This is a genomic window from Arsukibacterium sp. UBA3155 (assembly GCA_002364615.1).
Classification (GTDB): domain Bacteria; phylum Pseudomonadota; class Gammaproteobacteria; order Enterobacterales; family Alteromonadaceae; genus Alishewanella.
This window is the reverse complement of sequence record DEYP01000022.1, coordinates 57,672-115,342: the sequence shown is the minus strand read 5'-3', so window position 1 is coordinate 115,342 and position 57,671 is coordinate 57,672. Positions and strand designations below refer to the sequence as shown.

51 protein-coding genes (2 of these 51 cut by a window edge) are annotated in these 57,671 nt (G+C 48.9%); 25 read left to right on the top strand and 26 right to left on the bottom strand.

Going from position 1 to position 57,671, the window contains the following annotated elements; genetic code table 11:
- The 4 genes from B2X65_RS10530 to B2X65_RS10515 form a co-directional block, all read left to right on the top strand.
- On the top strand, positions 1 to 2,700 hold the 3' portion of the coding sequence (locus B2X65_RS10530; protein ID WP_290612483.1) for a bifunctional diguanylate cyclase/phosphodiesterase. Its footprint begins 285 nt before the window's first position; 2,700 of the gene's 2,985 nt are visible here — the last part of the coding sequence; its start codon lies off the left edge, out of view; the stop codon is at positions 2,698 to 2,700.
- A 43-nt stretch (positions 2,701 to 2,743) separates the two neighbouring features.
- The gene (locus B2X65_RS10525) at positions 2,744 to 5,872 is read left to right on the top strand and encodes an amidohydrolase family protein (protein ID WP_290612482.1); all 3,129 of its coding nucleotides are present in this window, start codon (positions 2,744 to 2,746) and stop codon (positions 5,870 to 5,872) included.
- Between the two features lie 15 nt (positions 5,873 to 5,887).
- The gene (locus B2X65_RS10520; protein WP_290612481.1) at positions 5,888 to 7,198 is read left to right on the top strand and encodes an amidohydrolase family protein; all 1,311 of its coding nucleotides are present in this window, start codon (positions 5,888 to 5,890) and stop codon (positions 7,196 to 7,198) included.
- Between the two features lie 82 nt (positions 7,199 to 7,280).
- On the top strand, positions 7,281 to 8,948 hold the full coding sequence (locus B2X65_RS10515; protein WP_290612480.1) for a M28 family metallopeptidase: 1,668 nt from the start codon (positions 7,281 to 7,283) through the stop codon (positions 8,946 to 8,948).
- 36 nt (positions 8,949 to 8,984) lie between these two features.
- On the opposite strand, the gene B2X65_RS10510 is transcribed toward B2X65_RS10515, so the two are convergent.
- Positions 8,985 to 9,782, bottom strand: a complete 798-nt coding sequence (locus B2X65_RS10510) for a response regulator (RefSeq protein WP_290612479.1) — start codon at positions 9,780 to 9,782, stop codon at positions 8,985 to 8,987.
- A 40-nt stretch (positions 9,783 to 9,822) separates the two neighbouring features.
- Complete coding sequence (locus tag B2X65_RS10505; protein ID WP_290612478.1) at positions 9,823 to 10,224, bottom strand: translation initiation factor; 402 nt, start codon at positions 10,222 to 10,224, stop codon at positions 9,823 to 9,825.
- A gap of 159 nt (positions 10,225 to 10,383) precedes the next feature.
- On the opposite strand from B2X65_RS10505, the gene B2X65_RS10500 reads away from it, so the two are divergent.
- Together B2X65_RS10500 and B2X65_RS10495 are read left to right on the top strand one after the other, a co-directional pair.
- Positions 10,384 to 11,067, top strand: a complete 684-nt coding sequence (locus tag B2X65_RS10500; RefSeq protein WP_290612477.1) for a GAF domain-containing protein — start codon at positions 10,384 to 10,386, stop codon at positions 11,065 to 11,067.
- An 83-nt stretch (positions 11,068 to 11,150) separates the two neighbouring features.
- The gene (locus B2X65_RS10495) at positions 11,151 to 12,347 is read left to right on the top strand and encodes an aromatic amino acid transaminase (protein WP_290612476.1); all 1,197 of its coding nucleotides are present in this window, start codon (positions 11,151 to 11,153) and stop codon (positions 12,345 to 12,347) included.
- 95 nt (positions 12,348 to 12,442) lie between these two features.
- Here the strand turns inward: B2X65_RS10495 and msrA are convergent, their stop codons facing one another.
- The gene (gene msrA, locus B2X65_RS10490) at positions 12,443 to 12,976 is read right to left on the bottom strand and encodes a peptide-methionine (S)-S-oxide reductase MsrA (RefSeq protein ID WP_290612475.1); all 534 of its coding nucleotides are present in this window, start codon (positions 12,974 to 12,976) and stop codon (positions 12,443 to 12,445) included.
- Positions 12,977 to 13,073: 97 nt separating this feature from the next.
- Here msrA and B2X65_RS10485 point away from each other — a divergent pair, with 97 nt between their 5' ends.
- Positions 13,074 to 14,147 carry an NAD(P)/FAD-dependent oxidoreductase gene (locus tag B2X65_RS10485; RefSeq protein ID WP_290612474.1) on the top strand — a complete coding sequence of 358 codons (1,074 nt, stop codon included), beginning with the start codon at positions 13,074 to 13,076 and terminating at the stop codon, positions 14,145 to 14,147.
- A complete protein-coding gene (locus tag B2X65_RS10480) occupies positions 14,140 to 14,886 on the top strand; it encodes an SDR family NAD(P)-dependent oxidoreductase (RefSeq protein ID WP_290612473.1) in 747 nt (248 codons plus the stop codon). The genes B2X65_RS10485 and B2X65_RS10480 overlap by 8 nt, the downstream gene beginning before the upstream one ends.
- 37 nt (positions 14,887 to 14,923) lie before the next feature.
- Here B2X65_RS10480 and B2X65_RS10475 read toward each other — a convergent pair whose 3' ends face one another.
- Positions 14,924 to 18,049, bottom strand: a complete 3,126-nt coding sequence (locus B2X65_RS10475) for an efflux RND transporter permease subunit (protein ID WP_290612472.1) — start codon at positions 18,047 to 18,049, stop codon at positions 14,924 to 14,926.
- The gene (locus B2X65_RS10470; protein WP_290612471.1) at positions 18,049 to 19,107 is read right to left on the bottom strand and encodes an efflux RND transporter periplasmic adaptor subunit; all 1,059 of its coding nucleotides are present in this window, start codon (positions 19,105 to 19,107) and stop codon (positions 18,049 to 18,051) included. The genes B2X65_RS10475 and B2X65_RS10470 overlap by 1 nt, the downstream gene beginning before the upstream one ends.
- Before the next feature lie 196 nt (positions 19,108 to 19,303).
- Between B2X65_RS10470 and B2X65_RS10465 the strand changes: the two genes are divergently transcribed.
- From B2X65_RS10465 to B2X65_RS10450, 4 genes are all read left to right on the top strand, one after another.
- The gene (locus B2X65_RS10465; protein ID WP_290612470.1) at positions 19,304 to 19,969 is read left to right on the top strand and encodes a DUF2982 domain-containing protein; all 666 of its coding nucleotides are present in this window, start codon (positions 19,304 to 19,306) and stop codon (positions 19,967 to 19,969) included.
- A 57-nt stretch (positions 19,970 to 20,026) separates the two neighbouring features.
- Positions 20,027 to 20,362: a hypothetical protein gene (locus tag B2X65_RS10460; protein WP_290612469.1), complete on the top strand. Its 336-nt coding sequence runs from the start codon at positions 20,027 to 20,029 to the stop codon at positions 20,360 to 20,362.
- Positions 20,363 to 20,469: 107 nt separating this feature from the next.
- Positions 20,470 to 22,128 (top strand): FapA family protein, encoded by a 1,659-nt coding sequence (locus tag B2X65_RS10455; protein WP_290612468.1) that lies wholly within the window; start codon positions 20,470 to 20,472, stop codon positions 22,126 to 22,128.
- A 102-nt stretch (positions 22,129 to 22,230) separates the two neighbouring features.
- Positions 22,231 to 22,989, top strand: coding sequence for a DUF2884 family protein (locus tag B2X65_RS10450; RefSeq protein WP_290612467.1), 759 nt, complete (start codon positions 22,231 to 22,233; stop codon positions 22,987 to 22,989).
- A 35-nt stretch (positions 22,990 to 23,024) separates the two neighbouring features.
- On the opposite strand, the gene B2X65_RS10445 is transcribed toward B2X65_RS10450, so the two are convergent.
- From B2X65_RS10445 to B2X65_RS10430, 4 genes are all read right to left on the bottom strand, one after another.
- Positions 23,025 to 24,074, bottom strand: a complete 1,050-nt coding sequence (locus B2X65_RS10445; protein WP_290612466.1) for a succinylglutamate desuccinylase/aspartoacylase family protein — start codon at positions 24,072 to 24,074, stop codon at positions 23,025 to 23,027.
- Positions 24,074 to 24,991 carry a 30S ribosomal protein S6--L-glutamate ligase gene (gene rimK / locus B2X65_RS10440; RefSeq protein ID WP_290612465.1) on the bottom strand — a complete coding sequence of 306 codons (918 nt, stop codon included), beginning with the start codon at positions 24,989 to 24,991 and terminating at the stop codon, positions 24,074 to 24,076. The genes B2X65_RS10445 and rimK overlap by 1 nt, the downstream gene beginning before the upstream one ends.
- A gap of 74 nt (positions 24,992 to 25,065) precedes the next feature.
- Positions 25,066 to 26,415 carry a magnesium transporter gene (locus B2X65_RS10435; RefSeq protein WP_290612464.1) on the bottom strand — a complete coding sequence of 450 codons (1,350 nt, stop codon included), beginning with the start codon at positions 26,413 to 26,415 and terminating at the stop codon, positions 25,066 to 25,068.
- Positions 26,416 to 26,427: 12 nt separating this feature from the next.
- Positions 26,428 to 27,390, bottom strand: coding sequence for a magnesium transporter CorA family protein (locus B2X65_RS10430; RefSeq protein WP_290612463.1), 963 nt, complete (start codon positions 27,388 to 27,390; stop codon positions 26,428 to 26,430).
- A gap of 373 nt (positions 27,391 to 27,763) precedes the next feature.
- On the opposite strand from B2X65_RS10430, the gene B2X65_RS10425 reads away from it, so the two are divergent.
- The 4 genes from B2X65_RS10425 (at position 27,764) to B2X65_RS10410 (ending at position 29,625) form a co-directional block, all read left to right on the top strand.
- Positions 27,764 to 28,255, top strand: coding sequence for a hypothetical protein (locus tag B2X65_RS10425; RefSeq protein WP_290612462.1), 492 nt, complete (start codon positions 27,764 to 27,766; stop codon positions 28,253 to 28,255).
- A 163-nt stretch (positions 28,256 to 28,418) separates the two neighbouring features.
- Entirely contained in the window at positions 28,419 to 28,916 is a 498-nt protein-coding gene (locus B2X65_RS10420) for an RDD family protein (RefSeq protein WP_290612461.1), read from the top strand.
- 92 nt (positions 28,917 to 29,008) lie between these two features.
- A complete protein-coding gene (locus B2X65_RS10415) occupies positions 29,009 to 29,407 on the top strand; it encodes a hypothetical protein (protein ID WP_290612460.1) in 399 nt (132 codons plus the stop codon).
- Entirely contained in the window at positions 29,404 to 29,625 is a 222-nt protein-coding gene (locus tag B2X65_RS10410) for a DUF2945 domain-containing protein (RefSeq protein WP_290612459.1), read from the top strand. The genes B2X65_RS10415 and B2X65_RS10410 overlap by 4 nt, the downstream gene beginning before the upstream one ends.
- Before the next feature lie 96 nt (positions 29,626 to 29,721).
- Here the strand turns inward: B2X65_RS10410 and B2X65_RS10405 are convergent, their stop codons facing one another.
- From B2X65_RS10405 to B2X65_RS10365, 9 genes are all read right to left on the bottom strand, one after another.
- Entirely contained in the window at positions 29,722 to 30,207 is a 486-nt protein-coding gene (locus B2X65_RS10405; RefSeq protein WP_290612458.1) for a pyridoxamine 5'-phosphate oxidase family protein, read from the bottom strand.
- 8 nt (positions 30,208 to 30,215) lie between these two features.
- Positions 30,216 to 30,389, bottom strand: coding sequence for a YqaE/Pmp3 family membrane protein (locus B2X65_RS10400; RefSeq protein WP_290612457.1), 174 nt, complete (start codon positions 30,387 to 30,389; stop codon positions 30,216 to 30,218).
- A gap of 345 nt (positions 30,390 to 30,734) precedes the next feature.
- Complete coding sequence (locus tag B2X65_RS10395; RefSeq protein ID WP_290612456.1) at positions 30,735 to 32,582, bottom strand: DUF885 domain-containing protein; 1,848 nt, start codon at positions 32,580 to 32,582, stop codon at positions 30,735 to 30,737.
- A 44-nt stretch (positions 32,583 to 32,626) separates the two neighbouring features.
- The gene (gene hemW / locus B2X65_RS10390; protein ID WP_290612455.1) at positions 32,627 to 33,772 is read right to left on the bottom strand and encodes a radical SAM family heme chaperone HemW; all 1,146 of its coding nucleotides are present in this window, start codon (positions 33,770 to 33,772) and stop codon (positions 32,627 to 32,629) included.
- Entirely contained in the window at positions 33,773 to 34,384 is a 612-nt protein-coding gene (gene rdgB, locus B2X65_RS10385; RefSeq protein WP_290612454.1) for an RdgB/HAM1 family non-canonical purine NTP pyrophosphatase, read from the bottom strand. It abuts the gene before it with no gap.
- Between the two features lie 33 nt (positions 34,385 to 34,417).
- Positions 34,418 to 34,855 (bottom strand): DUF4426 domain-containing protein, encoded by a 438-nt coding sequence (locus B2X65_RS10380; protein ID WP_290612453.1) that lies wholly within the window; start codon positions 34,853 to 34,855, stop codon positions 34,418 to 34,420.
- A 39-nt stretch (positions 34,856 to 34,894) separates the two neighbouring features.
- A complete protein-coding gene (locus tag B2X65_RS10375; protein WP_290612452.1) occupies positions 34,895 to 35,434 on the bottom strand; it encodes a YggT family protein in 540 nt (179 codons plus the stop codon).
- 18 nt (positions 35,435 to 35,452) lie between these two features.
- The gene (gene proC, locus B2X65_RS10370) at positions 35,453 to 36,277 is read right to left on the bottom strand and encodes a pyrroline-5-carboxylate reductase (RefSeq protein WP_290612451.1); all 825 of its coding nucleotides are present in this window, start codon (positions 36,275 to 36,277) and stop codon (positions 35,453 to 35,455) included.
- Positions 36,261 to 36,950, bottom strand: coding sequence for a YggS family pyridoxal phosphate-dependent enzyme (locus B2X65_RS10365; protein ID WP_290612450.1), 690 nt, complete (start codon positions 36,948 to 36,950; stop codon positions 36,261 to 36,263). The genes proC and B2X65_RS10365 overlap by 17 nt, the downstream gene beginning before the upstream one ends.
- A 30-nt stretch (positions 36,951 to 36,980) precedes the next feature.
- Between B2X65_RS10365 and B2X65_RS10360 the strand changes: the two genes are divergently transcribed.
- Positions 36,981 to 38,033: a type IV pilus twitching motility protein PilT gene (locus tag B2X65_RS10360; RefSeq protein WP_290612449.1), complete on the top strand. Its 1,053-nt coding sequence runs from the start codon at positions 36,981 to 36,983 to the stop codon at positions 38,031 to 38,033.
- A gap of 23 nt (positions 38,034 to 38,056) precedes the next feature.
- A complete protein-coding gene (locus tag B2X65_RS10355) occupies positions 38,057 to 39,184 on the top strand; it encodes a PilT/PilU family type 4a pilus ATPase (RefSeq protein WP_290612448.1) in 1,128 nt (375 codons plus the stop codon).
- 58 nt (positions 39,185 to 39,242) lie between these two features.
- On the opposite strand, the gene B2X65_RS10350 is transcribed toward B2X65_RS10355, so the two are convergent.
- Both B2X65_RS10350 and B2X65_RS10345 read right to left on the bottom strand, forming a co-directional pair.
- Positions 39,243 to 39,968, bottom strand: a complete 726-nt coding sequence (locus B2X65_RS10350) for a lytic transglycosylase domain-containing protein (RefSeq protein ID WP_290612447.1) — start codon at positions 39,966 to 39,968, stop codon at positions 39,243 to 39,245.
- A gap of 70 nt (positions 39,969 to 40,038) precedes the next feature.
- Positions 40,039 to 41,337 carry a DUF3422 family protein gene (locus B2X65_RS10345; protein ID WP_290612446.1) on the bottom strand — a complete coding sequence of 433 codons (1,299 nt, stop codon included), beginning with the start codon at positions 41,335 to 41,337 and terminating at the stop codon, positions 40,039 to 40,041.
- A 268-nt stretch (positions 41,338 to 41,605) separates the two neighbouring features.
- Between B2X65_RS10345 and B2X65_RS10340 the strand changes: the two genes are divergently transcribed.
- Entirely contained in the window at positions 41,606 to 42,496 is an 891-nt protein-coding gene (locus tag B2X65_RS10340; protein ID WP_290612445.1) for an EamA family transporter, read from the top strand.
- Here B2X65_RS10340 and B2X65_RS10335 read toward each other — a convergent pair whose 3' ends face one another.
- The 3 genes from B2X65_RS10335 to B2X65_RS10325 form a co-directional block, all read right to left on the bottom strand.
- Positions 42,497 to 42,985 (bottom strand): fasciclin domain-containing protein, encoded by a 489-nt coding sequence (locus B2X65_RS10335; protein WP_290612444.1) that lies wholly within the window; start codon positions 42,983 to 42,985, stop codon positions 42,497 to 42,499.
- 134 nt (positions 42,986 to 43,119) lie between these two features.
- Positions 43,120 to 46,206, bottom strand: coding sequence for an efflux RND transporter permease subunit (locus tag B2X65_RS10330; protein WP_290612443.1), 3,087 nt, complete (start codon positions 46,204 to 46,206; stop codon positions 43,120 to 43,122).
- A gap of 11 nt (positions 46,207 to 46,217) precedes the next feature.
- Positions 46,218 to 47,336, bottom strand: coding sequence for an efflux RND transporter periplasmic adaptor subunit (locus B2X65_RS10325; protein WP_290612442.1), 1,119 nt, complete (start codon positions 47,334 to 47,336; stop codon positions 46,218 to 46,220).
- Positions 47,337 to 47,622: 286 nt separating this feature from the next.
- On the opposite strand from B2X65_RS10325, the gene B2X65_RS10320 reads away from it, so the two are divergent.
- Positions 47,623 to 48,054: an HPP family protein gene (locus B2X65_RS10320; protein ID WP_290612441.1), complete on the top strand. Its 432-nt coding sequence runs from the start codon at positions 47,623 to 47,625 to the stop codon at positions 48,052 to 48,054.
- On the opposite strand, the gene B2X65_RS10315 is transcribed toward B2X65_RS10320, so the two are convergent.
- Positions 48,051 to 49,754 carry a diguanylate cyclase domain-containing protein gene (locus B2X65_RS10315; protein WP_290612440.1) on the bottom strand — a complete coding sequence of 568 codons (1,704 nt, stop codon included), beginning with the start codon at positions 49,752 to 49,754 and terminating at the stop codon, positions 48,051 to 48,053. The two genes, B2X65_RS10320 and B2X65_RS10315, sit on opposite strands and share 4 nt — an antisense overlap.
- A gap of 139 nt (positions 49,755 to 49,893) precedes the next feature.
- The gene (locus B2X65_RS10310) at positions 49,894 to 52,050 is read right to left on the bottom strand and encodes a S46 family peptidase (RefSeq protein ID WP_290612439.1); all 2,157 of its coding nucleotides are present in this window, start codon (positions 52,048 to 52,050) and stop codon (positions 49,894 to 49,896) included.
- A 363-nt stretch (positions 52,051 to 52,413) separates the two neighbouring features.
- Here B2X65_RS10310 and B2X65_RS10305 point away from each other — a divergent pair, with 363 nt between their 5' ends.
- The 5 genes from B2X65_RS10305 (at position 52,414) to B2X65_RS10285 (ending at position 57,309) form a co-directional block, all read left to right on the top strand.
- The gene (locus tag B2X65_RS10305; RefSeq protein WP_290612438.1) at positions 52,414 to 53,568 is read left to right on the top strand and encodes a porin; all 1,155 of its coding nucleotides are present in this window, start codon (positions 52,414 to 52,416) and stop codon (positions 53,566 to 53,568) included.
- 9 nt (positions 53,569 to 53,577) lie between these two features.
- Positions 53,578 to 53,985, top strand: coding sequence for a phosphate ABC transporter substrate-binding protein (locus tag B2X65_RS10300; protein WP_290612437.1), 408 nt, complete (start codon positions 53,578 to 53,580; stop codon positions 53,983 to 53,985).
- 53 nt (positions 53,986 to 54,038) lie between these two features.
- On the top strand, positions 54,039 to 55,649 hold the full coding sequence (locus tag B2X65_RS10295; RefSeq protein WP_290612436.1) for a methyl-accepting chemotaxis protein: 1,611 nt from the start codon (positions 54,039 to 54,041) through the stop codon (positions 55,647 to 55,649).
- A gap of 35 nt (positions 55,650 to 55,684) precedes the next feature.
- Positions 55,685 to 56,611, top strand: a complete 927-nt coding sequence (locus B2X65_RS10290; protein WP_290612435.1) for a chemotaxis protein — start codon at positions 55,685 to 55,687, stop codon at positions 56,609 to 56,611.
- Positions 56,612 to 56,826: 215 nt separating this feature from the next.
- Positions 56,827 to 57,309: a DUF4760 domain-containing protein gene (locus B2X65_RS10285; protein ID WP_290612434.1), complete on the top strand. Its 483-nt coding sequence runs from the start codon at positions 56,827 to 56,829 to the stop codon at positions 57,307 to 57,309.
- A 60-nt stretch (positions 57,310 to 57,369) separates the two neighbouring features.
- Here B2X65_RS10285 and hisIE read toward each other — a convergent pair whose 3' ends face one another.
- Positions 57,370 to 57,671, bottom strand: partial view of a bifunctional phosphoribosyl-AMP cyclohydrolase/phosphoribosyl-ATP diphosphatase HisIE gene (hisIE, locus tag B2X65_RS10280; RefSeq protein WP_290612433.1) — the 3' portion only. 313 nt of this gene lie beyond the right edge of the window; only the last 302 of its 615 coding nucleotides appear in the window; its start codon lies beyond the right edge, outside the window; it ends in the stop codon at positions 57,370 to 57,372.

Sequence of the window (57,671 nt, the reverse complement as noted above, 5' to 3'; positions counted from 1 at the left end):
ACTGTTCCACGTGCCGGTGGCGATAAGATTATTCGTCAGCAAGACAGTTTCTCTGCTGGGGCAATACCCGCTGCCAACCTTAAATCAGATGCCTCTGCCATATTCAGCCACAGTCAGCTTATCTGGCAACAGCTATCACCTTTTATGCTGGAGGAGTTCGCACGCTTTTACTTTGTTAGCAAGCACCAGTTTATCCGGGTTGCACCGGCGGCGGCGATACCAGCACTGACGCCAGAGCATAACCTGCACACAGACTTATATTATCTTGAAGCAACGCCGGAGAATAATCCGGCCAAGCTACCGCGCTGGACCCCCGTATATTATCATCCGATCTGGCATGACTGGGTAGTCAGTATTCTGATACCCATTTATGTCAAAGAGCAATTTGTCGGGGTGAGTGTGGCGGATGTTCAGCTGAGCGAATTGACCCGCAATAGCAACAATATTGGTTCTTGGAATCGCCATACTCAGGTTTTACTGTTTAACGCTGAAGGCAGAGCGATTCGCGCCCCGGATTCTTCTGAACAGCCGCCTGCGATCAGCGATAAAAACGCAGGCTCCGCGAATATGATGTACCAGGGAGAAGTGGTAGAGGACGTTGCGCTAGGTGCCCTTGTCGCCCATGTTGTTCAACCCGCATCGCAGATAAGCAACCCCGACAACACCTATTTATTTGCGTCAGCACCGATGAAACACCTTAAATGGCATGCTGCAGTTTATCTGGATAGAGCGGAAATTATGGCGGAGCTGCAACAATTTCGCACCCGCATCTCGTTCATATTTATTGTCGTTGCCATCGCATTAGCTGCCCTGCTGCACCTGATCAGCTATCAGTTTGTGTTAAAACGGCTTAACCGGCTCTCCGGGGCTGTAGTAAAGCTAAGCCGGGGTGATCTCGCGCACGTTGTACTGGATAATAACAAAGACGAAATAGGTGTGTTAAACCGGGCCTTTACCGGCATGTCATCTGAAATCAGTCAGTTGGTAAGCGGGTTAAATGAGCGGATTGCCGAAAAGGAGCTAGCCGAGCGGGCAGCCCGCAAGCTGAGCAAAGCGGTATCATTCTCCAGTTCCGGTATTATGCTGACCGATCCGCATCTGAGCATAGAATACCTTAATCCGTTTCTGACTGAGCTGCTGGGGTGTGATGAGCGCAGCGTAGTAAACCAGCCTTTAAACATGTTGCTGGCAGATGAGATGGAGCAACTTAGCGCCGAAATTACCCAAACCTTGCATGAGCGTCAGCATTGGCGGGGTGATATTTTACTACAACATCAAAAACTACCTGCTAAACAGTTCTGGGTGTCATTAGCCATTGCGCCAATTCGGGATGAGATTGGTACCTTACTGAATTATGTCTGTGCAATGCAGGATATTTCTTTTATTAAGCAAAGCCAGAAGCAAATGGAACATCTGGCCTATTACGATATTTTAACCGGACTGGCAAACCGCAGTTATTTTCGGGACCAGCTACGTAAGGCGATTGCCATGGCGCATAGGGGGTATTACAACTTTGCCCTGTTATATTTTGATTTAGACGAGTTTAAACGGATCAACGATACCCTTGGCCATGATGCGGGTGATGAGTTACTAAAAGAAGTCGCCAGACGGTTAACCTCACGCTTAAGGGAAGAAGATACCATCGCGCGTTTGGGCGGTGATGAATTTGCGGTTATTTTAAGTGGCATTAAAGATCGCCACCAGGCGTCTACCATTGCGGCCAATCTGCAACAAGCCTTTCATGAGCCGGTTAAATTAGGTACTCATGACGTGGCGATCAGCGCCAGTATCGGCATCACGGTGGCACCAGAAGATGCCTCAGAAGAAGAACTCCTGCTAAAACATGCAGATCTTGCGATGTATGAAGCCAAGGCCCGGGGGAAAAATACCTTTCACTTTTTCAGTCAGGACCTTAATGATGCTGCCAACGAACGGTTGCAGATTGAAAATCAGCTGCGTGAAGCGATCCGTGAAAATCAGTTCTTGCTCTATTTCCAGCCTAAGATGGATATCCGCACCGAAGTGATTACCGGCTATGAAACCCTGATCCGCTGGCTGCGTCCCGACAATACTCTGGTGCCGCCGGTTAAATTTATTCCGGTAGCAGAAAGTACCGGCCTTATCGTGCAAATAGGCGAGTGGATAATCTGGGAGGCATGTCGTTTTCTTGCGCGCCAGCAAAGCCGTGGCTATGACGTGACCTTGTCGATAAACTTATCAGTACGTCAGTTTAATGATCAGGATTTACCACTTATTGTTGAACGTATATTAAAACGAACCGGTGTAAAGCCGCGGGCGGTGATCTTTGAAATTACCGAAAGTATGCTGATGGGCGATACCGATGCGGCTATTAACCAGTTAAATCAGTTAAAACGCCTCGGCGTCTCTTTATCTATCGACGATTTTGGTACAGGCTATTCGTCGCTCAGTTATTTAAAACGTTTTCCGGTTGATGAGCTGAAAATAGATCGCTCTTTCGTTAAAGATATACCCCAGGATCGAAACGATATGGATATCGTGGCGGCCATCATTGCCATGGCGCAGAAGATGAATTTGCGGGTGGTGGCGGAAGGTGTTGAAACACTGCAACAGGTTGAATTTCTGCGGGCTAACGGCTGTTTTGAAGTACAAGGCTACTATTACAGCATGCCATTGGCGGAGCAGGAACTGAGCCAGCTTAATTTCACTGTTAATACCTGATTTCATTATAAATATCGTATTACAATAACAACAGGAAACTTCTATGACACCAACCCGCCTGTCCATGTTCAGCATGGCTCTGCTTGGTGCGTTTAGCACAGGTAGTATTGCCGATCAGACGTCACCGCAACTCGGCATTCGCGATAAGACCCCGAATTTGGTTGCGTTGATCAACGCCACTGTAGTGACCGAGCCAGGTACCGCCCTGCCTGGTGCCATGGTGCTGATCCGCAACGGTAAAATTGAGTCGGTGAATCGTGATGTCAAGGTACCAAAGGGCTACCAGAGCATCGATTTAGCCGGATATCATTTATATGCGGGCTTTATTGACCCCTATACGCAGTATGGTGTGCCCGCAGCACCGAAAGCCGAAGGTTACAGCTTCGGGGGTAAACCCGTGTATGAGAACGAACGTATTGGTGGCAATGCCTCCAACGCCGCTATTCATGCGCATGAGCGCTGGGTTGACCAGTTTAAGCCTGATGCAGCGGCCGCAGAGGCGCTGCTTAAGCAGGGCTTTACCGTAGTACAAAGCGCCCGCCATGACGGCATTTTCCGGGGCACGGGCTTTGTGGCCTCGCTGGCATTTGGCTTGCCCAATGATCTGGTCATAAAAGCGGACAGTCAGCAGTTTATGTCGTTTAGTAAAGGCAGCTCTACCCAAAGCTACCCGTCATCGCTGATGGGCAGCATCGCCCTGATCCGCCAGACGTTTGCCGATGCAAACTGGTATCAGGCGGCGCAAACCAAACAGGATTTTCGCTTTATCAGTGGCGGCGTTGAATATAACGCCGCGCTGGCTAATGTAGCCAAAGCTGCCAATCTGGGTGTACTGTTTGACACGAGTGATGAGCGCGCGTTGCTTCGGGCCGATAAAATTCTGGCCGAATTTAATATTAGCAATGCGGCTATTTTAGGTTCAGGTCACGAGTATAATCGGCTCTCTGAAGTAAAAGCCAGTGGTCGTGCGCTGGTGCTACCATTGAATTTCCCTAAAGCGCCAGAAGTCAGCTTGCCCGATCAACATATTGATGTCAGCCTGGCCGATTTGCGTCACTGGGAGCGAGCTCCTGCTAATGCCGCGGCGCTTGAGCAAGCCGGTGTGCGCTTTGCTCTTACCAGCCATGGATTAAAGAAAAAGGAAGATTTTCTACCTAACCTGCGTAAAGCCGTAAAACACGGGCTTAGTCAACAACAAGCATTGGCTGCGTTAACGACGGTTCCTGCCAGCATGCTGGGACTGGAACAACAGCTTGGAAAGATCGCCAGCGGCTATCAGGCCGATATCGTGGTCAGCCGGGGTGATTTATTCGACGATGGTGAAATTGTGGCCACCTGGCTCGCCGGCCAGTTGCAGCAATTTGTGCCACTTAGTGCGCCACGGTTTGCCGGTAATTACCCACTGAATGTAAAAGATCACAATTTCACGTTAAGTTTGACCGGTTATGCGCCTGAGTTAAAAGGTGAGCTGACGTTGGGTGAAGACAAAGTAGGCCTTAAACATCTGGCGGTGCAGGGGCAGAGCCTGCAATTTAGCGCCTCACTGCAAAAACTGACCGGTAAAGCCGAAGTGGCGCAGTTTAGTGGCATTTTGCGCGGTAGCGAATTAACCGGACGCTGGCAACAAGCCGATGGTACTGAGCTGGCCGTAACGGCTGAGCGCACGGCAGCTGCAGTGGTTGATAGCAAAGACGATAAAGCGCTGGCGCCGATGGTCTCAACGTTGACGTATCCTAACCGTGCCTTTGGCCGGGAAAGCTTGCCAGTACAACAAAATCTGCACATTAAAAATGCCACCTTGTGGACAGCGACCGAGCAGGGGGTGTTAGAAAATACCGATCTGATTATTCGTGATGGCAAAATAAGCAAGATTGGCCAGCAACTGAGTACCCCGCGCGGTTATACCGTAATCGATGGCGAAGCGCTGCACGTTACTCCGGGAATTATTGATGAGCATTCGCATATCGCCACAGAGCAAGGTGTGAATGAAGGCAGCCATGCTAATACCGCAGAAGTGCATATTGGTGATGTGGTTAACGCTGACGATATCAATATTTATCGTGGCCTGGCAGGTGGGGTGACCGCGGTGCAATTGTTACATGGCAGTGCCAATCCGATTGGTGGTCGGGCGCAGATTATCAGCCTGCGCTGGGGGGAGTCAGCCGAGGGCATGAAGTTTAGTGGTGCCCCCGGTAGCATTAAGTTTGCCCTGGGTGAAAACGTCAAGCAATCGAACTGGGGTAGCGAGTTTACCAGCCGCTATCCACAAAGCCGGATCGGCGTTGAAACCTTTATTCGGGATAACTTCCAGGCAGCCAAAGAGTATCAGGCCAGCTGGCAGGCGTATAACAAGCTGGCTAAGCGCCAGCAAGGCAACGTGCTCTCGCCACGGCGTGATTACCAGTTAGACACGCTGGTCGAAATACTGGAAGGGAAACGTCATATTCATACCCACTCTTATGTTGCATCAGAAATTCTGATGCTGATTAAAGTGGCTGAGGAAATGGGCTTTAATATTCAAACCTTTACCCATATTCTGGAAGGTTACAAGGTTGCCAGCGAAATGAAAAAGCATGGTGCCAGTGTCTCAACTTTTGCCGACTGGTGGGGGTTCAAAATGGAAGTCAATGACGCTATTCCAACCAATACCTGTCTGATGCATGAACAGGGCTTACTGGTTAGTGTCAATTCTGACGATCCGGGTCTGTTACGCCGGTTAAATCAGGAAGCCGCTAAATCTACCATGTATTGTGATATGGATGAGCACGAAGCGCTGAAGATGGTGACCATTAACCCGGCAAAACAGTTGAGAATTGATGACAAAGTCGGATCACTTACCGAAGGTAAACAAGCTGATTTTGTATTATGGGATGGCCATCCACTGTCTGTTTATGCCCAGGTACAGCAAACCTGGATTGCCGGTGCCCGTTATTTTGATCGTAACGAGGATATGACGTTACGTGCTGCCCAGGCTGCTGAAAAACAGCAACTTATCCAGAAAGTACTGACCGCAGGTGATTCTGCCCGTAGCGGTGCTGAGAATGCCTACAAACAGGAAAACCCGGTATGGCACTGTGAAGACACGGCTGACTGGTTGCAACTGCGTTTTGGTCAGCACGCTGATCATGCCAGCCATGCACATACTCAAACCCATCAGTATCTGCAGCACTAGGGAGTAGCATAAGCAATGAAAACATTAAGCAAAATAGTGATGCTGGCAACGGTACTGACTTCAGCACTGCTCTCAACAACAGCAGCGGCAGTAAACCCGGTACCCGGTGATAAACAACAACACCCTCTGTTATTACAAAATGCGACCGTGCATAGCGTGACTTCAGCACCGGTGCAACAGGATGTATTGCTGGTAGACGGTAAAATTTCCGCTATTGGCACTAACTTAGCTGTGCCGGCGGATGCACAGCGGCTTGATTTAACCGGTAAGCATGTATATCCCGGCTTAATTGCGCTGATTAACCAGTTAGGGTTAATTGAAGTAGAGGCGGTGCGTGCTACCCGGGATGATCGTGAGACCAGCTCTACCAATCCGGATCTGCAGGTGCAGGTAGCCTATAACGCAGATTCAGTGGTGATCCCAACCATTCGCAGCAATGGTTTTAGCCATAGTTTAATTTATCCTGATGGTGCCATGTTAACCGGACGTTCTGCATTTATGCAGCTGGACGCCTGGAACTGGCAGGACGCGACCGTACAGGCCAATGTAGGCTTGCATGTAAACTGGCCGCGGATGAGCGTGCAAAATGGCTGGTGGGTACGTGACAGTGCAGAAAAACAACGTGAGAAGCAGCAAAAGCAATTAGCTGAACTGCTTCAGTATTTTCAGCAGGCCCATGCTTATTATCTGGCGGAGCAAGCTGGCTTAAACAAAGGTAAAGATTCACGCTGGCATGCGATGCTGGAGTTTTTTGCCGGTGAGCTGCCATTATTTGTCCACGCAGATGACCCGCGGCAAATTCGTCAGGCCATGTTGCTGGCCGAAAAGTATCAGGTTCGGCTTGTTATTGTTGGCGGTCGCGATAGCTGGCGTTTAGCTGATGAGTTGGCGAAAGCCAGGGTAGATGTGATTTATACCGCACCTTATGGCTTGCCAACCCGCGGCGATGAAGCATACGACCAGGCGTTTTCGGTACCCGGTCAGTTGCGAGACGCGGGCGTTCGTATCGCCTTATCGCTGGATGGCTTCTGGGATACCCGTAACCTGGTATTTGCCGCCGGGCATGTTACCCGCTATGGCCTTAGTAGCGAAGATGCGCTGCGCGCCTTAACGCTGGATGCCGCGGCAATCGCCGGAGTATCTGATCGTTTAGGCAGTATTGAAGTGGGTAAGAGCGCCAGTTTGGTGGTATCAGATGGCGATATATTTGACTACCGCGGTCATAAAATTAAGCATTTATGGATAGATGGTCGCGCGGTCGATTTAAGCAACCATCATAAGCAACTGCATCAGCGGTTTAAGCAGCGCTATAACCGCGCTGATTAATCTCTTCGTTTGAATAGTAAATAGTGAATAGTCATTTGAAAAAGTGCCAGTACGTACTGGCACTTTTATTTTTGGAGAGTCCATGTTGTATAAATTAAGCAGCAGTGTCGCGTTGACGCTGCTATTGTGCGCCTGCTCAGCCCCTAATGAGTCGTCTGAGCAACAGCTAAGTGCCCGCCCGGCAGCAATCGAGGCCCACTTGCAGTTTTTAGCCAGTGATGAGCTGGAAGGGCGTGACACCGGCAGCCGTGGTCACGAGATTGCTGCAAATTATATTGCCAGCCAGTTTCAGGCACTCGGTTTAGCACCGGCAGGGGATAACAACAGTTATTTTCAGCGGGTAGCATTTCGCTCGGCCCGCGTGCAGCAAGAGAGCGTTAAACTGGGCTTCCGGCGCAACGACAACGAGTGGCAGCTGAGCTACCCACAGCAGTTTTTCAGTGGCGCCTCAGTTAACCAGACTGATGTTGCTGTTACTGCACCTTTAGTATTCGTAGGTTATGGTCTGGTGTCGGAAGAGTTTGGTCTTAACGATTATGCCTCTTTGGATGTCAGCGGTAAAATTGTGGTGCAACTGGCGGGTTTACCTGCGTCGCTGCCAAGCGAAGAGCGGGCATATCTTGGTAGTATTAAAGCAAAGCTGGCAGCAGAGCGCGGTGCAATCGGGGTAATTACCATTCACACACCACAGCAGGAAAAAACCCGGCCTTACGCCAATAGCTTATTGTATTTAAATACACCGCGTCTGGCCTGGCTAAATGCAGCCGGAGAACCCGGCGCTGTTGATGGCAGGTTACAGGCTGGGGCTTATCTGCACCCGGAAGCTGCCGCCAGCTTATTTGAGCAGGAGCAACACAGTCTGGCTGACATTTTCAGCATGCTGGACGCCGGACAGCATCCGGCAGGCTTTGCGTTAAGCAGTGTCGCCAGCTTAAGTTCCAGCAGCGCGCATCAGCAGATCAGCAGTCCTAATGTTATCGGTGTGCTTGAGGGCAGCGATCCGTTGCTTCGGGACGAATACGTGGTGATCACTGCGCACTCAGACCATATTGGCTTTAGCAACGACTTACGCAATGAAGACAAAATAAATAATGGTGCCATGGACAACGCTGCGGGCATGGCAATTCTGCTGGAAACTGCGCGGATGTTCAGTGAGCTGACGTTAAAACCAAAACGCTCCATTTTATTTGTCGTGGTAACCGCAGAAGAGAAAGGCTTGCTGGGTGCGGATTATTTTGCCAATAATCCAACCCGACCCATTGCCAGCCTGGTAGCCAACGTTAACCTGGATATGCCAGTGTTGTTGTATCCGTTTGCGGACTTAATTGCGTTTGGCGCGAATCATTCTACCCTGGGTCAGGTGGTCGGCGAGGCAGCTGCAAAAGAAGGCATTACCCTAAGCGAAGATCCGATGCCAGAGCAGGCAATATTTACCCGCTCGGATCATTTTACTCTGGTTAAGCAAGGCGTACCGGCCGTATTTCTGATGACCGGCTTTACCTCTAAAGATCCAGAGCAGGATGGTGGTAAAATCTGGGGTAGTTTTTTTGCTAAGCATTATCACAAACCGTCGGACGATATTGCCAGCCTTAGCAAAGAGTATGGTCCAATTCGGTATGATGCCGGTGCGGTATTTGCCGATATTAACTTTAATATCGCCTTGGATATTGCTAATACCGCGCAGCGACCTTTGTGGAAAGCAGACAGCTTTTTTAATAAGGTTTTTGGAAAAGACTACAACCGGGAGTAACAGATACAGCACCCAGCCTGACTGGGTGCTGTAGTATTATTGCTCGAGTAATTTAAACAGCAATGCTTTTACCAGTTCCGGTTCAAAGGGTTTGTCACACATGGCATTAACGCCGGACTGGGCAATATTACTTAAATGGGTGTCATTGGCTTCGCTGGTTACCATTAATACCGGAATGTGAGACTGTTGGCTGTTTTCACGAATATACTGGGTAAGCTCGCGGCCATTCACTTCCGGCATATTGTAGTCGGTGACTACTAAATCAAACATCTGCTGCTTTAAAATTTCAATTGCTTGCTGGCCATCTTCAGCTTCTGTCAGGTGCTGGATGCCTAAATTAGTCAGTACCCGCTTGATATGATTGCGGGCCAGCCGGCTGTCGTCTACCACTAGTACCCGAATATCATGCACATCAAATAATGACAGTTCCAGCTCGCTCGGGCTGAGTAAGTCAATGGCAGCATTTAAGGCTTTACCCAAATGCGCAGTGGTAAAAGGTTTTGGTAAAATAGCCACCACCCCGGATTGCTTAAATTCTTCCAGGGTTGCTTTGCGGGTTTCACTGGATACCAGCATAAAGGGTATTTCTGAGAGCGCGGGCTGCTGTTTAATTTTCTGTAATAAATCCAGCGCAGTGCCATCGGCAAAATGCAGGGCACAGGCTATTAAATCGGGTTGATGTTCGCTGATCTGGGCAAAGGCACTGCTGACTGAGCTAGCCTCGCTAATATGTTGTACTTGTTCCATTTTCAGGTGACGACTGATAATTTTTCGCTGAGTATCTGACGGCTCAACCAGTAAGATGTGCAGATCGGCAGGTGACAATTGTTGCATAGAAATTCCTGTTACTTATGCTGCTGAAGGTTGTCCTGGCTTAACCGCCGGCCCATTTCACATTAAACCCTAGCTGGCTTAAGTGTTGTTCTATCAGTTGCCGTTTATCGGCCTGGATTTCAATAATACCGTCTTTCACGGAGCCACCGCAGGCACATTTTTTCTTTAATCCGGCGCAAATCTCTGCCAGCTCGGTTGCCGGCTTAGCGATGCCGCTTATTGTTAACACGGTTTTACCACCGCGGCCTTTTTTTTCCCGGCGCAGACGCACCGCCCCATCTGGATAAGCAGTGCCTGCCTGTTCAGCGGGTTTGTTTTTGGCCACACTGCCGCTTTGTGTGCTATAAACCAGGCTGGTGTTGCTTGGGATGGTGCTATCGGTGTTGCTTTCGCGCCGACCAAGTTGCTGCTGCCAGTCGTCAAGCGAGATTTTCTGTGCCATAACGTTTGCCATGAAACTCAGGGTTGATATACGTTTAACGTCAGCTTACCGAGCGAAGTGGCTGCCAGCAAGTTTTTATCTGCCCGGCTTGGCTTTTTAATCGCTTCTGCTAAAATAGCTCAACTTTTAGAAATCTGGACGGCTATAGCCCGGTGAAGTATGCAGGCATTTGAGTATTTACAACAAAGTGGCTTATTGGCTGAGTATGGCGATATCAGCGCTGAAATCGAACAACAGCGCGTCGCGCTGGCCGACCATCTGCAAACTGCACTGGGGACGGTGCAGTGGCAGTTTCTGGTGCCGGAGCTGGGTGAAGGGGGGGCGTGCAGTTTATTTGGTCATCTGGCAGCAGAGCCTTACCGTTTAGCGCCTATTCTGGGCGGCGAAACGCCAGCTAACCAGCATGCTCTGGGTAAACTTAATGCTATTGCCAGCTACTATCAACAGCATAGCGGCCAGGACTGGTTTGGTATTTACCAGGCACGTGCCAATACCATGGGTGAGCCTGTATTGGTTAAGCTGGCTTATTACGGCGCCGCCTCGCGGGCTGAGTTTCCCCTGAACAGCGAGTTTGCCAAAATAAGCAATAACAGCACCGTGGGTTTAAGCGGGCAGGGCAGGGTGATTAATAGTGTGCCTGACTATTTAGCTGCTGGCGGTGAGTACTATACCTGCGATCCTAAGGTGCAGGCTGAAGCGTGTTTGCCTCTGTTTGACCAATCAGGCAAAATAGCCGGTATTGTCGATGCAGAACATTTTCAGCAAGCCATTTTTACTCCCGCTGCCATGGCGTTACTGGTAGCGGTGTGTCTGGTTGTGCCGGACTTTTTACCCGGAAACTAAGTTACCCGGCAAACAGGCAAGTTACCCTAGCAAGTAAGTGAATTGCTTACTTTTACTGCAACATTTTAATCAGGTAGAACCTTATGTTTTCTCAGTTACAAACGGTTGCCACTGACCCCATTCTTGGCCTGATGGCTGAATATAAAGCCGATCCTAACCCCAATAAGGTTGATTTAGGTGTCGGTGTTTATAAAGACGAGCAGGGTCATACTGCGGTACTTAAGTGTGTAAAAGAAGCGGAAGCGCTGCGTTTACGCCAAGAAGACAGCAAAACCTACATTGGGATGGCGGGTGATCTGAATTTCAATACCCATATTGAAAAGCTGGCGTTCGGGCCGGCTCATCAGGTGTTACTGGCCAACCGGGTAACCTCCGCCCATACCCCCGGTGGTACTGGTGCTTTGCGGGTGGCCGCTGAGTTTATTAAACGCGCCAACCCCAATGCAACAATCTGGGTAACGACTCCTACCTGGGCGAATCATATTTCACTGTTTCAGGCGGCCGGTTTAAAAGTCAAAGAATATGCGTATTACGATTACAGCAGCAAAGGCTTGCAAAGCGAGCAAATGTTTGCTGATTTGAATAAGATCCCGGCTGGTGATGTGGTGCTGGTGCACGCCTGTTGTCACAACCCCAGCGGTATGGATTTAACCTTTGAACAATGGCAACGTTTTACTGCCATTGCCAAAGAGCGCGGCTTTACCCCGCTGGTCGACATGGCGTATCAGGGCTTCGGTAGTGGTCTGGATGAAGATGCGGCCGGTCTGCGCTATCTGGCCGATAATGTGCCGGAACTGCTGCTATGCAGCTCTTGCTCAAAAAACTTTGGCTTATACCGTGAGCGGATCGGTGCCATCAGCATCGTGGCAACGGACAGCAAAGTAGCTGAAATTGCCCGGGTTAATTTGCTCAGTGTGGTTCGCAGTATTTACTCTATGCCACCGGCCCATGGCGCTATTATCGTTGGCCACATTCTGGATAGTCAGGAGTTGACCACCTTATGGCATCAGGAACTGGCAGAAATGCGTAACCGGATTAATGACTACCGGCAGCTAATCATTGATAAGCTGGCAGCTGAAGGGATTACAGACGATTTCAGCTTTATTACCCGTCAGCATGGTATGTTCAGCTTTCTGGGGATCACTAAGGCGCAGATCGATCGCTTAAAAGCCGAGTTCAGTGTCTATATGGTCGGTTCAAGCCGGGTAAGCATTGCTGGTTTAAACCATAGCAATATCGATTACTTTGCCAGATCCGTTGCCACCGTGCTCAAAGGTTAATCTTTCCGGTTTGGCCAGCTGTTTAAGCTAAATTGTTAGTGGTCAACTGACCCGAGCCGAGTAGAACCGCCAGTGTTGTCGCAATGGCGGTTTTTTTATTTCAGCAAACTGTTGAACAGTTGCCGAAACTTCGCCATTTTCGGGGCAATAATAACCTGACAGTAGCCTTGCTGTGGGTTTTGCAAAAAATAACCCTGATGATAATCTTCAGCCGGATAAAAGGTGCTTGCCGTGCTTATCTCGGTCACTACCGGCCGGGGAAAAAGTTGCTCGGCGGTCAGCTCGTCAATAATAGCCTGTGCCGTTTCGGCTTGCTGGTCGCTGTGGGTAAACACCACCGAGCGGTACTGGGTGCCGGTATCGTTACCCTGCCGATTTAGCTGGGTCGGGTCATGCAACACAAAGAAAATCCGGCACAATTGCTCAAAGCTAATGTGTTGCGGGTTGAAGCTAACCTGCACCACTTCGGCATGGCCCGTGGTGCCGGTGCAAATACTGCGATAGTCCGGATCTTTAGTGTGACCACCCATGTAACCGCTAAGCGCTTGCTCCACACCTTGCAGTTGGTTAAGTGCCGACTCCAGACACCAGAAACAGCCGGCGCCAAAGGTGGCAATCTCATTGCTCATGGTTACTCCGTTAAGTTAGATTGTAAAATTACCGATCGGGATGCCTTAGCATAACGTAATAAATACCTATGTGGTTCGCTAATCAGGAAAGCTTTTTATGTCGGTGGCAGTAATTGGTGCCGGGATGGCAGGGGCTGCAGCGGCCAGCACACTTAAACTGGCAGGTTGGCAGGTAGAGGTATTTGATAAAGGTCGTTCGGCCGGCGGCAGAATGAGCTCTAAACGGGATGGCGGACACTATCTGGATTTAGGTGCTCAGTACTTTACTGCCCGCAGCGAACCTTTTAACGAGCAGGTTAGCCAGTGGCTATCTGGTGGGGTGATCAGTTACTGGCCAGCAAAATGTTATCGTTTTGAGCGGGGGCAGTTGTACCCATCATCTGATAGCACTATCCGGCTGGTGGGTAAGCCTTCAATGCAGGCGCCGGTAAAAGCCTTGCTTGCAGATATAGCCGGGCATTTAGAGTGCCGGATAAGCCGGCTGCACTATGTTTCAGACAGTGTTGCTGACAACGTCGCTGATAACGGTGTTGATAATAATGCGCCGTCAGGTGATGGCTGGTATCTGTTTGACCAGCATAACCAACGTTTTGGCCCATACCAGGCACTGATATTAGCGTTGCCACCAGTGCAACTGCACACCTTACTGGCCACTGCCGCGGCACCCGAAGCGCCAGGATACAATGAACTTATTCCGATAATAAACCTGGTACAGGCCCACTCGCAGGCATTGCTGCCATGCTGGGCGGTCAATTTACAATTAGCCGGGGCGCTGCCAACCGACGCTGATGCTATTTTTGTTAAAGAAGGCAATATCAGCTGGTTGGCAAGACAAAACAGTAAGCCAGCCAGAGATAACAAGGCAGAAAACTGGTTAGTCCATTTTAGCCCGCAATGTTCAATCTTACATTTACAAGCAGAGCCGGCGCAGATAGCGGCGCTTGCCAAAGCCGAGCTGGAGTTGATTTTTGACCTGCCGCTCAGTGTTAATAAGGCCATCAGCCATCGCTGGCTGTATGCCCAGATTAATCCTGCCGTTACTCAGGATGCGGCTGATTATCATGCAGGGCTAAAGCTGGCTTTTGCCGGAGACTGGTTAAAAGGTGGCCGGGTAGAAAACGCCTGGTTAAGTGGCGTGGCGGCAGCAAAGGAGATTATTGCGCATGGCTGAAAATGTTCTGATTATTGGTGCCGGCAGTGGCAGTGGCATTGGCATGGGCCTGGTGCAGCATTATTGCCAGCAAGGTCATCAGGTACAGGCGATTAGTCGCCAGCCTCGCCCCGCATTGATGGCCAGCGAAGGAGTCAGCTGGCTGTCGCTTGAGTCAAGTCAAACCGATGACGAAAGCGAAAGAAGTGAGCAAGCGATTAATAAGGTGGTTGCTGAAGCCATCAGGGCCGAGCCTGCACTTATTTTTATCTGTCAGGGCTGGTTGCATGATAACCAGCATGGACCGGAGAAAACCCTGCGGCAGTTGAGCGTATTACAAATGTACAAAAGCTTTGAAATTAATGTGGTGCAGCCTGCACTGTATTTAAAAGCGTTATTCAGTTATTTAACCAGGCAAGCCGGCATCAAGGTGCTGGTGTTAAGTGCTAAGGTCGGTAGTATCTCTGACAATCAGTTAGGGGGCTGGTATAGCTATCGCCTTAGCAAAGCAGCCGTCAACATGCTGGTGAAAACTAATAGCATTGAAGTGGGCCGCTATAATAAAACGGCCTCGGTAGTAAGTTTACATCCTGGTACCACGGATACGGCGTTGTCAGCACCCTTTCAGGCCAATGTCCCCTCCGGCCAATTACAAAGCAGTGAGGCTACCGCCAAAAGGATGGCGGCAGTGGCTGCAGCGTTAACGCCCCAGCTTAGCGGTAAGCTGCTGAACTGGGACGGCGCCGTTTTACCTTTTTAGGGTAAATCAGCGGGTTAACATTGGTTAAACCTGCTGGCTATTTAGTTCCTAGTTCATCGGCAGCATGCTCGTCCGGTGCTTGCTGCTCCAGACGCTTCAGCTTAAGGCTGAGTGCTTTAGGTGAGCCGGTGTTGCGGGCAATCGCAATGTACGTTACTGGCACCACGTACAGGGTTAGCAATGTTGCCAGCGCCACACCACAGAATATCACCATACCAATTACCATCCGACTTTCAGAGCCGGGGCCGGTGGCGATAATCAGCGGCAAACTGCTCATAATGGTGGTAAAGCACGTCATGGTAATGGGTCGTAACCGCTGAATAGCCGCCCGGCGTACTGATTCTTCAAATTCAACGCCGGCATCCCGTAGCTGGTTAGCAAACTCGACAATCAGAATGCCATTTTTCGCTACCAGGCCTATCAACATGACCAGGCCAATCTGGCTGTAGATATTCAGAGACATATCAAAGAAATACAGGCCGGACAACGCGCCTACCAATCCTAGTGGTACCGTGATCATAATCACCAGGGGATGAATAAAGCTTTCAAACTGGGCGGCAAGTACCAGATAGGTAATCACCAGAGCCAGTAAAAACACTAACAAAGTAGACTCACCACTTTCCTGAAATAGCTGCGATTCACCTTTGTAGTCAATTCCGACAGTGTCCTGAATTTCGGTTTGGACAATGGTTTCCAGATACTCCAGTGCCTCTCCCAGGCTGTAGCCCGGTGCCAGACTAGCGGAGATGGTAATCGAGCGCATCCGATTATAGCGATTCAATGCGGCAGAGGTTGCTTCTTCACGCAGGGTAACCAGGTTATCCAGTGGAATGAGCTGGCCAGTACTGTCGGAGCGGATAAACACATCCTTGATAGAACCCGGCGCCTGAAAATCATCATCCCAGCCTTCCAGAATAACATCGTATTCGCGGCCACGATCTAAGAAGGTGGTAACCCGTCGTCCGCCCAGCATCGCCTCCAATGCCCGGCCAATTGCACCAACAGAGATACCAAGATCACCGGCTCTTTCGGTGTTAATTTCAACCAATACCTGAGGCACCGTTTCTTTATAATCATGATCCAGCATCAGCAGGTTACGGTTTTCACTGGCTTTATTAATCACGGTATCGCGCCAGCGAGCCAGCTCTTCGTAGGTATTGCCCTGCAACACAAACTGAACCGGCCTGCCACCACCACCACCGCCACCTAAACCGCTGCGCATAAAGGTGAAGGCTCGTACATCGGGCAATTCGTTAATTTTTGCCGCGACCTCAGGCATCAGCTCCGCGGTACGTCTCTTGCCATTATTCCAGTTTTCGGCACCAACAATGGCAATACCGCCACTGCCGCCCCAGCCGGGAACCCGGATCAACAGTCGGTTAAATTCACCGTCTTCGTAGTAGGGCATCAGAATATCTTCAATCAGCCGCATATTCCGGCTATTGCTCTGATAGCTGGCACCTTCAGCCGGCGTCATTGAAATAAAGAAAGTACCGCGATCTTCGGTCGGGGCCAGTTCTGAGGGCAACATTTTTACCAGCTGGAAGCTGGCAGCAAAACACAGCACCACCACTACCAATACCGGCCAGCGGGTTTGGGTGACGACGTTAAGTTGCTTGCGGTAACCGTTTTCCAGTTTGGCGAAACCCTGGTGCAAGGCGTGACCTAATTTCGACTCGCGTTTGCGATGGCGCAATAATTTGCTACACAACATTGGAGACAGGGTTAGCGCGGTAACGCTGGAGAACGCTACGGCGGCGGCAATTGCCAGCGCAAACTCAGTAAACAGTTTACCCAGCTGACCCTGCATAAATACCAGAGGGACAAATACTGAAATTAACACCAGCGTCGTGGCAATAACGGCAAAGCCGACTTCTCTGGCACCGCGATAAGACGCCAGTAACGGCGCCTCACCACTTTCTATTCTGCGGTAAATGTTTTCCAGCACAACGATAGAGTCATCAACAACCAGACCAATCGCCAGTACCATGGCCAGTAACGTTAATAAATTTATTGAAAAATCCAGCGCAAACAGCACCGTTACCGCAGCAACCAGCGCCACCGGTACGGTAATTGCGGGAATAAAGGTGGCTCTGATATTGCCCAGGAACAGGAAAATAACCAGCACTACCATGCCCATTGCAATACCGAGCGTGTTGTAGACTTCTTTAATAGACTCAGCGATAAACAGCGACGAGTCATAACCAGGCTCAATGGTGGTGCCTTGTGGGAGCTGAGCCTTAATGCGTTCCATTTCGGCGCGCGCGCCTTTCACCACTTCCAGGGTATTCGCTTTAGACTGTTTAATAATGCCGATGCCCAGCAGGTTTTTACCGTCACCGCGAAATTCACTTTCTTCATCTTCTGACGTCAGCATTACATCAGCAATTTCGCCAAGCCGAACCAGGTAATTATTGTCACCCCGCTTGATCACCAGTCGCCGGAAATCCTGTTCTGTTTTATAGGTGCGAATGACTCTTACGGTAAAATCCCGGTCGAATGATTTTATATTACCGGCGGGAAGTTCTACGTTTTCGTTGCGCAGCACACTTTCAATATCCTGCACGGTAACGCCACGGGCTGCCATCGCATCGCGGTCCAGCCAAACCCGCATAGCATAATCGCGTGAACCACCTAACTGAATGCGGGCTACGCCATCAACTACCGAAAAGCGCTCAACGATATAGCGGTTCGCGTAGTCGGTCAGCTCCAGCGTGGTCATATTCTCACTGTTCAGTACAAACCAGGCAATGGTGTCTTCGTCAGCATTGGCTTTAGATACTTCAGGAGGATCGGCCTGGTCGGGCAGGTTATTCAGAGCACGTGATACTCTGTCTCGTACATCGTTGGCAGCAGAGTCTATGTCGCGTTCAACGTTAAATTCTATGGTGATACTGGAGCGACCATTGCGGCTGTTCGAGTTAATACTTTTAATACCCTCCACGCCGCTGATCCGGTCTTCCAGCAGCTGGGTAATTTTGGTTTCAACAATTTCGGCGGAGGCACCCGGATAATTAGTATTAATACTGACAATTGGCGAGTCTATGTCAGGAAATTCCCGCAGTGGTAGCATGGTAAAACAGACAATGCCGAATACCACCAGCAGCAAGTTAACAACGGTCGCAAAGACCGGACGCTTGACGGATAAATCTGATAACAGCATTATCGCGCTCCAACCCGGTTAATAACCTGACCTGGTCTTAGCTTCTGAATGCCTTCAACCACAATTTCTTCACCTGCTGTCAGGCCTGCGACCACTTCTACCCAGCCAGGAATACGCTGACCCACTTCAATTTCGCGCTGGCTTACCGTGTTATCCGAATTAACCACGAACACAAACTGTTTGTTTTGCTGGGGTATTAATGCACGTTCAGAAATTTGCAGCGCTGGCACGTTCGCCAGCTCTACTTTAACATTGAGCAACATTCCGGGGCGCAAGCGCAGGTCGCTGTTATCCAGGGTCGCATGCACCCTGACAGAGCGGGTTATCGGATCCAGCCTGGTATCAATAGCGCTGACATCACCTTTAAAATCGACATTGCCATAAGCAACGTTAGTTACATTAACCGGCATACCGCGCTTAATGTCTGCCAGATAATGTTCAGCTACACTGAACTCGACTTTCAGGGTATTTAAATCGTCCAACGTGGTCAGCACTGCACCGGCATTAACATAAGCGCCCTGGCTAACCTGACGCAGACCGAGATAGCCGTCGAAGGGCGCCCGAATGGTCAATTCATTTAACTGCGCTTTGGCAATATCAAGCTGGGCCAGGGTGGTATTCACCCGGGTTTGTTGCTCATCGAGCAGCGACTGGGCTGCAGCCTGAGTGGTTGCCAGATTCTCTAACCGCTGCAGCTGCCTGCGCTGATCAGTTAGTACCGCGGATAACTCGGTTACTCTGGCCAGTTGTTGCACGTTATTAAGCCTGGCGATAATGTCGCCGGCTTTTACCTGCTTTCCTTCCTGGATGTTTAACTCAATTAAAAAATCACTGGCAGGTGCTACTATTTGTACGGAGTTATTGGCGATACCACTGCCGAGCGAAGTAATTTGCCGTATTAAAGGTTTTACCGATACTTCAGCCGTACTGACGGCGACGGGTGAACCGGCGCCTCTGCCGGATACCGGGCTTTGTTGTTGCTGCCAATACAGATAGCCAAGAAACACGGCTAACGCTATCATGATTACCCAGATGAGACGTGAATGAGTTTTGGTCACAATGACTCCGCTTACTTCATAAAATACCCTGTGCGTATTGTATGTTTTAAATGGTCAAACAGATGCTCCGTTATCGCAATCACGGCGGCGTTGGTCGTATTCTATGATGCTTTGTGCTGATCCAGTATAACAGTTCTGGGTGTACAGACCGTTGAAGACCAAAATTTCAGCGCGAACTATCGGTAAAGAGGGTGTAATGGAGCCATTTTTAATTAGTCAGTCCAGCCATCAGGGGGGAGCCAGGTTGTTATTATCTGGTCTTGGCGCTCTGATGGGCCTGATGTTATTTACGGTACTATTTGCCGAGCAATTTAATTTGTGGCTGGCTCTGGCATATATAGCGGCGGGGATGGCAGTATTTTTGGGTTTTGCCAAACTGGCTGAACCCCGGCATTTTCTTAAATGTGATGAGGCTGGTGTTCATTTTTTTCATCGGTACGGCAGTTGGTTGCTGCCATGGCACAGTTTTCAATACTGTGCCGTGCCGCAGCTGGAGCATCAGGATCTCTCTTTTATCGGCTTTAAAGTGACTGATTACGACGCGTTACTGCAACCCCTGCGCTTGCGCCTGGCGGTGCGTCTGATGACTGAACAAAGACCATTATTTTTATCGGCAGTAAAACAAGGCTGTGCTACAGGCCAGTGTGCCAGCGAACTGTTGACAGAAAAAGATCTGTTCAGCACCAAAAATCATACTTATAACGGGGTGAAGGCCGTTTTTGGTCAGAGAATGCATCGTCTGGCGCAAGCCAGTGGCTTTGAAGTATTTGTCAGCTGTTCACTCAGCGCAGAACAAACCGCGGCGTTATGTCAGCAGATTAATCAGCTGCGCCTGCAAATGATCCAGAATACAGCGACCTAGACACACCGCCGAGTGTGTATCATAATAAGCCAAACCTCTTTTCTGGCAGGATGGTGCATGAACAGTTACGACAAGGCATTTCTGGTTAGCGGACGTAATACGCTGATCCATAAAAACAAAAAATTAGACTTAATCGTAATCAACGACGATAACGATCCGCCATTAATTATTACCCGTCATGGTGTAAAAATGTTTGAGGAATCGGTACCAACTAACAAGGTTGAAGCGAAAGAGCGCTATATGGAAATTGTTGATATTTCCAGTACCGATGTGTTTGGTGAAACCAAAACGTTATTATTTGTCCAGGCGTTAAACAACAAAGAATACAAAGTTGACTACAGTAAGAAAGGGACAGATTTATTTATTCGGATCCATCAAGACAATTATATTTAGCTTTTTTAGCCTCCAGGGCCCTGAAATACAGTAAGGGCTTGCCTTTCTGTCTGTTTTTTGCTTCATTAGGCATCATACTTTTGTCGTAGTACAAGCAGACAACTTACATGCAATTTACTGAGCACAACAATACAATAAAAATAACGGTGCCGGTCTCGTTAACTCCTATCAGTGCGGCCGAAATTCAACAGCATTTAATTAACCATGGCTTCGAACGTTGCCTGGTATTGCAAGATCAACTCACCAATCTTCTGGTCGAATATCAGCAAATTCAGCAGAAAATTAAAGAAAACCTTGTCGCTGAAAACAGCAAAGAAATTAGTTTCCGGATTGCAGAAAAACGCAATGCTGAGCTTATTTTTGATATCAGCGAAGATAAAATGATGGCAACAGCGATTATTACCGCAGCCTGGGGCGGAGCGCCTATTTCAGCCAATGAACTGGTTAAAAGTGCTCAGGCCACGGGTATTGTGTTTGGTTTTAGTAAAGAGCAAATCATCAAACTGGTATCGTATGCCGCCAAAGCGGAGCCCGGTAGCAAAGTTAAATTACTGATCGCACGGGGCCGGATGATGGTGCCCGGTGCCAATTCCCGTTTCGAGCCTTTACTGGCGGAAATGGAAAGTCGCCGCAACAGACCGGTGGTAAAAACTGATGAAAAAGCAGATTTGCGCGATTTTGGGGTTATTCCTGCCATCAGAAACGGTGAAGCGATTATGCGCCGCCATCCTCCTACCGCTGGCGTGGCAGGCATGTTGGTTAGTGGTGAAATGATTCCGGCCACGCCGGGTTTACCGCTGGAATGGCAACTTGGCGAAGGGGTTGAGCTTGCGCCGACTGACAAAGACTTATTGCTGGCCGCGCGAGATGGTCTGCCCCGGGTTATTGAAGCCGGGGCCACGGTAGACGAAGTATTTACCGTTAAAAATGTTGATTTAGCCACCGGTCATATCGTTTTTCGGGGCTCAGTAGTGGTTAACGGCAACGTTAGCGAGGGCATGAAAGTGGTCGCCGGCGGCAATGTCTTTATTAAAGGCATGGTTGAGGGCACATTAATTGAGGCGGGCGGTGATATTACCATTAACGGTTCGGTGATTGGCCACCAGTTGGCCCAGGCGGATCAGAAAAGTGATTACAGTACCGAACTCAAAGCGGTGGGTGATATTCAATGTAATCTGGCGCAGTACAGCAAGATCAGCTGCGGCAGCAATCTTTATGTCAATAAACAGCTGATGCACTGCTCGGTTGAGGCCGCCATTGTGTATGCCGGGCCGGAAGATAACCCCAATGGTAAGCTGGTCGGTGGGTATTTTTATCTTGATCAGGGCTTGTTCTGCGGCAATCTGGGCGCACCGTCAAGCAGCAGTGTGCTGGTAAAACTTAACCGGCAACTTGACCCCATTGTAGAAAAGCAAGAAGTACTGCGGGCCAGCGTAAGCGCAGAGCGCACCGAAATGGAAGATTTGCGCCAGCAGCTGGAAAAACTGAAAAAAATTGAAGGGAATGCCCAGATTGAAATGCGCCGCCATGAGCTGGTAGCCAAATTTGAAGAGCATAAAGAACTGGCAGTATCGTTAATTAACGATATCAAAATTCTTGAGGCACAACGTCAGGAAAAACTGGCAGAATTGCTGATTGTGGTACGCCAACAGTTGTTTTCTGCCGTAGAAATTCATTTTGGCAAAGAGCTGGTGAAAAGCCGGCGTGAATATGGGCCTTCTAAAGTGGTGCTGGTTGACGGTCATCCGTCTATTGAGCCGCTGTAATGCCCAATACGCGACCAGCGCCAATCGCTTTGCGGCATAAGGTAGTGCCAATTCCTGCTACTTCTATTAGGCTGTAATGGTGTGTGTTAAGAGATTGCGGTTTTGAGAACCCTGCTATTTGTATTATTACTGCTGCTTCCGGTGTCGGCGCTGGCCAACTGCAATATGGCGTTTCGCTATGGCTTAGTAATTGGCCCGGAACATATTTTGTTTGTGCAAAATACCCGTACTTATGTCCAGATTAATAAAAATCGCCAGTTGTTTGTAGAGGGCGAATGGGTGCAGTTAAGTGATGCCGATACCGAGTTACTTGAACAATACAGTCAGGGCTTGCGTAAGTTTGTACCAGAAATCGTTAGTTTGGCAGTAGACGGGGTTGAGCTGGGGTTATCCAGTATTGAATCCATGCTATCCGGCCTTGGCAGCAAATCGCAGCAGGCTGAATGGCAGGCATTAATCCGGGAAACGACCTTTCAGTTTATGTCGCGCTTTGTTCGCACCGGCGAGTATTTTTATCTGGCACCGCAGAGCCTGAATGAAATTGACCACTTTTTAAACCGTGAATTAAAACCCCAGCTAAATAATTTAGCCCGCCATACCGTAGGCGCGGTATGGGGCGCATTGCGTGATGCACTGCGCCAGTCCGACAGCAACTTTGAACGCACCGACAGCCAGGGGCTGGAGTCGGTCGAGCAGCTGGTTGATAACATCAGCTTTGGCCTGGATGAAAAGGCCATTGAGCTGGAGGCAAAATCGGCGCTGTTTTGTCAGCGGATGCGCGAGCTGGATGAAATTGAAACCAGCTTGCAACAGCGGATCCCGTTGCTAAGCCAGTACGATGTGGTAACCGAAAAAAACTAAGCTTCTGCTACGCGGTTACCACAGTATAACCAAATTTAAACCACCCCGTATTCATCCCTTAGTGCCGCAGGCATGGCGTTGTCTACCTCATCGCTTATTGCGTCCAGGGTTTTCTCAGCTTCATCCAGTGAGCTGACTTCAGCCACATGAAATAACGCTTCACCTTCGTTAACCAGTGGCAGGTTGTTACGACCTATTACTACGCCGTCAAAGGTTGCTGGTATTGCCACTTCAAAATCGGAGTAGGGTGAATAAATATGGGCCATAATATCGCCGGTTTTTACCGTTTGGCCCAGCGTGACATAGTAGCGGGCAATACCATCGTGCTCTGCTCGAACCCAGCTGCTTTTTTTGGAAAATACCGAGCGGTTTTTTGGTGCTTTGGTTTTGCCACTAAGCATGCCCAAATCCTGCATCACATTTACAATGCCACGCACCCCAATTTTTATCGATTGTTCATCGAAGCGCAGTGCTTCACCTGCTTCATACAGCAGCAGTGGAATGCCCAGATTGTTAGCTGTACCGCGCATGGTGCCATCGCGAGTAGCTGCTTTAATAATCACCGGTGCATTAAACACCTCTGCCATACGCAGGGCCGTTTTATCTTTGGCACTGGCCCGCACCTGGGGCAGGTTAGCCCGGTGAATGGCACCGGTATGTAAGTCAATGGCGTGGGTGCAGCATTTCAGAATTTTATCGGTAAACTGATGCGCCATCCTGCTACCCAGTGAGCCTTTTTCGCTGCCAGGAAAGCTACGGTTTAAATCGCGTCGGTCGGGCAGGTAGCGGGATTGCTGCACGAAACCATAGGTATTAACAATCGGCACCACAATTAAGGTGCCTTTGATCCGGTTAAGCCGGGGTAATTTTAATAAGCGCCGGCAAATTTCCACGCCGTTAATTTCATCGCCATGTAATGCTGCTGTAATCAGCAGTACCGGGCCGTCCTGACGGCCATGAATAACATGGGCACCGATATTCAGTTCAGTATGGGTATACAACTTACCAAAGGGAATATCTACTACCGCTCGGCTACCTGCGGCAATTCTGTCCGTACCAAGAATAAAAGCTGGGCGGCTTTCCATTAACCTGTTCCTTTCGTTTTGGCATGGCGCCGGGTTTTATGGGTTGCCACTTTTTTTTCTAAAAAGCTGATAATTAACCCGGCGACATCTTTGGATGTGGCGGCTTCAATGCCTTCCAGGCCGGGCGAGCTATTCACTTCCATTACCACCGGGCCGTGGTTTGAACGCAACAGATCAACCCCGGCTACATTTAAACCCATGGTTTTCGCTGCATGCACTGCGGTGCTGCGCTCCTCGGGGGTTAAGCGCACTACAGTGGCTGAACCACCGCGATGCAGGTTTGAGCGAAACTCACCTTCTTTTGCCTGGCGCTTCATGGCGGCAACAATTTTATCGCCTACCACAAAGCAGCGGATATCCGCGCCCTTGGCTTCTTTTATATATTCCTGCACCAGAATGTTGGCGTTTAGGCCCATAAAAGCCTCTATGACACTTTCAGCCGCGGTGCGGGTTTCCGCCAGCACGACGCCAATGCCCTGGGTACCTTCCAGCAGTTTAATCACCAGCGGTGCGCCGCCTACCATATCAATTAAATCGGGGATATCGCCGGGTTTATCGGCAAAGCCGGTAATTGGTAAGCCAATGCCCTGACGAGCCAGTAATTGCATTGACCGCAACTTGTCGCGGGCCCGGCCGATAGCAACCGACTCATTCAGTGAATACACGCCCATCATTTCAAACTGGCGTAGTACAGCCGTACCATAAAATGTAATAGAAGCACCAATACGGGGGATCACGGCATCAAAGCCATCTAATACCTCGCCCTTATAATGAATAGAAGAGTTGGTGCGGTTAATGTTCATGTAGCACATTAGGGGGTCGATAACCTGAACCTGATGACCAGCAGCTTCGGCCGCAGCAACCAGCCGTTTGGTTGAATATAATTCGGCGTTTCGCGATAGTATCGCAATTTTCATGCGCGCTCCGTAACTGTAGTAAATGTATGGCTGAAGCTTGTAAAAAACAGCCATTAAAAATGAGTGTTAACGCGTTAAGCCATTAAAAATAGCGAACCCAGGCCTAAAAACGCAAAAAAGCCGACGACATCAGTCACGGTGGTTAAAATAACCGAACCTGACAGCGCCGGGTCTATATTCAGTTTTTCCAGCCAGATAGGAATAAATACCCCGGAAATGGCTGCCGCGATAATATTAATCACAATAGCCAGGCCAATTACCCCGCCAATAACCCAGTCACCGAACCAAAAATAGGTAGTAACAGCAATAACCAGCGCCCACAGCACGCCATTAATTGCCCCAACCCCCAACTCTTTGCGAAACAACATCATGTAGGTACGAGGCGTTATTTGTTCCAGCGCCAGACCACGGATCATCAGCGTCAGGGTCTGGCTGCCCGCAATACCGCCCATACTGGCAACAATCGGCATTAACACTGCCAGCACCACTACCTGTTGCAAGGTGGCTTCAAACAGGCCAATGGTCCACGCTGCCAGAAACGCCGTGAGCAGGTTAATACCCAGCCATAATGCCCGGCGCTTAGCGCTGTCAAATACCGGCGCAAATAAATCTTCTTCTTCGTCCAGACCGGCAGTATGCATAAACTGGCTTTCCAGCGCCCGGCGCACGTTTTCCAGCGCTTCACCAATTGATAACCGGCCCAGTAATTTGTCGTCGGTGTCCACTACGGCCAGCGCGGTATAGCCAGAGCGCGACACAATTTCAGAGCCCTGATCCAGCTCCATGTCGCCGGTGACTACGGGGGCTTCCTTATCCAGAAAGTTTTCTACCGGTAAATGGCTGGGCTGGCCCAATAATGCGGTGGCATGAACCAAACCGGCGTAGCGACCGGTGCGGTCAATCACAAACAGCGCATCCTGATATTCGGCGTCGTCGGCCAGTTTACGAAACATTCTTATTGCGTCACGTACCTTGGCGTTTTTATTAATAATCAATAAATCATGGTCGGCATAACGACCACACTGATCTTCGCTATAGGTTAATGCCGTTTCTAACCAGCTGCGCTGACTGGCATCCAGCCGGGAGCAGGCATAAGCATAAATACGTTGCGGTAATTCATCAAGTAACTCAATTAAATCATCAACTTCCATTCCCTCTACCAGGGTGCGTAGTTGTTGCTCATCAAGTTGTTTAAAAATATTGTCCCGGGCGTCTACCCGCATGTAGGTCAGGGCGGCAACCTGGTCATCCGGGTGCAAGTCAAGCCAGGTACTAACCCGCTGCTCGACCGGCATCGCTTCAAGTACCAGCGCTATTTCTTCCGGCTCCAGCTGACTGATTTTTTCAATCAGCGAACTACTGTCCTCATCGGTAAAGCTGCCGCGGACAATGTCCTCAATATCCAGTAGCGGGTTATCTGCCATAACACATCCTTCTTACCACCAGTTTTTAAACTTAAACCAGAACAAGCCGCCTATCCCCAGTAAGGCCATGGCCAGTAACGCATAAAAGTAACCATGGGGATTGGCTAACTCCGGTATGTTGACAAAGTTCATCCCGTATAAACCGGCAATAAAGGTTAGCGGAATAAATATGGTGCTAACCATGGTAAGCACTTTCATTCTTTCGTTAATCTGATGCGAGGTGGTAGACATATATCCCTCAACCAAATCGCTCAGCTGATCGTAGTACAAATCGGTCATACTGTGCAGCCGTTCAAACTTTTCATAAAAATCGCGGACATCTGGCGCGGTAAACTGCTGCAACAGTGGGTTTTGCTCTTCATACAAGGCGTCGGCGAAAATGTCTTTCTGATATGCCAGGTTGCGGTTAATTTTCCGAAGTACCGAGCGGTAGCGCATCATCATCGCCATTTGCTCGTCATTACCCCGCTGCAGCATATTATCTTCCAGCTCGCTTAACACATCCTCAAAGGCAATCAGTTTTTCCAGGTAGCTACCCGACACGGTTAAAATAAGTTGTTTTACCCAGTCGGTAACGGCCTGGCTTTGGCCTGCCGCTATTTTCAAAGTAAGTTGTTCCAGCAAGGCGGTGCTGTGACAATGCACCAGGCTTATTAAAACCTGCTTAGAGTATAACAAGTTAACCTGAGCACTGCTGCTGTATTCGCTAAAATCAGGGTCAGCATAACCCCGCATAATCAGCAAACTAAAATCGGGTTGAGTTTCCAGTTTCGGCGGGTGGCGCTGCCGGCTGAAGTCTTCTGCCAGAGTAGGGGCAATAGCAAACCGCCGCAGTACCTGTTGCAACTCGTCTATGGTTGCCTCATTCAGGTTAAGCCACACCCTGGCATCGGCACTGAGCTGGGCGGGTAGTTTGGCAAAATTTATTTGCTGCCAGCTCTGAGTTTCAGGTTCAAAATAATTGAGCAAAATCATGTTGTTTCTCCAACGCCAGCAGCAGGTTCTTTAGGTTGTCAGCATACTAACAAACCACGGTGCCGGGCAAATGACTTACGCAATTAACGTCGAAAACAACACACTAGAGTTCATAAAAGCGTCATTGGCTGATCGATTAACATAAAAACGGCGGCCTGGAAGTTTTTAGCCATAACTTGCGGGGCGTAAACCTGAATTCTGCTGAAATAAAAAATGTTACAACATAAAAATGCTTGATTTACATTCAGGTACAATAATAGACTCAGCAACCAAAATGCTCAGAGCAAGCTCTGCCCGTAACTTGCGGGTACAGATCCTTTGAATAAGCTGCGATGAGTTTGTATTTTGATTATTAGTTAAGCAAGGATGTATTTTGAACAAAACAATACTTTTTCTATCGTTAATTACCATGTCAGCTGTTGCAGAGGAGAGTAAAGTCGAAGAGCGATACTCTGTAGGTCTGGGTGTGGGAGCTGCTTATACCGGGTTAGGGGCGAACTTTGCACTTTTGTCCGATAGTGACATGAAGTATGTTTCAGTTGGCTGTGTTGAATACAGTTCATGGTATGGTTCGACTTGCGGCGTTGGCGCAGGCTGGATTGTTACTGATCTTTTTAATTCCAATTCAAATAAACATGGTGTCGGTGTTTATGTAACTAAAGCGGGCAGTGAGAGTGATGCATACCTTACTGACAATGGTTACCGTTTTGTTGAAAAACAATACTATGGAGCAGGAGTTAGCTATACCTATTTTATGAATGGGATCAATAAGCCCGGATTTAACTTCGGTATTTCTGGTCATGCGACAAATGCAAAATATGATGAAAAAATTAACGGCTTTTTACAGGTTGGCTATCAGTTTTAGCACTGAACCCTGGCAGGAGCTGCGACAGTAGGTATTAGACAATAAAAGCGGCGAGCGGCTTGTTGTGCTGACTCAGTCAAAATAGCTCAGACTAGGCAATAGGTCGTAGCCATTAAAAGCATTAATAGGTAAATTGGATTGCCAGCAATCATAGAGAGTTCTTATGAGTGATAATATCTATGCACCACCACAATCAGAATTAATTGAAATAATTGACAATAAATATGCAACTGCCTCCAGATCGAAAAGGTTCTGGGCATCACTGATCGACGCCTTAACGATAATGGTCGTAACCGTTCCGGTTATGATTTTAACGGGTGGGTTTGATGGCGTATCTAAAGGCGTTGGCCCATCCTTAAGTTACAATTTGTTAATTGGTGCAATTGGCTTCATCATATTTTTTGCCATTAACACTAATCTGTTAATTAAATCCGGGCAAACCATCGGGAAATTGGCATTAGGGATTAAAATTGTTGATTTGAATGGTGAGAAACCAACCTTTAAACATCATCTCCTAAAACGATATGCCGCTTTTTTTCTGCCTGGTCAAATACCGGTAGTAGGACAGCTTATTTCCACAGCAAACGTATTATTTATCTTTGGCAAGCAGAAGCGCTGTGCGCACGACTATATTGCTGGAACCATCGTCGTTGATAGCTAATACGGTGTAAATAAAAGCCGATTCGCTACTTTGAGCCTTACACCGATACAGAGGTAATACCGGCCTTAGTATTTAAATTTTAGGAGAGTAAGATGAAAGACTTGTCAGCCAGGCAGTGGTTCTGGACGTTACTGATTGTGATGCCAGTGACCTTTTACGTTGTTGAGCTTTTTGCAGGTGAGGCCCAGCCAAATATATTTTCTGCAATGTCTTATATTATCTCTGCCGTTTTAGGTGTTTTATTAGCGTATGGGCTGTTTAGCAAAGGTCTGGTTAAAATCAGTCACGTTAACGGTTTTAAATTACTCGCGTTTGTTATCATTATAGTGCTGGTTGTATTGCTAGCGCTGCTGGTCAGTTTTATTGGTATAACCCAATTGGGTATCTTAATTTTCAAGACGGTTATTTTAACATTCAGCTCATCAGCGTTTGTGTTGTCGTTTTGCAGTAAGCACAGTGAAATTGAGAACAGGCCGGGCACAGAGCGATGAGTGACGCATATCAAACTAATACTAAGGTTGAGTGGGACTGGGGCAACGGCACTGCCGAGGGCTATACCAGGGAAGTGTTCCGAAATAAAGTAACCAGGACCATAAAAGGTACCGAGGTAACCAGAGTTGCCAGTGACAACGACCCGGCTTATCTGATTGAGCAATCAGACGGCGACCAGGTTTTAAAGCTGCATTCAGAGATTCGCAAAAGCGTGTAATTGCGTGGAGGCAATTTAATGTTGCCCTGATCACTTTTAGGAGCGTCAGGGCAAAGACATTACCACGCCAATGCAAGCGGGTATCTAATTGTCTTTTTAGGTGCCAAACTTCTCTTGTTCGCCTAAGTCGGGCTGCTCACCTTTCATTTTTGCGGTAACGGTTTTAACGCTTTTTACCATGGCACTGCTGCTACTGTCCCAGTGCTCGCCTTTATGAATTTTAATTTCCAGCATGCCGACATTAGGTGAGTTTTTGCCTTGCGGGAACCAGGCTGCCACAAACGAATTCCAGTATTTGTCTACCAGTGTTTTGTTCTGAATGGCGCGACCAGTACCGGTTAGTGAAACATAGGTTTGGTTGTCAGGGTCGGCAAATGAAAGACAAACGTCATGGTCACGCTCAAGTTCCAGTACTTTTTCAGACTCCAAATCAGTGTAAAACCAAATGGTGCCATCATACTCGTCCTGTACCAGTACCATCGGTCGGGAGCGCAGTTCGCTGCCATGTAGCGTGGTTAACATCCCGGTTTTAATGTCTTTGATAAGATTCCAGATTTTCTGCTTATGCTCTGGGCTGGACATTGTTCCTCCTAATGTTTCAGAATGACATAAAGTGCATGAATGATGCCGGGTATAAAGCCTAACAGCGTAAGCAAAATACTGAGCCAGAAATGGCCCTTAAGGCCAACTTCAAGAAACACCCCCAGCGGCGGCAGAATTATTGCAAAAATGATTTTAATGGGGTCGGTAGCGGTAACGGCCATAAAATTATTCCTTTGTTTAGTGTGCAGTCTCTACGTATTACAAGCACGTTTTGTGCCGGTAAGGTAATGAGCGCCGGGTGTGTTATGGCCTGCTGCTGTAGGATGCGCTGCAAAGCTTTTCTGGCGGGGTGTGTAGCGAATAGTGCAGAAGTTCGACACTGGCTGGTTGTGGTGATTGATGCAGTGAGAATGACCGACAGCGTTGTATAATCTCTCAACCTGCACGGTAAGCTATGTAAACTTTACAGGCGACATGAAATATAAAGCGGGCGCAGTGGCGTCAGCAATAATAAAGCCGGCACAGGGTCCGGCTTTATTGATTACAACGTATTATTTAAGCTGTGCTCAAGGCTTGGCAGCGGCAATATATTCGTCCACCAGTTGCTCCAGTACATCTAACGGTACGGCACCATTACGCAGTACCACATCGTGAAAATCACGAATATCAAAGCGATCACCCAGCGCTGTTCTGGCTTTTTCGCGCAGCTCCAGCATTTTAATCATGCCAATTTTATAGGCGGTGGCCTGGCCTGGCATCACAATATAGCGCTCAATGGCTTTGGTGGCATCGGTAACAGAATTGGGCGTATTCTCTACCAGATAGTCAATGGCTTGCTCGCGGGTCCACTCTTTGGCATGAATACCGGTATCGACCACTAAGCGACAGGCACGCCACAGCTCCATGGCCAGCCGGCCAAAGTCAGAGTAGGGGTTCTGGTACAGGCCAATATCTTTTGGCAATACTTCGCTGTACAGGCCCCAGCCTTCAATGTAGGCGGTGTAACCGCCAAAGCGGCGAAACTTTGGCATGTCTTCCAGCTCCTGGCCAATGGCCAGCTGCATATGGTGGCCGGGAATACCTTCATGATACGCCAATGCTTCTAACTGATACGTTGGCATATCCTGCATTTGATACAGGTTAGCGTAGTAAACGCCAGGCCGGCTGCCATCCATTGACGGGCGCTGATAAAATGCTTTGCCGGCGCTTTTCTCGCGAAACGGTTCTACCGCTTTTACAATCATATCGGCGCTGGGTTTTACCCGGAATAAATCATCCAGCCGCCCTTTCATATCGTCAATAACCCGGGTGGCTTCCGCCAGATAGGCGGCCCTGCCTTCATCAGTGTCGGGGTAGTAAAACTGTGGATCTTCGCGCATAAACACGAAAAACTCTGCCAGGCTGCCATCGAAATTAACCTGCTGCATAATGGCGCGCATTTCATCATGAATGCGGGCTACTTCTTTAAGGCCCAGCTGATGAATTTGCTCGGCGGTTAAATCGGTAGTGGTGATCCGTTCCAGCCGGTGTTTATAAAACGCAGCGCCGTCTTTAAAGCGCCATACACCGTCATCGGTCGTGGCTTGTTGCTGCAGGTTTTGCAGGTAGCTGATCAGGCTTTGATACGCCGGGCCAACACTGGTTAACAGCGCTACGTTCGCCTCGTCCAGTAACAGTTTTTCTTCACCGTCACTAAGCGCTAATGCTTTAAGCTTTTTCTTGTAATCTGCCAGCAGGGTGCTGTCATTGCCCTGATTAAACGGCGCGCCAGTTATCACGTTCTGACTGGCGCTGATCACATGCTCAAACACAAACTCGGGGATAATAATGCCTTTTTCCGCACGCTCTGTCAGTTGTTGCTGTAGCTGACTAAACAGCAGTGGCACGTTGTTCAGGCGGCTGATATAGTCTTTAGCATCGCTGACGTCATCAATTTTATGCTGGTTTATCAGCAGTGACGGCACTAAAGAATGAATGCCGTACATTTGATTAACCGGATAACTGTACCAGCGCCATTTGCTGTCATCCAGCGTGTTTTGTAAATCTTGTTTTAGCAGCTGATAACTCAATGCAGTGTTCGGTTCCAGCGCGGTCGGGTCAATAGCACTTAGCAGGTCAAGGTGATTACGCACCATCGCCAGTTCAGCCTGGTAAGCCGCGTCGCTTAAATCCTGCCATTTGTCGTAGTCGTCTTTAATGCCAAGCCGGGTTTGCAGCACCGGATCCTGTCGCACCCGATCCATATAAATTTGTTCAAAAAGCTGATTCGCCTGCTCATTAACATCAAGCTGGGCGGCTGCTGTTTGCTCCGCATTAAGCCCTGGCTGGCTGGTTTTCGGGCCACAGCCAGCAAGCAGCGCCAGGCTGACCGCTAGCGGAATAAGCGCAAGGGTGCGAAAGGTTGTTTTTTTCATATCAGATCCTGTGTTGTCGTCATAAACGATGCCTCTTATCGCGTTTAATCAATGAAAAGCGTAAGCAAGTCATTCAGGTAGCGGGCACCTTTTTCGGTAATTTGCCAGTGCTGCTCAGTGCTTTGCAGCAGTTGCTGACGCACTGCGTTATCAATAACCCCCTGGATGCTGCTGACAGGCAGACCGGTATAAGCCGTGAAATCTGCCTGCGGGCAGGGTTCAAGTAATCGAAACCGGTTCATAAAAAATTCAAAAGGCCGATCTTCTGCCAATACCTGCTCTTTGCTGTCAAGATAACCGCGGCTGATGTCCATGTAACCTTTTGGATGTTTAATTTTAACCGTGCGCAAAATCGTATTGCGACCCGGCAGGGTTATCTTGCCATGAGCACCACAACCAATGCCCAGATAATCGCCATATCGCCAGTAATTCAGGTTGTGCTGACACTGATGGCCGGGTTTGGCGTAGGCCGATATTTCATACTGCTGATAACCGTGTTGTTGCAGCAATGCCAGGCCTTGTTGCTGAATATCCCACAAGGTATCGTCGGCCGGCAGTACCGGCGGTCGTGAAGCAAAAGCAGTGTTAGGTTCAATGGTCAGCTGATACCAGGATAAGTGCGGTGGGGCCAGGGCAATAGCCTGGCTTAAATCAGCAAGCGCGCCTGCGATATCCTGTTGTGGCAAACCATGCATTAAATCGAGGTTAAAACTTTGCAGGGGCAGGGCACTGGCCAGTTCAGCCGCCCGGATAGCTTCGTCGCAATCATGAATACGGCCAAGGGCACTGAGCTGAGCGGCCTGGAAACTTTGCACGCCAATAGAAAACCGTGTTACACCAGCGGCAACATAGCCGGCAAAGCGCTCTGCTTCAACCGTACCCGGGTTGGCCTCCATGGTGACTTCCATGCCAGTGCTGCAGGCAAGGCGTTGTTTAACGCCCTGCAGGATCTGGCCAATACCGTTGGCGGAAAATACACTGGGGGTGCCACCACCAATAAAAATACTGGACACCGTGCGACCGGCCACCAGCTTCAGATCCTGGTCTAAATCTGCCAGTAAATGCGCGATGTATTCCTGCTCCGGAATACCTTGTTTCACTGCATGGGAATTGAAATCACAATAAGGGCATTTTTGAATGCACCAGGGTATGTGAATATACAGCGACAGTGGCGGTAATTGCAGGCCCACTTAATCTGGCTGCTCTGTTGGTAATTGTTGCAGTTGCGCGACCAGCTGGCGTAATGCCTGGCCACGATGACTGACTGCGGCTTTTTGCTCTTTGCTTAGCTCTGCCGCACTGAGGGTGTCGCCGGTGGGTATAAATACCGGATCATAGCCAAAACCAGCGCTACCTTGCACCTGCTCACTGATGCTGCCAGACCAGACACCATGGCACACTAGCGGGGTAGGATCGCTGGCGTGGCGCAAGTAAACCAGCACACAATGAAACTGAGCACTGCGATTTGCTGGCGGCACCTGCTGCAGCGCATGTAATAACTTACTGATATTTTCAGCGTCGGTGGCGGCTTCCCCGCTGTAGCGCGCTGAATAGATACCGGGCTCACCGCCGAGGGCATCGACCGCCAGGCCGGAATCATCGGCAATCGCCGGTAAACCGGTAGCCAGTGCTGCATGCCGCGCTTTTAAAATCGCATTCTCGATAAAGGTCAGGCCGGTTTCATCGGCATCAGTTACCCCCAGCTCCTGCTGTGGCACCACCTGCAACTGATAAGGCGATAGCAGGGCCTGTAATTCACTGATTTTGCCTTTGTTAGAGCTGGCGAGAACAAGTTTTTGCATTTTTTCCGGGCTTAAAATTTATAGTGGACGGGATTAATCAACAAAAAACGTATGGCTGAACGTCAATTGTTGCTGTTGTTCACCCTGACCAATATTGATACTGAAATTATAAAGTTGTTCGTTCTGATAGGGCACCGTGGCCAGATAATAGACGGCGTCGCCTTCTACCACCTGATTAAACTCCAGTTTGCGCTGGCGGCCAAATAAGTCTTTGGCAATACCATTAATAGCAACCTGTTGTGCCTGCTGGCTTTTACTGTCCAGCACCGAGATATTAATAACACCGTTAAACTTACTGCGCTGAATGTCGTATTCCACCGCTATTTCCGGCGTTAAAAAGGTCGCTGGTAAAGCAATATAATGCACATCCCAGCTACCCAGCTGCTTCATTTGCTCAGCGCTAAGCTGTGAGCTGGCCAGTAGGGTACATAGACTAAAAACCACTGCTGTAAAGGCTGACATTTTCATCATATTACTCCTGTTAAACCGTTGAACTACTTCGCTAAAACATTATAGGCCGCGGAACACATCAGCAAATAATAAATTAATAAACTGAATGGCGATTATTAACACGAATACTGATAAATCCAGGCCTCCCATCGGTGGAATAACCCGCCGGATGGGCCGAAGCAGTGGCTCTGTCAGCTGATGCATTACCATTTCAATCGGGTTATTGCCCTGGCTGAACCAACTTAATAAGGCACGGATAATTAAGATCCAGAACACCAGGTTCAGGGTTTCTTTAATCAGCACCAATAAGCCGCTGATAAAGGTTGCCGGGATCTGAATACTGCCAACCAGCACCAGCTGCAATACGACAAGTTTAGCTACCGCCACCAGATACGCCAGCAACACCGTTGCAGTATCAAGCTTGCCAATGCTGGGTATTAACCGGCGCAGCGGTAACACTATCGGGTTAGTGACTTTAACAATAAACTGGCTGAACGGGTTATAAAAATCGGCTCTGGCCAGTTGCAGCCATACCCTCAGAATCACCAGCATTAACAGCAAATTAAACGCGGTATTAATTAAAAAAAGCATGGCCTGCATTGTAGGGTCTCCGGCAGCTTAAATTTGTTGTGCCATTTCTTCAGCACGCTTAATAGCCGCATACATGGCGTCTGCAACCATCTTTTCCAAGCCCTTGTCAGCAAAAGTGGTTACCGCTTCATGGGTTGTGCCGCCTTTCGAGGTAACATTGGCGCGCAGCTGCGCAAAGCTTTCATCGCTTTGCAGGGCCATCGTTGCCGTACCCAGTGCTGTTTTAGCCACGATGGCTTTGGCTTGCTCAGGGGCAAAGCCCAGCTGTTCTGCAACTTGCTGCATCGATTGCATAAAATAGAAAAAATAAGCCGGAGAGCTGCCGGTTACCGCAATAATATGATTTATTTGGGCTTCCTGCTCCAGCCAGACGTTCATGCCGGTGCCACTGAACATGTGATCGACAAAAGCGCGTTCATAGTTAGAACAGCGGCTGGGAAACAAGCCGGTCACACCCTGACCCACCAAAGATGGCGTGTTGGGCATAGCACGAACCAGCCGCACCTGACCCAGCCACTGCTCATAGCGCTTTACTTCTATGCCGGCAGCAATAGTAACAAACAGCTTTTCCTGAATTTCGGGTGCTTCTTGCAGTAGCTTATTACATAAGTCTTCCATCATCTGCGGTTTTACCGCCAGTACAATGATATCGGCTTTGCGAACAGCTTCAATGTTATCCAAAGTAGTACTGATGCCATAATCAGCAGCCAATGCCGTCAGTTTAGGCTGACTGCGGTTGGCAGCGATAATATTAGCGGCTGGGTAGCCTGCATTAACCATGGCAGCGATAACGCAACGTGCCATATTGCCTGCGCCGATAAAGGCGACGGTGTTGTCATTCATTTCTTTCATAAGTCCTTGCGCCAAAAATTGCGGTGCCTAATCTTATCATAGTTGCGCCATATTGCAGAGCCAGCGGCCAGTCGTCTGACATCCCCATAGATAATTCCGTTGCGCCAGGGTGCTGTTGCTGCAGGCTTTTTGATAATTGCGCCATCAGCGCAAACGCCCGCTCACTGTCATCTGGCGCCGGTATTGCCATCAGGCCGCGCAATTGCACATGAGGAAGTGTTGCTATGGCCGCAGCAAGGGCTGGTAGCTCATCCGGATGAATGCCGGCTTTACTCTGCTCGTTACTGATATTAATTTGCAGTAACAGCTGCAGCGGTGGCAGCGCTGATGAGCGTTGCGCCGATAGTCGCTCAGCGATTTTAAGCCGATCAATACTATGGACCCAGCTAGCGTGTTCGGCCACCAGCCGGGTTTTATTCGATTGCAGCGGGCCGATAAAATGCCATTCAAGCTCAGTCAATGCCGCCATTTCGGTCGCCTTTGCCTGTAACTCCTGCGGGTAATTTTCACCAAATTGCCGCTGACCAGCCTGATAGGCTGCCAATAACGCGGCAACGGGTTTAGTTTTGCTAACGGCAAGCAGGCACACACTCGCCGGATCACGGCCAAGCTTCTGGCAATTTTCTGCAATGTTGTGATAGGCGCCATTCAGTTGTTCTGCTATGTTATTCATATTTGTTGGCATGTTGGAGTAAATATTGTCATGGATATTACCGAATTATTAGCGTTTAGTGTTGAACACAAGGCGTCAGACTTACACCTTTCTGCTGGCGTACCGCCACTTATACGGGTGGATGGTGACGTTCGTAAACTGAATATACCACCCCTTACCCACAAAGAAGTGCATGCGCTGGTGTACGAAATTATGACCGACCGGCAACGCAAGGAATACGAAGAAAATCTTGAGTCAGATTTCTCATTCGAAGTGCCTAATTTAGCCCGTTTCCGGGTTAACGCCTTCGTGCAGAATCGCGGTGCTTCAGCCGTATTTCGTACCATTCCCAGTGAAGTGCTTACCTTAGATGATTTGGGCGCGCCCGATATTTTCAAGAAGATTTCAGAAAATCCCCGTGGCCTGGTGCTGGTAACCGGACCAACCGGTTCGGGTAAAAGTACCACGTTAGCCGCGATGGTGGATTACATTAATACCACCCGCCATGATCATATTCTGACTATCGAAGACCCTATAGAATTTGTTCACAATAACAAATTGTGTTTGCTTAATCAGCGTGAAGTGCATCGTGATACCCATAGTTTTAGTAACGCATTGCGTTCAGCACTGCGCGAAGATCCCGATGTGATACTGGTGGGTGAATTACGGGATTTAGAAACCATCCGCCTGGCGATGACCGCGGCAGAAACCGGTCACCTGGTGTTTGGTACCTTGCACACCACCTCGGCGCCAAAAACCATCGACCGGATCATCGACGTGTTCCCGGGAGAAGAAAAAGACATGGTGCGTTCCATGTTATCTGAATCGCTCAGGGCCGTTATTTCGCAAACCCTGTTGAAAAAAATTGGTGGCGGCCGAATTGCAGCGCATGAAATTATGGTTGGGGTACCGGCTATCCGCAACCTGATCCGGGAAGATAAAATTGCCCAGATGTATTCGGTTATTCAAACCGGTGCTGCCCATGGTATGCAAACTATGGATCAGTGTCTGCTGAACCTGGTAAACCGGGGCTTAATTTCGCAAAAAGATGCGCAAACTAAAGCTCAGGATAAAAACACCTTTGGCGCGATGGGGCGAATTTAAAGCAGTATTTAGGAACTGACGGTATGGAACTGACAGATTTTTTAAGCAAAATGGTCAAAATGGGTGCTTCAGATATGTTTGTTACTGCCGGTATGCCGGTAGCTGCAAAAATAAATGGCGAAATGACCCCGATTGATACTACCCCGTTAACCGATGCGGCGTCTCTGGAGCTGGTGCTTGATGCCATGAATCAAAAGCAGCAGCATGAGTTTAACAACAGTAAAGAGTGTAACTTTGCTATTGCCAACGACGCCGGTCGTTTCCGGATCTCGGCCTTCTGGCAACGGGATCAGGCAGGTATGGTGGTGCGGCGCATTGTGACCACAATCCCTAACGCCGATGAGCTGGGGCTGCCGCCTATTTTAAAAGACATTATTATGTCAAAACGCGGCCTGGTGCTATTTGTTGGCGGAACCGGTACCGGTAAATCAACCTCACTGGCGGCGCTGCTGGGCTATCGAAATCGCAATTCAAAGGGCCACATTCTTACTATTGAAGACCCGATTGAGTTTGTGCACGAACACCAGAAAAGCCTGGTAACCCAACGGGAAGTTGGCATTGACACCGAATCGTTTGAGGCTGCACTGAAAAGCTCGCTGCGTCAGGCACCAGATGTCATTCTGATCGGTGAAATCCGTAGTCAGGACACCATGGAATATGCGTTGTCATTTGCCGAGACAGGCCACCTTTGTATTGCCACTTTGCACGCCAATAACGCCAACCAGGCAATTGACCGTATTATGCATTTAGTGCCAAAAGAAATGCATGCCAAGCTGCGCTTCGATTTATCTTTAAACCTGCGTGCTATCGTGGCGCAGCAACTGATCCCAACTGCAGATGGCCAGGGGCGACTGGCGGCAATTGAAGTGCTGTTAAACTCGCCGTTGGTTGCTGATTTAATTGCCCGCGGTGAGGTTGGTGAGATAAAAGCGGTAATGAGTAAATCGCGCGAGCTGGGCATGCAAACCTTTGACCAGGCCCTGTATGACATGTATCAGCGGGGCGACATCAGCTATGCCGATGCCATCCACCATGCTGACTCACCCAATGATTTGCGCCTGATGATTAAATTGCGTAATAACGAGACTAAAGGCGCGGGTTTCCTGTCCGGGGTTACCTTAGAAGGTTTTGAACACAAAGACGAAAAGTAACATTGCCCCAAACGTAACATCTCACTGCACGTAACTTCGTACTATCAGCAAGTCGCCATCAGGCGGCTTGCTGATAACGCTTATGTAAAATTAATACCCGTTTAATATAGGCCTGGGTTTCCGCAAAAGGGGGCACGCCCTTATGCCTTCTGACATTACCAGGGCCTGCGTTGTAGGCGGCCAGGCTCAAGGTAACATCACCGTTATATTGCTTCAGCAAACTGGCGAGGTAGGCACTGCCACCTTTAATGTTTTGCTCGGGTGATAACGGATCGATGACGCCGAGCATGGCAGCCGTATCGGGCATTAACTGCATTAATCCCATGGCCCCACGTTTTGACAAGGCCGCAGCCTGAAAAGCAGATTCGGCATGAATAACCGCCCGGATAAGTGCGGCATCTAACTGTTGTTCTGACGCTGCCCGGTCAATAATCCGATTGTAAGATCTGACAAATAACGGCGTTTTATACCAGTTAATCGCCGAGTTTGGATCGCAGGCAAAACAGTCGAAATGCAATTGCTGGTACGGCCGGTTTACCGGTCGTCTGTCAGAAAAAAGCACGGTGCCATCAGCCTGATTAGATTTAAACACCGCAATGCTGTTGGCAGGCGCGGTTTGCGCCGGTTTGGGCACGGCGGGTGGTTGCTGCTGATTAGGGCTGAGTTTCAGCTGGCGCTTAGGCTCATCGTCAGTTGTCTGCTGCCTGGCCAATAACGTAGCGCTTAAAAGCAGGCATAGCCAACAGAGCGGTATTACAAGTCGTTGCACGTCAGGATCATCCATCTTGCGTTGGCCTGCAAGTAAAGCACTAAGCGGTTTAAATCTCAAGCGGCGTTAATCGTCAGAAGCCGCTTCAGTGTGCTTTATCTTGCAGCGCCTGATCTTTTTGCAGTTGCCGGCTTAAATAGGTTAACAGCAATGCCACTGTCACTAATACCAGCGGCAGGCTGATACTGCGCCACAAGCTGACATTCAGCCCTGGTAACCAGAAAGCGATAGCGAGCACTGCTTTATCGGCCAGTTGCGCTGCATAGTAGCTAATGGCCACAAAGGACAAGCCCTCTACCACCTGTTGCAGTTTTAATTGCAGCCTGGCCTTTTTATCCATAGAGACCAGTAATTGCTGGTTTTGCTGCTCCAGTTTCAGGTTGATCCGGGTCCTTAATAACTCGGTGGAACGCCCGAGCCTGGCGCTTAGGGTGGTTTGCCGGGTCTGTACCGACTCACTGGTTCGAAACGCCGGCGTTAATCGGCGCTCAGTGAAATCCTGCAGCGACATAAGATCACTGATCGGTGTTTCATCCAGCGCGGTTAGGCGGTCCTGTGTCAGTTGATAGTAGGCCGCAGTCGCTGCCAGGCGCGAACTGGTTTCGGCAATTAAATGTTCGGTCTGTGCGGCCAGCTGCGTGATCTGGTTTAACAGCCTCTCGTCATTGTCTTGTTCCTGCTGGATCCGCTGGGTTAAACCAGACAATTGTTGTTCCAGATTGTGCAGTTTTTGCAAGGACTGGCGGGCGACCGGCCAGCCAAGTAATGCTAATTTGCGGTAGTTACCCAGATCAAATAAGTGCTGGACCAGCCGACCCAGCCTTGCAGGGCTTACGCCATAATCGACCAGCAGTAATCTGCCGGCTCCCTCAGCATGCTTCTGAAAATCAGTCCATATCCGGGCTTTCTGCCCGGCCAGCATACTGCTGATACAGGTTTCATCATTAAAATAGCGGTTTATTTCGCCTTTGGCGGGCAAGGCTTTAGCGGGTAGTATGGTTAGCTGCACCACCCGGAATAGCTGGCCAGGTAGTTCATCAAACCAATCGTAGCTGGGCAAAAAGCTCAGTGGATCATCAAATAACGCCGGTGCATTGCCGGGTAAAATAAATGTATAGCTGGAAAACTCGCCGTGGCGCTCCCAGCGCAGGGTCCCGGCAAATAATGGAATATTAAGATCCTGGTCCGTTTCGGTTAGATGGGCACCTTGTTGTTCAGCGTGTTGCTGCATCAGACTGAATTCCAGCTGGCGCGAAGCACTGGCAACGGTAAAGGTAAAATGGCAAAGCCGGCATGGGGTGTTAAGTGCCGGAAAAGTCCGTTGGCGGAGCTCTTTATCCAATACATCGCGCAGCGGATGATTTCTTAAGCTTAGCTTACTCATAATGTCGTCCTCAATCACAGAAAACCGGAAAGGCAAAAAGTCGGTTACCTTAAACTAAGCAGATCCTGTGCCAGTTGGCATCTGGCTGGAACGCAACCTGAAGTTTGCGCCTAACTCTTTACAATGGTTTGAAATATCTGTGAAGGTTATATTCTGAAGATTTTTATACCGGCATTAATTCTGTACTAAAACGAAGCAAGCTGCTGCATGATAGGGCAGGGTCAGGTAGTATTATGCTTCTGCTTTTTACCTCACCCGGACTGCTGCTATGGCGCGTACCTTTGATAAAACCTTACTGTTGGCAATTGGCTGCGTGTTGCTGGCCATGATCACCATTCAAAGCGGTGCTTCGCTGGCAAAGCAGCTTTTTCCGTTGATTGGCCCTGATGGCACTACGGCGCTACGGCTGGGGTTTTCCGCCATCATATTGTGGCTGGTATTCCGGCCCTGGCAAGCCTTGCCCAATGGGCGCGACTGGCAGGCCATTATTGTTTATGGCCTGTGTCTGGGCGGTATGAATATCCTGTTTTACCTGGCGATTGCCCGTATCCCTTTGGGGATTGGCGTGGCGCTGGAATTTACCGGCCCATTAGCGGTCGCGCTGCTGGCCTCGAGGCGTAAGCGCGATTTATTCTGGGTAGTCTGTGCCATCGGCGGCATACTGTTGTTGTTGCCTGATATGCGTGGGGTTGATGCGCTGGACCCGGTTGGCGTGCTCCAAGCCCTGGCGGCAGGTGGATGTTGGGCTGGTTATATTCTATTTGGTAAAAAAACCGGCTCGCAGGCGTCCGGTGGCATTACGGTGGCGCTTGGGATGACGGTCGCTGCACTAGTGCTGGTGCCGGTGGGCGCAGTGACTCAAGGGTTGGCGCTGCTAAGCTGGCAGGTGCTGCCACTGGGCTTGCTGGTGGGTATCTTATCCAGTGCTATTCCATATTCGCTGGAAATGGTGGCGCTACGCCATATGACGTCACAAAATTTTAGTGTGTTTATGAGTATGGAACCGGCAATCGCGGCCATGGCAGGTTTTTTGTTTCTGGCTGAGTTTCTGACGCTGTGGCAGTGGCTGGCTATTGTATTGGTTATTATCGCTTCGCTTGGTAGCTCGCTAACTGCCGGCAAGACTAAAACTGCCTCGCCGGTTGTTACCGAACACTAATTACATTTTTGGCATGATAACGCTATCTAATACGTGAATTACGCCATTGCTTGTTTTAATATCAGTGGCAATAACCTGGGCACCATTAACGTACACTTTGCCCATTTTCACTTCAATGGCTACGTCCTGGCCCTGCACTGTAGTGGCTGAGGTTAATTTAACGACATCAGCAGCCATCACTTTACCTGCCACGACGTGATAGGTTAGGACGTTGGTTAATGCTGCTTTATCAGCAACCAGCGCGTTTAAATCGGCAGCAGGTATTTTGGCAAAGGCTGCATCGTTCGGCGCGAATACGGTAAACGGGCCTTCGCCTTTTAGTGTTTCAACCAGGTCGGCAGCTTTAACAGCGCTAACCAGAGTAGTGAAATCGCCGGCAGCGACCGCAGTGTCGACAATGTCAGCCGATTTTTTGTGATTGTGCGCCTGTACAGTCAGCATTAAAGATGCGAGCAACAGCGAACCGGTAAATATTTGTGAGACTTTCATAATGTTTCCTTCTGTTACGTTTTTCAGGACAAGGTTGTCGGTGCTATTAACGAAGTAAACAACTAAAGCGATCACCTGTTAAACAAAAAGCCCGCAGTTATGATGCGGGCTTTTTATTACACAGTGGCGGTTACTTAGCTGCTGGCATTCTCTGCAGTACTATTGTCTTGGGGCTGTAACTGATAATCCCGGGCTAATAACAGATACATTGCTGGCACCACATACAAGGTGAACAGGGTACCGATGGTCATGCCGCTGGCAATAACCAGGCCCATGGCATAGCGTGATCCGGCGCCGGCACCGGTTGCTATTAGTAATGGGATCATTGCCAGCACCGTTGCCGCTGTCGTCATTAAAATCGGCCGCAAGCGAATTGAGGTGGCTTCTTCAATGGCATCACGTTTACTGCGCCCTTCAACCTGTAATTGATTAGCAAACTCCACAATTAATATACCGTGTTTGGCGATTAACCCTACCAGGGTTAAAAGGCCCACCTGAGTATAAATATTAATGCTGGTAACACCTAAGCTGGTGAAAATTAATGCACCGCAAACACTCATTGGTACCGTTACCAGGATGATGATGGCATTTTTAAATGATTCAAACTGTGCCGCTAAAATCAGGAATATAACCACTAGCGCAAAAAAGAAGGTAACAACCAGCTGCTGGCCTTCGGCCTTAAACTGACGGGACTGACCGGCATAATCAACGCTAAAACCTGCAGGCATAACTTCTGCGGCTATCTGGTCCAGTACCGCTAAGGCATCCCCTAACGGCACGCCCGGACGTGGTACGCCGGATATTTTTACTGCATTAAGTTGCTGAAACCCCTTCAACGCCTGAGGCTGCACCGACTCGGATAAGGTGACTAGTGCTGACAAAGGCACCAGTTCACCATCACGGTTACGGGTGTAAAAGTCTTTCAGCTGTTCCGGGTTCAGTCGCTCGCTGCGCGCTACCTGCGGAATAACCCGGTATGAGCGGTTATCTAAAGCAAAGCGACCCGCATCCGCACCTGACATTAAACTGCCAAGATCGGCGGCAATTTGCTGCATTGATACGCCCATTAACGCGGCTTTTTCCCGATCAACTTCAACCGTCTGCCGCGGCCGGTTTATTTTTAAGTCACTGTCGACAAAAATAAAACGACCTGAGGCCATCGCCCGGCCCAGGATCTCCTGCACCACACTTTCCAGCGCAGCAAATGGCTGGGTAGAACCGACAATAAATTCCACCGGCGTGCCACCGCCGGGAGATGGCAGTGAAGGCGGTATCAGCGCAAAGCTGTTAATACCGGGCAAATCGGCCATAAAGGGCTGAATATTCTGCTCCAGCACCTGAGCGGTAGTGCGCTCGCGTTTATCCCAAGGCGCCAGCACAAAGCCCGCGATAGCATTGTTGGTGCTACCGGTACCGTTAATAATAAAAATATTTTTAATTTCCGGGGCGACGTTGCTGAGCTTATTTAACTCAGTGGTATTTTTTTCCAGATAATCCAGGGTGGCAAAGCTGTCTGCCTCCAGAATTGAGAAGACAAAGCCCTGATCTTCAGGCGGCTCCAGCTCTGAGGGGCTGGTCACAAATAAAAAGTAGCACGACACCAGCACAATGGCACCAAAAGTCAGTACCACCGGCAGATAATTCAGGGTGCTGTGTAACTGACGCTGATAGCCGCTGCGTAAGGATTCAAAACGTTGATCAAGCCAGTGTTCCAGCGAGTTATCGTTTGGATTGTCGCTGTTATGTGGTTTAAGGATATAGGCACACATTACCGGCGACAGCGTCAGGGCAACCACCCCTGATAAAATAACCGAGGCCGCCAGGGTAAAGGCAAATTCAACGAATAATACGCCGGTTAGCCCTCCGACAAACCCAATGGGTAAAAATACCGCAACCAGGGTGGTCGACATGGTAATAATAGGCCAGGCCAGCTCGCGGGCTCCCAGTATGGCTGCTTCTGTGCGCGACTTACCCTCTTCCATGTGGCGGTGAATGTTCTCCAGCATAATAATGGCATCGTCAACAACGATACCGATAGCCAGCACCATAGCCAGCAAGGTCAGTAAGTTAATGGTGAAGCCGAGCAGCCACATTAAAAAGAAGGTTCCAACCAGTGACACCGGAATGGCCACGGCCGGAATAATAACGCTGCGCATTGAGCCTAAAAAGGCGTAGATCACCAGAATAACAATGACCAGCGCCAGCACAATAGAAATGACCACTTCGTCAATGGCGTTCTCAATATATTCGGTAGAATCGTAGGGGATGTCGGCATCCAGACCCTCTGGTAACTGGGTAAGAATATCCTGCTGCCAGACCTTCCTGACTTCGGCAATCACATCCAGCGCATTGGCATCGGGCGAAATTTCTATGCCGATAAAGGTGGCTGCCAGGCCATTAAAACTTACTGAGCTATTATAGCTTTCGGCACCAAGCTCCACCGTGGCGACGTCTTTTAAGCGCACCAGGGCATTGCTGTCGGCGCTAATGACCAGGTCGGCAAATTGCTCTGCGCTGCGTAAATCGGTGGCGGCATTTAAATCCACCGCGACCATCTGGCCTTTAGTGCGGCCAAGTGCCGCCAACACGTTATTACTGCGCAGGGCGCTGCTGATATCTGAACCGGTAATGCCAAAGGCGGCCATCTTGGCCGGATCAAGCCAGATCCGCATGGCAAAGGTACGGGCACCAAGAATGTCAGCCCGCTGCACACCGGGAATAGTGGCCAGTTGTGGCTCAATAACCCGCACTATGTAGTCGGTTATCTGGTTATTACCCAGTACGTCGGAATAAAACGACAGATACATTGCTGCCGTGTCCTGGCCGACTTTTAAAGAAATGACCGGGTCGCGGGCATTTTCTGGCAATTCTGAGCGAACTTTGTTTACCTGAGCCGCGATTTGAGTCAGCGCTTCATTAGGTTCATAGTCAAGGCGCAGATAAGCTTCGATGGTGCTGGAACCTGCTACTGAGGTGGAAACCAGATAGTCGATCCCCTCGGCAGAGGCAATCTCGCGCTCCAGCGGCGTGGTGATAAACCCCTGAATAAGGTTGGCATCTGCGCCAACATACACGGTGTTTACCGTAACAACCGCGTTCTGAATTTCCGGAAACTGCCGTACATTCATATCCATAATGGCCCGCAGGCCGAGCAGAATAATAAATAAGCTGACAACCGAGGCCAGGATCGGTTTTTTTATAAAGACATCAGTAAAGCGCATGGTATTAATCCTTACTGGTTAGCCGGGCTGGGCGTTGGATCTGCACTGGGCATAACCTGTTCGTTGTCACTGATCTTTACCTGGGCGCCATTTCGAAGCTTCAGCAAGCCTGAGGTTGCGACAACATCGCCGGCCTGAAGGCCATCTGTTATCGCAATCAGGTCGCCGCGGCTCTGACCGGTGCTGACAAAACGCTGATGAGCGGTAAGTTTGCCGTCTTCATTGCGGATCAGAAACACCGAATTACCATAAGGATTAAACTGAATGGCAGTTTGCGGTACCAGCGTCACATGCTGGCTTGTTCCGGTATCCATCTGCACCCGGGCAAACATCCCCGGCCGCAGCTTATGTTGCGGATTGGCAAATGTCGCCTGCACTTCAATACTGCGACTGGACTGACGCACTGCTGGAGCAATAGCCGTAATTTCACCACTAAACTGCTGATTGGCCCAGGCATCTACATTGACGGTAAGCTGCTGGCCGGCAGTGATGCTGGCAAGTTGTTGTTCTGGCAAGCTGAAATTCAGATAAATAGGATCAAGTGATTGCAATGAGACCACATTATCGCCAGGTGAAACCAATTGGCCCAGACTGACCTGACGAATACCGGTCACGCCGTCGAAGGGTGCATGAATGGTTTTCTGAGCAATGCGAGCCTGCTGCGAGGCAACCGCTGCATTCGCTTGCGCGGCTTCACTTTCACGGCGCCTGACATCCAGTTCCGAAACGCCTTTATCACGCAGCAAGGTTTGCAACCGATCTAATTCTAGTTCCGCCAACTGTTGCGCTGCCTTTAAACGGGTAAAATCAGCCTGATCTATGCTGTCGTCCAGGGTTATCAGCAATTGGCCTTTTTGAACCTCACTGGCGTTGTCAAACTGAATGCTGGTGATGATACCGCTGGCCTCAGTTGAAAGCTCGGCGCTGTTAATCGCGGCGAAGCTGCCGACTGCACTGACAAAAGGTTGCCACTGTGCTGTGGTCACCTCTGTGGCGGTAATGGTTGCGACAGGCATTGGCATGGTATCAAAATATTGGTTCATAAAATGGTTACCAATAGCCTTGTAACCAAAAATACCCCCGAAAATCAGGCCGGCAACAATCAGCATTATTAACATGCGCTTAAACATGGGTTCTCCTTTTAAATTAACGGGGGTAAGTATAACGACTATCGCAGCCTTTTATTGTGAATTTTAGTAACACTTTATCTGCCGGGTCAGCTGATGCCACCATTGGCACGGGTAATACTGCTGGCAAGTGACTGTGGTTTAGCACCGCCTGCTGTTATTTGAGCCGTGTTGGGCAATTAACCGGGCTTAGCGGCAACAAAACATGATCTGTATCAGGCAAGGCTGTCAGTTTTTCGCTATACCTGTAATAAACAGCTTAATTGCAGGATGAAAAGGAGTCGCGATAATGACAATGACCAAAGTTGCTGAACTGATGACCGCTGACCCATTATGTGTGCGCCGTAGTGATAGTTTAAAGGACGCACACGATTTAATGCGCAGCAAAAACGTGCGTCACATCCCGGTGATTGATGACAGTGGCGAGCTGGTAGGAATGTTAACCCAGAAAATTATGATAGCCAAAGTCATGGCTTTAATGGCCCAGTATGGTGCGGTAGCGCTGGAGCGCAAAGAAAAGCAGCTGTTAGTAAGCGAATTAATGGCGACTGACTTCGCTACGGTAACACCCGAGCAGTCGTTGGCTGAAGTTGCTGATTTTTTTGTTACTAATCGCCACGGTTGCTTACCGGTGGTCAATAGTGCCAACCGCATTGCCGGCATACTAACCTCTGCAGATTTTGTCAGACTGGCCGCCAGGTTATTAAAACAGCAGGCTTAGCACTGATACCAGCATAGCTGATCTTTGCCCCGGTTTTTTGCCTGGTACATGGCGGCATCGGCTTGCCGTAACAGCACGTCGGCTGAAGTGGTATCACCACTGAACATCACCAGACCAATGCTGCAAGTGCAATGATGCCGAAGCTGTTGGTCCTGCTCAATTACCAGGGACTCGTTAATAGTTGCCGCTATTTTAGTTGCCACCTGCTCCGTCAGTTGCTGGCATTGCGCTGCCGATTTGCCAATATCATGCAACACGACAATAAACTCATCGCCACCGAAGCGGGCGACCGTATCGGCTTCACGCACTACATTGCGGATCCGTTCGGCAATCTGAAATAAAACGTGATCACCTGTCTTGTGGCCGTATAAATCGTTAACTGGCTTAAAGTTATCCAGATCGACAAACATCATGGCGCTATAGCTCTGCTGTCGTTTGCTATTTAACATAGCAAACTGCAGTCGCTCTTCCAGCAGGCGGCGGTTTGGTAAACCGGTTAACGCGTCATAAAACGCCAGCTGGCGAATTTTTTCTGAGGACAAACTACGGCTGATTGCCAGCTCTGCCAGATTACTGTAGCTGGCTATTTTCTGCCGTTGGCCGCTGGTCGGCCGGCAAGGCTCGTCATGATAAATACCAAAAGTCCCCAGTACTTTACCCTCAGCATTTTTTATCGGGTGTGACCAGCATGCCGCCAACTTGGCGCGTTGCGCTATTTCCAGAAAAGATTGCCAATAAGGATGCTCGTTGATATTTTCGACAATGACTGGTTCGCCGGTAAAGGCAGCCGTGCCACATGAACCCTGGCCAATGCCAACTGCAATGCCGTCGACAGCCTGATTATAAAAGTCGGGCAGGGAGGGCGCGGCGCCATGTTTCAAATGTTGACCTGTTTCATCCAGCAATAACACAGAACAGCGCATTTGCGGGTGCAGTAATTCAATTTGTTGCACCATATTGGTAAAAATTGCAGTCAGGCTGACACCCTGACTTATCTGGCTTAATATCAGATTCTGTAATTCCAGTTCCTGGGTACGCTCGGCAATTTTTTGCTCCACCGAGCTTATGGTGCGGGCATAGCGCTGATTAGCCATGCTAAGTTCGGCAATTTGCTGTGCCAGTGAGGTCAGTAAGCTTAACAGCGCCGGAAGTTTTTCTTCTGCCACTATCGGCACTTCTGCGATGGCAGCAAGATAGTCCTGCTGGCTAAGTCCCAGTTCGGTTGCTTGCGCTTTGAAAAAGGCCGGATCGGGTTCGGTTAGAAAAAACTGACCAATAAACAGATTGGCAACATGCACGTCGTCTATGACTAAGGGGGTGGCACAATCGGTCAGGCCATTGCGACATTTATAAATCGCGTAGTTATTTCCCTGCTGCATGTTCGAGGCTAAATCGACATCACTTTCATGGCAGCGTTGCCTGCTGGTTTCATTAACCCGGTGAAACTGCATGCAGGCGCGTTGCCATTTTGAGGACGCGAGTATTTTTCCATCCAGACCAACTAATGCAATAGCAATACCCATAGCCTGCAAAAAATGGTCGAACAAACTGTTTAAACGGGAAAAATTAATATCTGCCGCGAGTTTGCCAGCGGCATTATCAGGGGCTGAGCGCTGCGTGTTATTCCAGTCAGCGGCCAGAGGATCAAGCATTTGAATTAAGCTGGACTCTTTAAGCAAATACTTACTGTGTTTATCCATGGAACGCTAATATTAGACGCTTGGCTTGAGGTTAACCAGTTATTCATTATGTTTTCCAATAAAAAACCTCTGACACGCAGAGGTTTTTGTAAAAATACCGTATTGAACTTACCAGGTTTACCCCGATAAGTTTAAGCGGTTAGTTAACGCCCATTTCTGCCAGTAGGGCAGTAGCGTTATCAACCTGCTGCATTTGCCATAGCATAAAGCGCAAATCTACCTGAATTGATCGGGTATTAGCCGGATTGTAATCCCAGTCGGAGATAATGGAATCCAGGGTGCCGTCAAACGCCAGCCCGACAAACTCGGCTTTGCTATTAAGCACCGCTGAGCCTGAGTTGCCGCCGGTAATATCCAATGTAGCCAGGTAGTTAACCGGCACCGAATTTATCGCTGGCACCAGATACGGCCCATAATTCTTAGCGTTAATCGCTGCCAGTTGTTCGGCCGGGGCATTAAATTCACCCTCACCGGTTGCTTTAGCGGTAATACCACGCAGGGTTGTAAACGGTGCCCAGGCATTACCATCTTCGTTACCGTGTGCCCGGCCTTTTACATTGCCGTAAGTTACCCGTAGCGTGCTGTTGGCATCCGGGTAAACAGCTTGCCCTTTAGACTGCATAAACGCCATTTTCGCCCGCATATAGCTGGCATAAGCTTGCTGGATTTTCCCTGCCAGCTGCTCTTCTTTGGCTTCTTGCTTCAAATCACTTTTATAAAGCGCAACGGCGGCCATAACAAACGGATCTGCACTTTGACTAAACTGCGCCGGCTGACTGTCAATCAGGGCAGTGCGATTAGCCAATTCCGTTAAACCGGTGTTGGCATACCAGCTATCAATCAGTGCTGACAGCTCGTTTTGACTCATACTGCTTTTAATACCCAGGGCCGTGTCAAAATCTGCGTTACGCTGCTGCTTGGGTAACGCCACATACTTGGTCAGATTATGTAAATCCAGGGCTTTTTCCACGCTGACATCAAAGTTACGCTCCATGCCGGCGACATAGGCTTTAAAGCGGGGAATATCCCGCTGCTGGTAACCCGCTTTTCGTTCGGCGTCAGGTTTAGTACTTTCCTGCGCTAACCGATATAGCGAGCGTGCTACAGTAAGCAGTCGGGGCGTGGCATTGTTAAGCGCATAATCAGCGCGGTCCTGGCGATGTTCCTCTGCTAACAGTTGATCAATAGTAGTCAGATCTTTTGCATAGGCTTTTTTATTGTCGCGGCTGCTGTTAACCCAGGTACTCAGCGCTTTGTGCTCCGCCTGTTTACGGGCTAAGAAGTCGCTTTGTGCAAAACTATCTAGCATGCCCTGGCGGTTTTTCATGTAATTATTTAGGCCGGCAACTCTGCTGGCATATTTCAGCTCGGCATCTTTATTGGTTGAAGTAACCCGGTCAATAATGGCCAGAGTATCTTTGAACTGCTGTACGGTATTCGGATAGCTCCATTCGAATGTTTCGCTGACCTCAGCAGGTAACCGGTGCCGGTTAGTCCGGCCAGGGTAGCCAAGCGCCATCACAAAATCGCCTTCCTGAAGTCCTTCAGCTGCCAGCTTTAAGTAATGATCGGGTTGGTAAGGTACGTTATCGGTATGATAATCTGCAGACTTGCCTTGTGGGCTTACGTAGGCTCTTAAAAAACCATAGTCGCCGGTATGACGGGGCCACATCCAGTTATCGGTGTCGCCGCCAAATTTACCAACTCCCTCAGCCGGTGCATGCACCAGACGGACATCTTTAATTTCCAGCTGTTTAATTAAGTAATATTCCAGGCTGCCATAATAAGCAGCAACCCGGCAACGGTGTCCCTCGTCCTGTTCGCACTGTGCTATCAGCTGTTTCTGGTTGGCCTCAATCGCATCAATCCGTTGCTTGCCGCTTAGCTTAGCCGTTGCGCTGTCAATAACCTGGGCAGTGACATTATCTACTGCTTTGGTCACATAAACCCTGCTGCCCGGTGCCGCGGGCACTTCGTCGGTTAAATCTTTTGCCAGAAAGCCATTGGCCAGTAAGTCATTATCCGGTGTGGAGTTGTGCGCAATGCTGTTATAGACACAGTGGTGGTTGGTGACGACCAAACCGTTTGGCGAGATAAAAGATGCAGAGCAGCCACCCAGACTGACAATGGCTGCCATTGGGAATTCGGTAAGTTTAGTCAGATTAGCCGGGTCAAGTTCTAAACCGGCAGCTTTTAATTCATTGGCAATGTCAGGTAATTGTTGCGGCATCCACATGCCTTCGTCCGCCAGAGCAGCACTGCTGGCGAATGCCAGGATTAATAACGATTTTTTCATAATTTCTCTTTTAATTTTTTTAAAGCGTATCGAACGCAAGACCACGCTATACTCGTTGTCTGGCTAAAGCTTGTCAAGATAGCGGCTAACCCTGTTGGGGCATTATCCGTTAATATTGCTTTTTAATGCGCCAGTTTGCTGCATGCAACGTAGTTAATAAAGTATTGCCATGACGCAGATTGACAGTAAGTTGATTTGTCTCAAAAAAATTGGGTAATGCTTATGCCAATTTCGCTGTTTATAGCCTACGCTGTAACAGTTGATGGTAAAACTGAATTAATAGATTCATTCCGGTAATTACTATTTTTGTCATGGATTAGCGCTATCTGGCGCATACCGCATAAATAGTTCAGTGAGGTAATAATGAGAAAAAGTCTACTCGCCTTGTCGCTTGCAGTTGTTCTGGCCCCCGCCGTCGTATCCGCTGACACTACTATAAATGGTTTTGCTTCAATCAAAGCCGGTATGACGACCGGCAGTGATGAGCAACTGTATGGTTATGACGATACACTGGATTTTAAAAATGAAAGTTTGATTGCGCTTCAGGTTAAATCTGATTTAGGTGAAAAACTGTCTGTGACGGCTCAGCTGCTTGGCCGTGGCCGGGACGATTTTGATGTTGGCTTTGAATGGGCATTTATCAGCTATCAGCTCACTGACAATATGACCATTAATGCTGGCAGACTGCGTACACCATTTTATAAATATTCTGACTTTAAAGATGTCGGGTATGCCTATGACTGGCTGAGGGTGCCTCAGGGCGTTTACGGTCTGGGCTTTGATACGATTGAAGGGCTGACCTTTTACCGCACGGCGCAGCTGGGAAGTCTTGATTCAACCTTACAATTAATTTTTGGTGGTTATGATGGTGATGCCAGCTTAAGTGGTGTGCAGGTGAATGCCACGATTGACAATGTTGCCGGAATAACCTGGGAGCTGGCAAAAGATTCGCTAAGTGCCCGATTTGCTTATCTTACCGGTAAAACCAGCATTGAAACGGCCCCCGTTAGCTTAGCGCCAGGCTTTACTGTTGGAAATTTATATCAGGCACTGACTGCGAACGGCTTAGCGCCCGTGGTAGAAGCGATTGATATTGATGATGAGAGTTCCAATTTTATCGGCGTTGGCCTGACTTACGACGACAGTAACTGGATAGCGGTAGCAGAATATACCCGGGTCGAGGTTGAAAACAGCTTTATTTCAATTCAGAAAAACTGGTACGCCTCAATCGGCAAGCGCATTAATAGCTTTACTCCCTATATTTCTTATGAACGCGAAAATAATGATGCAGTAGTTAGTATCTATCAGCCCTACAGCAGTGTGTTACCACCACAACTACTGGTGCCATTACAAGGGTTGGTAGCAACGCAGGAACGTGATGCCAGTACCTGGAATGTCGGTTTACGTTATGACTTTCATCCTTCTGCTGCTTTTAAAGCACAGTTCAGTTCAGAAGATCTTGATACGACAGGCCAGCGTAACGGTGTGCTGGCCTTCGGTGTCGACTTGATTTTTTAAGGAGCCTTTATGTTAAGCAGATTACTAGTCACTGTGTTAGTTGTTGCTGGAGCGACGATTGTATTGCCGGCCAGGGCAGATATTGCTGTTATCGTTAACCCGGCCCAAAACTCTGCTGTTACCAGCGATGAGCTCACCCGGCTTTACACCGGCCGCTCTTCAGTGCTTGTTGCAGTAAATCTGGCAGAAAGTTTGCCACTGCGCGGCCAGTTTGATGAAAAAGGGGTAGGTCGATCTTCGGCTCAGTTAAAATCTCATTGGGCCAAACTGGTTTTTACCGGTAAGGGTACGCCCCCGCTTGAATTAGCGACGGAAGCCGCAGTAATTGATTACGTTGCCCAGAACCCGGATGCTATTGGCTATGTAGATGCGGCCAGCGTAACAGATGCAGTTAAAGTAGTACTGACCTTGAATTAGCGCTGAATTAGCGTTAGTTCGATGAGTTTTGGCGCTGGCAAACAGAGTATTTTATGAAAAACATGTCAATAGTAATGAAAATCTGGCTGGTTATTGGCCTGGCGGTAATTGCATTTTCAACGGTGGTGGCGGTAAGTGTGTTTTTTACCGCTAAAAATAATGCAACCACTCAGAGTATGCGTGATTACATGTATGAAACATCGAAACTGGCGTCGCAGGTTCACTCTGGTTTTAATTCGTTGGATGAGTTTTTTACCCAGGCAGTAACCCTGTCAGATCCTGATCTACTGGCAACGGCGCAGCAACATAGCACCAAGTTGCAGCAGAACCTGAACCGGTTAAAAGTGCTTAACCCAGAGCAGCAGCAGTTTCTGAATAATTTACAGCAAGATGCCGAAAACTACGCCAGTCTGGCGGGGGGGATTGCCCAGCAATTTATCGACGGTAACGTTGATTTTGCGAAAATCCAGGCAAGTGTTGCCACCAAAACTGAGCAATTCGAAAGCTTAAACACGCGTTTTGCTCAGTTCGAACAACAGGCCGATGAACGCTTCTCCCAGGCGATAGAAGATATGTCTGGAAATATGGAGTTAGCGTTAACCGTTATTCTGGCATTGGGTAGCGTGTTGATCATACTCACTGCTGGCCTGGGGCACTTTATTGCCAGCAGGATCAGCAACTCGGCTAAAACGCTGGGGGTATCGCTGTCCGAGCTGGCCAGTGGTAAGGGCAATCTTGCCAGTCGTTTGCCGGTAACCGGCAACGATGAACTTGGTGTAGTGGCTAAGCAATTTAATTTGTTTATTCAAATGTTGCAGACGTCTTTTAATGATTTGGCCAAAACAATAGAACCGTTAAACCGCAGTGCCAAAGATCTGGCTTCAGGTATGAATACCATGGAGAAAATGACGCTGGAGCAGTCTGATAATTCTGAAACCGTTAGCCATAGCATGGCGGAAATGCAGTTATCGGTGCAGGATATCAGTCAGTCGGCCAATGATGCGGCCAGCGGGGCGGGTAAAGCAAACGAACTGGCTAAGCTGGGTCTGGATAAAACCAGCCATGCTGTAAAATATTCTCAGGGGTTGTCAGATGAAATAAAGCATGCGCAGGATGTTATTACTGAGCTGGCTGAAAAAACCAAAAACGTCACTGAGATTTTAAAAAGCATTAACGATATTGCAGATCAAACCAATTTACTGGCATTGAATGCTGCCATCGAAGCGGCCAGAGCCGGTGAGCATGGCAGAGGTTTTTCGGTTGTGGCAGATGAGGTGCGCAATTTATCCTCAAAGACTGCCAAATCCGTTACCATGGTACAGGAAGTGCTGCGGCAGCTTAACGATAATGTCAGTGGCGCGGTCAGTATTATGAGCCAGGCAGTAAGTAACGCTGAACACTCTGCCAGTCTGGCGGCCGATGCCGGTTCGTCAATTGAGCAAATTAATCAGGAAGTTCAGCAAATCAGTATGTTAAATGCACAAATCGCTGCTGCAACCGAAGAGCAAACGATGGTAGCCGAGCAAATCGCCAGTAATACCGCTAAAATGATAGGATCCTTTGCTCAAACCAAGAGCCTGCAATTAAGTGTGCATGGTATATCCGATGATTTGCGGGTACTTTCCGAGTCATTAGTTACCGTTAGCTCGAAATTTGAGACCTGATTTTAACGCAACCCAGGTTGCAGTGAGGAAGTACAATGAGTTCATTAATGAGTTCGGTAGACCAGAGAACCAATATCGTAGGTCAAAACCGTCTGGAATTATTGATTTTCAGGTTAACTGGCCAGCAACCTTACGGTATTAACGTATTTAAGGTTAGGGAAGTTATCCAGTGTCCACAGTTGACCGATATGCCCGGCGCAAACCCGCATGTCAGAGGTATTGCGCATTTGCGCGGGATACCTGTAACGGTTATCGATTTAAGTAAGGCAACCGGCGGTAAAGCCATAGACGATTTAAGTAAAGCTTATATTCTGGTAACCGAATATAACCGGGCTACGCAGGGGTTTCTGGTTGGTGGTATTGATCGCATTGTTAATATTAACTGGGAGCAAATTATGCCACCGCCGAAAGGCGCAGGGCGCAATCATTACCTGACGGCAGTCACTCAGCTGGACGATAAACTGATTCAGATCCTGGATGTTGAAAAGGTATTTGCTGAGATCTCTCCGCCTGATGAGGAAGTAAGCGAAAATATTAAACAGCGTAAATCAGAGCGTGATTTGTCTAAGCTAACCGTGCTGGTAGCCGATGACTCTGCGGTGGCGCGCAATCAGGTGAAGCGGGCGTTAAGTTCCATTGGTATTAATGTTGAGCTGGTTAATGATGGTCGTCTGGCGCTTAATTGGTTGCTGGCGAAATCTGAAGAGTTGGGCGGCGATATATCAGAGCAGGTACCCCTACTTATTTCGGATATTGAAATGCCGGAGATGGATGGCTATACCCTGACTGCGGAAGTGAAAGCGCATGAGCACCTGAAAAATGTGCATATTGTGTTGCATTCATCTTTAAGCGGGGTATTTAACGAAGCCATGGTGAAAAAAGTCGGGGCTGATCAGTTTATTGCTAAGTTTCACCCGGATGAACTGGCCTCAGCGGTACAGCATTGGATGGCGATTGACTAAGTGATTGCAGTTTTTCAGCGCTGTCTGTATATCGATTGCTGTTGAATTTTTAAGTCAAGCGCATATACTAACGCAATAGTATGTTGTCCTAACCTTCAGGAGACGTCAGATGAAATTCGATTTAAGAGAAGAAGATCACGGTACCCTCGGTTGATAAACCAATGACCAACAAAGCCCTGCATGATGCAGGGTTTTTAATTACATGGACAGAGTAAATGTATAGCTTCTTTCTTAATCATCCCAATTTCTTCGCCGTAATACTTGGTGTTGTAGTGGCAATCATCGGTATTGCGAAGCAACGACAAACTGCAAGAGACAAAAATACATTGGATTTTGAATCTGCTTTAGAGGATAGATCAGATTACACAGCGGCTTGGGCAATAGTAACCCGGATTGTTGACAACAGACTGTCTGTACCTGTGCAGCGATGGGCAAGCAAAAGTCACTTTAATACAGCTGAAGCTCAAGCACTTAGACACATCTTAAATCGTTGGGAAAGGGCCAGTAATGGTATAGAGCGAAAGGTTTACAATGATGAAGCGCTGTATGAAATTTATGGCAGCCATATCATAAGTATTTACGTTTATTTGACGCCTTATATTAACGAAATCAGAGTATTAAGATTGCCGAAAGCTTATGAGAAGTTTGAACGTTTAGCCATTAACTGGCAGGTGAGACGAGCCAAAGAAAAACGTTAATATACTGACGAAATTGAAGTAAGAGGCTGTAAGTCGATAGTTCTCACAGCCTCTTTTGCGTTATCTATGCCGCTGCTGCAGTACCTTTATCACATCATTTAGCTCTAACTTTTGGCTGCGCAGCAATACCAGCAGGTGGAAGATAAGATCAGCGGCTTCATTGGCCAATTCTTCTGTGTCACCGGCCATTGCCGCTAATGCTGATTCAACACCTTCTTCTCCGACTTTTTGTGCAATGCGCTTTACGCCTTTGGCAAACAAACTGGCGGTATAGCTGCTGGCCGGATCGCTGCCTTCACGTGATTTTATAACTTGTTCTAAGTCGTGTAAGAATGCCAGCTGCGGGCTATTGGCGCTGTTAT

Excerpts from the sequence above, each read along its gene's own strand:
- B2X65_RS10525 (WP_290612482.1), top strand. The coding sequence starts at position 2,744 with ATGACACCAACCCGCCTGTCCATGTTCAGCATGGCTCTGCTTGGTGCG.
- B2X65_RS10520 (WP_290612481.1), top strand. The coding sequence starts at position 5,888 with ATGAAAACATTAAGCAAAATAGTGATGCTGGCAACGGTACTGACTTCA.
- B2X65_RS10515 (WP_290612480.1), top strand. The coding sequence starts at position 7,281 with ATGTTGTATAAATTAAGCAGCAGTGTCGCGTTGACGCTGCTATTGTGC.
- B2X65_RS10510 (WP_290612479.1), bottom strand. The coding sequence starts at position 9,782 with ATGCAACAATTGTCACCTGCCGATCTGCACATCTTACTGGTTGAGCCG.
- B2X65_RS10505 (WP_290612478.1), bottom strand. The coding sequence starts at position 10,224 with ATGGCACAGAAAATCTCGCTTGACGACTGGCAGCAGCAACTTGGTCGG.
- B2X65_RS10500 (WP_290612477.1), top strand. The coding sequence starts at position 10,384 with ATGCAGGCATTTGAGTATTTACAACAAAGTGGCTTATTGGCTGAGTAT.
- B2X65_RS10495 (WP_290612476.1), top strand. The coding sequence starts at position 11,151 with ATGTTTTCTCAGTTACAAACGGTTGCCACTGACCCCATTCTTGGCCTG.
- msrA (WP_290612475.1), bottom strand. The coding sequence starts at position 12,976 with ATGAGCAATGAGATTGCCACCTTTGGCGCCGGCTGTTTCTGGTGTCTG.
- B2X65_RS10485 (WP_290612474.1), top strand. The coding sequence starts at position 13,074 with ATGTCGGTGGCAGTAATTGGTGCCGGGATGGCAGGGGCTGCAGCGGCC.
- B2X65_RS10480 (WP_290612473.1), top strand. The coding sequence starts at position 14,140 with ATGGCTGAAAATGTTCTGATTATTGGTGCCGGCAGTGGCAGTGGCATT.
- B2X65_RS10475 (WP_290612472.1), bottom strand. The coding sequence starts at position 18,049 with ATGCTGTTATCAGATTTATCCGTCAAGCGTCCGGTCTTTGCGACCGTT.
- B2X65_RS10465 (WP_290612470.1), top strand. The coding sequence starts at position 19,304 with ATGGAGCCATTTTTAATTAGTCAGTCCAGCCATCAGGGGGGAGCCAGG.
- B2X65_RS10460 (WP_290612469.1), top strand. The coding sequence starts at position 20,027 with ATGAACAGTTACGACAAGGCATTTCTGGTTAGCGGACGTAATACGCTG.
- B2X65_RS10455 (WP_290612468.1), top strand. The coding sequence starts at position 20,470 with ATGCAATTTACTGAGCACAACAATACAATAAAAATAACGGTGCCGGTC.
- B2X65_RS10445 (WP_290612466.1), bottom strand. The coding sequence starts at position 24,074 with ATGGAAAGCCGCCCAGCTTTTATTCTTGGTACGGACAGAATTGCCGCA.
- rimK (WP_290612465.1), bottom strand. The coding sequence starts at position 24,991 with ATGAAAATTGCGATACTATCGCGAAACGCCGAATTATATTCAACCAAA.
- B2X65_RS10435 (WP_290612464.1), bottom strand. The coding sequence starts at position 26,415 with ATGGCAGATAACCCGCTACTGGATATTGAGGACATTGTCCGCGGCAGC.
- B2X65_RS10430 (WP_290612463.1), bottom strand. The coding sequence starts at position 27,390 with ATGATTTTGCTCAATTATTTTGAACCTGAAACTCAGAGCTGGCAGCAA.
- B2X65_RS10420 (WP_290612461.1), top strand. The coding sequence starts at position 28,419 with ATGAGTGATAATATCTATGCACCACCACAATCAGAATTAATTGAAATA.
- B2X65_RS10415 (WP_290612460.1), top strand. The coding sequence starts at position 29,009 with ATGAAAGACTTGTCAGCCAGGCAGTGGTTCTGGACGTTACTGATTGTG.
- B2X65_RS10410 (WP_290612459.1), top strand. The coding sequence starts at position 29,404 with ATGAGTGACGCATATCAAACTAATACTAAGGTTGAGTGGGACTGGGGC.
- B2X65_RS10405 (WP_290612458.1), bottom strand. The coding sequence starts at position 30,207 with ATGTCCAGCCCAGAGCATAAGCAGAAAATCTGGAATCTTATCAAAGAC.
- B2X65_RS10400 (WP_290612457.1), bottom strand. The coding sequence starts at position 30,389 with ATGGCCGTTACCGCTACCGACCCCATTAAAATCATTTTTGCAATAATT.
- B2X65_RS10395 (WP_290612456.1), bottom strand. The coding sequence starts at position 32,582 with ATGAAAAAAACAACCTTTCGCACCCTTGCGCTTATTCCGCTAGCGGTC.
- rdgB (WP_290612454.1), bottom strand. The coding sequence starts at position 34,384 with ATGCAAAAACTTGTTCTCGCCAGCTCTAACAAAGGCAAAATCAGTGAA.
- B2X65_RS10380 (WP_290612453.1), bottom strand. The coding sequence starts at position 34,855 with ATGATGAAAATGTCAGCCTTTACAGCAGTGGTTTTTAGTCTATGTACC.
- B2X65_RS10375 (WP_290612452.1), bottom strand. The coding sequence starts at position 35,434 with ATGCAGGCCATGCTTTTTTTAATTAATACCGCGTTTAATTTGCTGTTA.
- proC (WP_290612451.1), bottom strand. The coding sequence starts at position 36,277 with ATGAAAGAAATGAATGACAACACCGTCGCCTTTATCGGCGCAGGCAAT.
- B2X65_RS10365 (WP_290612450.1), bottom strand. The coding sequence starts at position 36,950 with ATGAATAACATAGCAGAACAACTGAATGGCGCCTATCACAACATTGCA.
- B2X65_RS10360 (WP_290612449.1), top strand. The coding sequence starts at position 36,981 with ATGGATATTACCGAATTATTAGCGTTTAGTGTTGAACACAAGGCGTCA.
- B2X65_RS10355 (WP_290612448.1), top strand. The coding sequence starts at position 38,057 with ATGGAACTGACAGATTTTTTAAGCAAAATGGTCAAAATGGGTGCTTCA.
- B2X65_RS10350 (WP_290612447.1), bottom strand. The coding sequence starts at position 39,968 with ATGGATGATCCTGACGTGCAACGACTTGTAATACCGCTCTGTTGGCTA.
- B2X65_RS10345 (WP_290612446.1), bottom strand. The coding sequence starts at position 41,337 with ATGAGTAAGCTAAGCTTAAGAAATCATCCGCTGCGCGATGTATTGGAT.
- B2X65_RS10340 (WP_290612445.1), top strand. The coding sequence starts at position 41,606 with ATGGCGCGTACCTTTGATAAAACCTTACTGTTGGCAATTGGCTGCGTG.
- B2X65_RS10335 (WP_290612444.1), bottom strand. The coding sequence starts at position 42,985 with ATGAAAGTCTCACAAATATTTACCGGTTCGCTGTTGCTCGCATCTTTA.
- B2X65_RS10330 (WP_290612443.1), bottom strand. The coding sequence starts at position 46,206 with ATGCGCTTTACTGATGTCTTTATAAAAAAACCGATCCTGGCCTCGGTT.
- B2X65_RS10325 (WP_290612442.1), bottom strand. The coding sequence starts at position 47,336 with ATGTTTAAGCGCATGTTAATAATGCTGATTGTTGCCGGCCTGATTTTC.
- B2X65_RS10320 (WP_290612441.1), top strand. The coding sequence starts at position 47,623 with ATGACAATGACCAAAGTTGCTGAACTGATGACCGCTGACCCATTATGT.
- B2X65_RS10315 (WP_290612440.1), bottom strand. The coding sequence starts at position 49,754 with ATGGATAAACACAGTAAGTATTTGCTTAAAGAGTCCAGCTTAATTCAA.
- B2X65_RS10310 (WP_290612439.1), bottom strand. The coding sequence starts at position 52,050 with ATGAAAAAATCGTTATTAATCCTGGCATTCGCCAGCAGTGCTGCTCTG.
- B2X65_RS10305 (WP_290612438.1), top strand. The coding sequence starts at position 52,414 with ATGAGAAAAAGTCTACTCGCCTTGTCGCTTGCAGTTGTTCTGGCCCCC.
- B2X65_RS10300 (WP_290612437.1), top strand. The coding sequence starts at position 53,578 with ATGTTAAGCAGATTACTAGTCACTGTGTTAGTTGTTGCTGGAGCGACG.
- B2X65_RS10295 (WP_290612436.1), top strand. The coding sequence starts at position 54,039 with ATGAAAAACATGTCAATAGTAATGAAAATCTGGCTGGTTATTGGCCTG.
- B2X65_RS10290 (WP_290612435.1), top strand. The coding sequence starts at position 55,685 with ATGAGTTCATTAATGAGTTCGGTAGACCAGAGAACCAATATCGTAGGT.
- B2X65_RS10285 (WP_290612434.1), top strand. The coding sequence starts at position 56,827 with ATGTATAGCTTCTTTCTTAATCATCCCAATTTCTTCGCCGTAATACTT.